Raw genomic sequence first — 54,546 nt, 5'->3', positions numbered from 1 at the left:
TTGATTGTCCTCTTTGGTTGGGAAGGCACCCTGACCCAGATGGGCTGGTTCTTTACCAAGGCCGCGTTGCTGACTTTTGGCGGGGCCTATGCAGTCCTCCCGTATGTCTATCAAGGTGCGGTCGGTCACTATGGCTGGCTTACTCCGACCCAGATGATCGACGGTTTGGCACTGGGGGAAACCACACCAGGCCCGCTGATCATGGTGGTGGCCTTCGTCGGATTTGTTGGAGCGTACGTCTCACAAGTGTTCGGCGCCGATCATGTATTTCTGGCCGGCGCTGTCGCAGCCACCCTGGTGACATGGTTCACTTTCCTGCCCTCGTTCCTGTTCATCCTTGCCGGTGGCCCACTGGTGGAATCGACTCACAACGAACTCAAATTCACGGCACCGCTTACCGCAATCACAGCGGCGGTGGTTGGAGTGATCCTCAATCTGGCATGTTTTTTCGGCTATCACGTGCTGTGGCCGCGGGGCTTCAGCGGCAACCTCGACTGGCCTTCTGCACTGATCGCCATTTTGGCGGCAATTGCCTTGTTCCGCTTCAAACGGGGCGTCATACAGGTGCTGATGGCTTGCGCGCTTGTCGGCCTGGCCGTGCATCTGCTGCGCTAGAGAGGATGTGATCGGCCGACGCTTGCGGGCGCAGGCGGTGAAATAAACGAAAACGGGCGCCTTGTCGGGCGCCCGTTTTGTTTTGGGGTTCGTGCTGCGCGGCTTGGTTGCTTGCAGCCTTTCACCCACTGCCGAACGATGCAGGGCATCGCAGCAAGCAGCTAAGCTTTATCAGGAAGCCTTCGCGAAACCCGGAAAAGTCAGGAGGCAAACAATGAGCAAACAACCTCAACCCCGGAGCCGCTCCAACCCCCAACCCAGATCTCGCCCGGTAGTGCCTGCCCTGCCGAGTAAGACAGGCACCCCGTCCGGGGGCTTGCGCGGTAGCTACCCACCGAAGAAGTCCAATTGAGCTCAAGCGTGCGGCTGGCTGTGCAGCTGAGTCTGTTGTACTTCCCTATCAGCCGTTATGACTGATCAGTGCGATTTTTTCGATACCGATGTCCCGGCTTTGCTCAACCCTTTCGTGTTGTGATCGCCAGGCGTCGTGGCCGAGATTGCACTGGCTTTGGTCACACCGTGAGTATCTTTGGAATGGGCGATGCCTGAAGTCGCTTGGCCATGACCGCGATCACTATTACGATCATTGCCGTAGTGGTTTCCGCTTACACCATGGTCGCGAACAGCCTTGCCGGCATGATCGCTGCTCAGGCCATTGCCGCGCCCGTTACTGTTAGCACCGCCGGAGTGATCTGAACCACTGTGACCGCTGCCTATGCCGCCGCCGTGGCCGCCGCCGTGGCCGCCGCCGTTACCACCTCCGTTGCCTCCCCCATTACCACCACCGTTACCGCCACCACCACCACCACCACCACCACCACCACCACCACCACCACCACCACCACCACCATCTTTCGCATAGGCGGAGTTCATGATGGACAGGTCAGCAGGGAGTAATGGGGCGGCTGCCAGCATCAGGGCGCAGGTCATTACAGCAATGAGACTCTTATTTTTTAAAAGCATGATGGCTTCCATAGGGTTGATATCGCGATTGTTATGACGCTTTAAGCCCCAGACAGTTCAAGTCCTGCGACCGACGGATGTAATGCGTTCGGGATCGTCGCGCCACAGGTCTGCCCCGCCCTGTTCAACCACGAGCCACCCTGCTTGCTCGCCGGGTCGAGCGGAACTTGAAGTGGATAACCACCGGTCGAGAGGGAAATGTCTCGATGCTCACGAACCGGCGCACGTCCCACATGAGCAGGCCTGCGTCGAGTTCGTCATCGCGAAGGCGACTGCCGCGAAGTGTGCGAGGCCGCCAGAGCTCACGCCGTGACGATCGTGTGCGGCATCAATGAATGCGACCGGCTAAAAGGGAGGCGGCACGCTCTACAACAGCGTAGTCGTTATCGGCACGAACGGGGAAATACTCAACCGCCACCGCAAGCTGATGAAGCCAATCCCAAGCGCATGATGCTTGGATGGATTACCCAAGTTGAAGGATGTCCCCAACGAATTAGGCGGATCGGGCATCAGCATGGATGAATAGCGCCGGTTGCCACCTGTTCGGCAGCAACTCGGCAATTTCATGGGCAGCCGTTTCAGAACAGCCTTCAAATAGGCATATGGATCATGCCCATTAATCAAAAGCACCGTTGAGCACTTCATAGATGAGCCCGGTTGCCAGCGCGACCAATATCAAGTCGGTGCCAACTTGCTGCCATTCATACCCATCATAATGAGGCAGCCTGCCGATCAACCGACCGTCCAGTTTTTTGGCAATACCGGGGGGAAGCGGCTTGCCTCGCGCGAGGTTCTTTTGGATGCCGGGGGGCAATGCAGGGCCGGGGCTCCAGTAGTCCCGATACCCGCCAATAACCCCAAGAACGCTTGCGTGATTGATGCTTGGGCCATTCTCCCAATCGCCGCCTCCGGAGTTTTTACCTTTGCCTCCCTGGTTGCCATGAACCTGGCTGTTTTGCGGATGCCCCTTGCCGTTTCCCTGGCCCTTTCCATTACCAGGGTCGGCCAATGCAGTCACTGAACCGGAAACCAGCGCAAGGCATGTAATAGCTGCAATCAACGAGCGAGATTTGAGCATGAGTCGTTCCTTCAATGGCGGGACATCTCTCTGCAATTTAGACGCTATCGACGATGTGGGTTCCATTTCTTCACATCGACACCCAAGCACTACTGCGCGTCACTTCAGCATTATTTGCCTCTATTTCTGACATTGTTTCCCGTGTTCACCGTCGAGCACGGGAGGCGTGATGGCAAACAGCTACTCTCTTCACGGTTTCTCATGTAGGCCCCGACGTGCCGGAATAACCTGGTTTTTCCGGCTCAATTACATGGAGTAAAAGTGAATGCCTTTGCCCCCTCGTTTTCTTGCCCACTACCGCAAGGCCGACCGAATCATGCTGGGTGCCAGCAATGGCTGTACTTAGCCAGGCTGCGTGTACGGGAGATAGCTGGCGGGGGAACGTGTAACAAATTAAGTCACGAACGTTTACCTACAGCGCAGATCCTTATACGATGAAGTCCGCATATACTGCTCTCCATCAGGCAGAGTAAACCATGGTTATATTTGACAAATCGGGCTTAACAAATTGTGTTTTTATGGTCAAGCAAATCTTGTGCAGACACCTTAGCGAAAGCTGTAGACATGTTCAATTATTCCTACAATAAAATGCTATATCATTGGGCGTCTGAACGATGAATAACACTAACTTTCTGGCTGACAACTCTAAAACCTTCAGCATAGTTATTGTCAATTACAAAACACCAGAAATCACCAAGATATGCTTGGACTTATTGCACCAGCATGTGGCCAGCCACAACATCCCAGTATGGGTAGTTGACAACTATTCCGCCGATGAAAGCACTGAGTATTTACGTACGCTTGACTGGATCAATTTAATCGAACGTTCTGTTTCCGAACCAGAACCCGGGCATGTCGCGCATGGCAAAGCACTTGACCTGGTTTTGGAGCGAGTTGAAACTGATTATTTATTTCTAATGCACACCGATACATTTGTTTTCGATAAAAATGTTTTTCCGATGATGCTGAATAAATGCTTAAAAAACCAAAAAGTCGTAGCCGTCGGCTGTGTTGAGCAATTAAACCGCGGCACCACGAGAACGCTTTGGCGCTTTAGCTCACGCCTGTTCAAACACCATTTCAGGCACCTGAAAATCTCCATGGGATTACGTTCCAGAGAACCAAAACCGTACAGAGAAGTCTACTTGAAGAGCTTCTGTACATTATGGAACTGCAAACTTATCAAACAGCACAACATGCATTTTTTGATGGATGAACGCGTGCCAGGTTACACCCTCCAAGACCGCATGACCGAACTTGGCTATGTCGTTGAAATGTTATCACCGCGTAAAATCTTCAGTTATCTGGATCACATGCAGTCTGGCACTGTCGCCGCGGCTGGCGGCTATGGAAAGACTCATAGACGAACCAAAATGTACAACGATATTCTTAAGCGTCTGAAAAAAGAAGACAGCAAAAGTTAAGCGATGAAGAGACACAACGAGCAGTGCGCTGGACGCTGCTTGAAATCACCAAAACGTCTTTATATCAAGTTATTGGAGCGGTAATGGCACCCAACACTCAAGCACTACCCATGACCCTCTCCCCGGAGCTTGATTTCGACCAGAACGCCGCCAGCGCCTTGGGTTCGTCATTGGCCAGTGGCTATGTTCAGGCGACGCCATTTCCGCACATCGTCATCGATAATTTCCTGGATGAAGCGCTGATTGCAAGTATCTGCTCGCACTTCCCAACTGAACCCACCAACAACGAAATGCTGTATGAGCGCGGCTATAAAGGTCAACTAAAACGTCAAATCAGCCCCAACGAATGCACCCCCTATTTGAAGACTATCTTCAATGCCTTCAACTCAGCCCCCATGCTGCAGTTTCTTGAGAAGCTCACAGGTATTGAAGGCTTGATACCCGACCCCTACTTTACTGGTGGCGGCCTGCATGAAACGAAAAGTGGTGGCTTCCTGGGGGTACACTCGGACTTCAGACTCAACAAAAAGCTTAAGGTTGAACGCCGACTGAATATCATCATTTATCTAAATGAAGACTGGCGAGAGGAATATGGCGGCAACCTTGAACTTTGGGATGTCGGGATGAAGACCTGCCTTAAGAAAGTCCTGCCCATTTACAATCGCTGTGTCATTTTCAACACAGACAAAGACAGCAATCATGGGCATCCAGAGCCTTTAACAACTCCAGAGCACATCACCCGTAGGTCTATTGCGCTTTACTACTACACCGCAGGAACCATGGTGATCGATCCTGCACAAAGAAATAAAACCCACTACAAACCAAGGCCCAAAGATCGTTTAAGCCTAAAGTACTACCTGGCTAAACTGATCAAGAAAAAAAACTAGACTACGAAAGCAGCCATTGCGCGCCATTCAGGGAAGATCATGGACATTCGATTGACGGAAGCCAAAGACTGGATGTTTTTGAAGCAAGTCCGTCTCGCTGCGCTGTTGGACACGCCGACAGCGTTTGGTGTGAGTTACCAAGAGGCCGCTCAATACAGTGACGAGCAGTGGAAAGAACGCGCCTCGTCAGCGGCCGGACCGGAATTCTGGCTGGCCATCAAGGACAGCAAACCGGTGGGAATGATCGGTGCCGGGGTCAGTCAAGCGAATCGCTATAACCTGATCGGAATGTGGGTAGAACCCGCTGCACGGGGTTCTGGCGTGGCAGCTCAGCTTGTCGAGGCGGTAAAATCTCGCGCGATCGGCAAAGGGCATGATCGCGTTTTTCTGGATGTCTCCCCGGACAATGCAAGAGCCTCCCACTTCTACCTAAAGCAGGGTTTCTCTTTCATCGACGAATGGGAACCTTTGGCCAGTCATCCGCATATCAGGGTTCAGACCATGCTGTGGACTGTACGGAACTGATTAATCAGACGTGGCTGACCTCTCAGCACGCCCACGTTTGCCCGAGCGTCTCCAGACCGGACTTTTGCAGATCCTGTGGGCTCATTACAATACGGAACTTGCAGGTGGCGTTGAAGTTGAGAAAAAAGGGCTCTGCCAATGCGGGGATGTCGGAGGGGTCTTGTACGTCGACCACAAAAATCCCACCACGCTTGCCATCTTGCTCGGTAAAGTACGCCGCCTCCGGTTTGATGCTGGCCAGGATGCGTTCAACAACCTCACCCACCTTCCCGGCTTTGACAAGGGTATTGAAGGGTTCATTAGGGCACTCGACCATCAGTAACATCCTCATCATTCAATCCTCTGTTCAACGTGCAACGCTGCAGTGTCATAGAAGAATAGCCAAGCGTGAGCCAGCCCTCGTGCCGGGTTACGAGTGGTCATGAAACATAGCGATTTCGGGCTGCTAAAAGCACTAAACCACGTATCATCCTGGCCGAATCGACTTCAGGCTTGTCGCACTAACAAGTGGGCCAAAGCGGTCAATTACGCTCCATTTCGTCTACCCTCACAACGCGCCATGCAGCAACCAGCTTGCGCTTGGCGGATCGACATTTTTGCCTTAATGCACCGGAGAATTTTCATGCTCAACCGTACCCTGGCATTGGCTGTCGGCGTGACGCTGTCTTTTTGTACCCTGTTGGCGCAGGCCGCCGACACCCTGAAAGTCAGTGCGATTCCCGATGAAGCCCCGACCGAACTGCTGCGCAAGTTCAAGCCGCTGGGCGCCTACCTGGAACAACAATTGGGCATGAAGGTCGAGTTCGTTCCCGTGAGCGACTATCCGGCCGTGGTCGAGGCGCTGGCCACCGACCGAATCGATATGGCCTGGCTGGGCGGCTTCACGTTCGTGCAGGCGCGCCTGAAAACCGGCAATGCCATTCCGCTTGTACAGCGCGAACAGGACGCCCAGTTCACCAGCAAATTCATTACCGCCGACCCGGCCGTCAAGTCCCTTGCCGATCTCAAGGGCAAGACCTTCGCCTTCGGCTCGGTGTCCTCCACGTCGGGCAGTCTCATGCCGCGCTATTTCATGCTGAAGGACGGCATCAAACCAGAAACCTACTTCAGTCGCGTGGGCTATTCCGGCGCGCATGACGCCACTGTCGCCTGGGTCCAGGCCGGCAAGGTCGACGCCGGGGTACTGAACGCCAGCGTGTGGGAAAAACTGGTCGCCGCCGGCAAGGTCGACACCACCAAGGTCAAAGTGTTTGCGACCACCCCGGCCTACTTCGACTACAACTGGACCGTGCGCGGGACCCTCGACCCGGCACTGGCAGCCAAGATCAAGGCAGCCTTCCTGGCGCTCGATCCGGCGAACCCGAAGGACAAGGAGATTCTGGATCTGCAGGCTGCCAGCCGATTCATCGAAACCAAACCCGAGAACTACAAGGGTATCGAGGAAGCCGCACGCGCTGCCGACCTGCTCAAATGACGTTGCATCTGACCCAGGTCAACCTTACCCACGCCAACGGCGTCCAGGCGTTGCGTGGGGTGGACTTGCACATCGGTGCCAGCGAACAGGTCGCTATCATCGGTCCGTCCGGCGCGGGCAAGTCGAGCCTGCTCAACCTGCTGGCCACCGCCCTGCGTCCGGACAACGGTGAGCTGCAGGTGCTCGGCGAGCGCGCCTGGCAGCTGTCTGCCCGTCAGCGTCAGCGTCTTCGCGCGCGCATCGGCCTGATCCATCAAGCGCCCCCGCTGCCACCGCGCCAGCGCGTGGTCACTGCGGTTCTGGCTGGAAAGCTGGGTCAGTGGGGCCTGGGCAAAAGTCTGCTGAACTTGCTGCGTCCGGTGGATGTTCCGGGCGCACGTGCGGCGTTGGCCAGACTGGACCTCAGCGACAAGTTGTTCGCGCATTGTCAGCAACTGTCTGGTGGACAGCTACAGCGTGTGGGCATTGCCCGCGTGTTGTATCAAGCGCCCGAGGTGTTGCTGGCCGATGAGCCGGTCTCGGCCATGGACCCGGTGTTGGCCGAGCACACGCTGTCGGTACTCTGCCGCCATGCCCGGAAGCACAACGTCACCCTGGTCGCCAGCCTGCATGCGGTGGAGCTGGCCCTGGCGCACTTTTCGCGCATCATCGGCTTGCGTGATGGACAGATCCTGTTCGACCTTGCGGCCAGCGAAGTCGACCGCGAGTTGCTCGATAAGCTCTACGCCAACGAACAACTGCAATCCCCACCGATTACTCCGGCGCCCTTGAGTGTGCAGATTCCCCGATGCTGACCCGTGATACCCGAGATCCGGCCACCCGGCCCCGCCTGCTGCTCACCTTACTGGCCCTTGCTTTGCTGTGGCCAGGCATCCACTTCAGCGAGCTGGACCTCAGTGTTCTGATGGCGAGTGACAGTCAGAGCGAGATGGGCCGGTTTGTCTCAGCCTTCTGGCCACCGGCCCATGGCGAGGAATTCATTGAGCTGTTAGTGCAAGCCACCTTGCAGACCCTGGCCATCGCCACGGCCGGCATGGCGCTGGCGTTGCTGTTGGCCGTCCCCGCCAGCCTGCTGGCCAGTCGGGCTCTGTCGCTGTCTGCTGCCTCCCGCGCCGGCCACCCGAGCTATTGGGGCCAACTGCTGCGTTGGCCGGTACGCGGTTTACTGATCTTCCTGCGCAGCGTGCCGGAAATCGTCTGGGCGCTTTTGTTTGTGCGCGCCGTCGGCCTCGGCCCGACGGCCGGCGTGCTGGCCATTGCCATTACCTACAGCGGCATGTTGGGCAAGGTCTACGCGGAAATTTTCGAGTCGATCGACCAGCGCCCGGCCCACGCGCTATTGCAAGCTGGCAGCGGTCGTCTCGCGGCCTTTTTCTACGGGATCCTGCCCAATGTCGCTGCCGAGCTGCTGTCGTACACGGTGTACCGCTGGGAGTGCGCAATCCGCGCCTCGGTGGTGATGGGCTTCGTCGGCGCCGGCGGTCTGGGCCAGCAAATGGACCTGTCGTTGCGCATGTTCGCCGGCGGTGAAGTAGCCAGTTTGTTACTGACGTTTCTCGTCCTGGTACTGCTCGCCGATCAACTCAGCCGTCTGCTGCGCTGGAGGCTGGCATGAATCGCCTGATCAACCTGGTGCTGCTCCTGTGTATCGGCGCAACGGTGGTCGCCTCGTTCATCTACTTGGGCATCGACCTCGGCGAACTCGGTGGCAGCAGCAACCTGAAGCAGATGGGCGCTTATGCGCAGCGTTTTCTCAGCCCGGACTTGAGCGCGGGCCATCTGCAAGCCATCGGCCACGGCGCTGTGGAAACCATCGCCATGTCCGCCCTTGGCACCCTGCTTGCGGCGGTATTCGGTCTGCTGTTGGCATTGCCCGCGGCCGGGCGCTTCGGCTGGCCTCTGCAAAGCGCGTCGCGCCTTGTGCTCAACGCCTTGCGCGCGGTTCCGGAACTGGTGTGGGCTGCGCTGATGGTCCTGGCCGCCGGGCTCGGCCCCAATGCCGGCACCCTGGCCCTGGCCTTGCACACCACCGGTGTGCTCGGTCGGCTGTTCGCCGAAGCACTGGAAAACACCCCACCCGAACCGGCCGAAGCCATCCGCTTGCAGGGCGGCAATGCCGTATGGGCGTTCTGCTACGGATCACTGCCCAACCTGTTGCCTCAACTACTGGCCTACATCCTGTACCGCTGGGAAAACAATATCCGCATGGCCAGTGTGCTCGGCTTCGTCGGCGCCGGTGGTTTGGGGCAAATGCTCTATGTCAGCCTCAGCCTGTTCCAGGAAGCTCAAGCCAGCACGGTCATTCTGGCGATGTTGTTGCTGGTATTAGCCGTCGACACCTTGAGCAGCTGGAGCCGTCAACGCTGGGTCAAGGCCTGACGGTTTCGCAGAACCGGATGGCAAAGCGTTGATCCAGACTAAGCCTCACGCTACGGTTCGCGCTGCGGGTACTTTCGCGTATTTCGAGAGACCGATCTTGATGCCAACCAGGATGGGCGCGGCGACTACAAAAAGCAGAGCAACAGCGATGAACGCTGTGTCGAAGGCAATCACAGTCGCCTGACCTGACACGACCCGGCCCAGGAGGTTCACCGCTGCCCGGCCGGCGGCCGCTGCATCTATCCCTTTCATCGACAGCATGGCTGTCGTGGTCGTCAGCCGTTCGATGACCGCAGTTCCTCCCGGGGTGACATTGGCGCTGAGGACCAGGTCATTGGCGAAGACGTTATGGTCGATCAGTGTCTGGAGCCCTGCGACGCCCATCAGACCACCCAACTGGCGCCCCGTATTGAACAGACCAATACCGAAGGCAAGATTTCGGCTGTTGAGGTCGCTGAAAGCGATCAGCGTGATCGATAGAAACAGGAAGCCAAGGCCCAGACCGCGCAACAGGATGGCGGCCATCATGTCGTCCGTGCCGCTTTCGCTGGTCGAACCGGACAGCATCCACATCGCACCCATGATCATCAGGATTCCAAACGGCACTGTGGCGACCGGCGGAACGCGGCGGACCTGCATGAGATAAGCCGATATGAGCAGCCCGCCGATAAAAAAACCGCCACTGGGCAACAGGAGCAGACCGGCATCAGTAGGCGTGAATGCGAGGACCGACAGGGCGAACGCCGGGATCAGGAACGCGCTGCCGAACAAGGCGGCGCCGGCAACAAAACTGACGATAAAGGCGAAGCAAAAATCGCTCGATTTGAACAGGGTGAAGTCGAACAGACCTTGGCCCTTGGCCAACACTTGTTGGCCGAGAAATGCCAGCAGCGCGGCTGTGCCGATAACGCTCAGCCAGAGAATGCGTGGCTCTTCGAACCAGTCCCATCGGCTGCCCTGGCTGAGAACGTAAGTGAAGCAGAACAGCGTGGCAGCGATCAGCGCGAAGCCGACCCAGTCAAATGGACGGTGCCGGACCTTGGCTGGCATCGGGCCGTCTGCGATCAACAGAAGTCCGCTCGCCGCCAGGGCCACCGGAACAACGCCGAAAAAAATCCACGTCCAGGACTGGCTATCGATCAACCAACCTTGAAGGGCCGGGGCAAGCGTCGCGGACGCGACAACGGCGCCCATGGCAAACAGGGCTTGAAGGATGGGTTGGCGAGATCGCGCAAAGGAGCGAAATATGATCGCCTGCCCCCCGACCAGCAGAGTGCCGCCAGCGAAGCCTTGAATAACTCGAAGCGCGATCAGCAGGTCCAGCCGTGCCGTGATGGCGGCAATGCCGCATGCCATGCCCATGGCCAGGGTTGAGCCGATGATCACATGACGTGGATTAAAACGCTTCAGCAGCCAAGGCGCGGTCATGAACCCGATCAGCTTGAGCGCGGTGTAGCCGATATCCAGCCAGGCGAATTCATCAGGCGTTGCATAGGTGTCGCCGATAATGTCGCCGCGTCCGAGTGACAGAACGGTGCTGGCGATCGCCTCCGTCAGCGTGGCAAGCACGATGCCCATCATGAGCAAAACACCGGTCATAACGCTGGTGTTGCACCGCGTAGCGCTGGCATCCGCGTTCATGATCCCTCCCCGTGCGCAACTTCGACGCGGGCGGACAGGCCCGGCACGATGCGGCCCGGCAACGGGTTGTGGACAAGCCGGATCTTCACCGGAACGCGCTGCACGACACGCACAAAGTTGCCGGTCGCGTTGTCGGTGGGGAGCAGACTGAACGCCGACCCGCTACCCGGTGCAAAGCTGTCGACCACGCCTTCCAGTGCCCCGCTGGGGTAGCCGTCGACCGTGATGCGCACGCGCTGACCGGGGCGGATTTGTTCGAGCTGGGTTTCCTTGAAATTCGCCACGACCCATACGTCGTTGACCGGCACGATATCGAGCAAGGCAACGCCTGTCGTAACGAAGCGGCCGATGCGAACCTGACGGTTACCGACCACGCCATCAACCGGCGCGCGTACCACGGTGCTGTCAAGATCGATCTGGGCGAGATCGCGTGCGGCCTGCGCCTGCGTCACCGCAGCAACGGCAGCTTCGCGCTCCGCTACGAGGACGGCGATGCGTTGCTGTTGCGCCTCGACCGTCGCGGAAGCGCCGGATACCGTCGCCTCGGCCCTCAATCGCGCCGCATCGCTTTCATCGACGAGGGCTTGGCTGACCGCGTTGCTGAGAATCAGTTTGCGGCTGCGATCATTGGTTTTGTTCGCCAGATTCATCTCGGCCACGCCCGAGCGTTTCTGGGCTTCGGCCTGGCGAATCAGGGCACGCTGAAGCTGGGTTTCTGCATCGACATGGGTCAGGCGCGCCTGGGCAGCACTGACGTTGGCCACGGCTTGCGCCAGCCGTGCGCGATAGTCCCGGTCATCGATACGGAACAGGACGTCACCGGCCCGGACGGTTTGGTTGTCCTCGACCTCGACCGCAGTGACATAACCGGCAACCTTTGCCGCGAGCGAGGTGACATCGCCGCGCACATAAGCGTTATCGGTGGAGGTCGCACCGCTCGAAAGCACTATGGCCCATCCGCCAGCCAGGACCACCACGGCACCGATGCACAGCAGGATGCCGATCTTCTTTCTCTTGCCTTGCCGTGCCACCACGACAGGGATCTCGGCGCTTGCGCCGGTGGCAATGGCGGCCTTGTCCTGAAGCGCGTTCATGTTGTCTTTTCCTGTTCAATGCCTGGGACTACAGCAGCCACGGGCGGCAGTGACCTGCCGCCCGGCTGTCGAGCATTCATGAGCGCGTGATTGGCTCACTTTTTGATCGGTGTCACGAGCGTCGTTTCATCGCTGTCGAGGACGAACACGGCCAACAGGCGTGCGGGTTGGGTGTCGCTGGCGTTGGCGCTGACTTCGTGCACGGAGCCCGGCTCCTCTACGAAGTTTTCGCCGACCTTGTAGATCTTTTCCGGCTGGCCTTTGACTTTGATGCGAAACGAGCCCTCCAGAACCGTTGCATAGATGAAGGCCGTTTTCGGATGGGTGTGGGACGGCGACGCGGCGCCCGGCCCGTACTCGACGACGACGCCCTTCATGCTCTTGCCAGGGATGTTGGGAATGGGACGGTCAAACACGACCGTCACCTTGCCGGGGGGCGGCTCAGCGGCCGACACTGCGCTGATCGACAGCACTGCAAAGGCAGCGGCCAAGAGGTATCGGGCAAACATGACAAATCTCCTTCGTGGGTGTGTGATGTGACGACGAGCCCCGTTACCCGGCCGTCGACTGAGCGAGCCAGTCTTCGAAGCGGATCGCGCCCAGGCGCGCGTTCTTGCCGGCGGTCAGCGATTGATCGTCGAGCACATCGCCGAAGTAGCGCGCGTTCACGTCCGGCACGACCTTACGGTTGTCCTGGTTTACCCGCAGAAAGCGCCTGGCCAGATCGTCGAGGGGCATGGCTTCAGGACCTGCGACTTCGACCGTGCCATTGACCGGCGCTGCCAGCGCGACATCGGTCAGCGCCGCCACCACGTCGACGGCCGCTATCGGCTGGATCAGCGCTGGCGAAATGCGAATCTCCTCGCCAACGGCGAACGACTGGACAATGCCGCCAACAAATTCGAAGAACTGCGTGGCACGCAGGAGGGTGTAAGGAATGCCGGACGCCTTGATAAGGTTTTCCTGCGCGACCTTGGCCCGAAAATAGCCGTTCTCGGGAAGCCGTTCGCTACCGACGATCGACAGGGCAACGTGATGACGAACACCGGCCGCAGCTTCCGCAGCCAACAGGTTACGGCTCGACGTTTCGAAGAAATCGAGGACGGCCTGGTCTTCCCACGACGGCGCGTTCGCCACGTCGACGACCACCTCAGCGCCATCCATTGCTTGGGCCAGGCCCTCGCGGGTGATGCTGTTCACGCCCGTACTGGGGGAGGCGGCGAGCACGTCATGGCCGCGCTCGCGGAGGTTCTGCACAAGTTTCGATCCAATGAGGCCGGTGCCTCCGATGACGACGATCTTCATGGGGGTCTCTCCTACGCTTCTCGGCAGCAACCATTGCTGTCGATGTAGAAAGAGAGTGCCTGCGCGTGTGAGGGAAGTCCTTGTGTCGGCCTTGAGTTTGTCTTCAGGCAAGCTTGGTTTTTCGTCCAGGGAACAGGCAGGCGACGGGCATCCCCTGCGGACGGTGCAGCGGATCAAACGCTGCCGTATTATCGACACCTCGTACTAATCGCCAGCTCGGACACGGAGTCGAGGGCGCTCGACCAGGGGATATCCGCCTTGCCATTCGTGTTTGAAGACTACGTGCTCGATCAGGAGCGCCGGGAACTGACCTTGCGCGGTCAAGTCGTGGCCGTCGGGCCACAGGCCTTCGATCTATTGCTGCAGCTCATCAGCAACCGTGATCGCGTCGTCAGCAAGGACGACCTGCTCAAGGCGGTATGGAACGGCCGGATCGTCTCGGAATCGACGATCACCAGCCACATCAATGCGGTACGCAAGGCCATCGGCGATAGCGGCGAGGAACAGCGACTGGTGCGCACAGTCGCTCGCAAGGGCTACCGCTTTGTAGGCGAGATCAAGGTCGACGAGATCGACGGAGGCCGACAGCCTGACGGGCCTGGCACCGGCGAAACTGCTTCCGTGGACCCGACGCCAACACCGCCCTCCTCGCTTGTCCTCCCGGACAAACCCTCCATTACCGTCCTGCCCTTCCACAACCTGAGCGGCGACCCGGAGCAGGAGTATTTCGCCGACGGCATGGTCGAGGACATCATCGCCGCCCTGTCGCGAATCCGCTGGCTGTTCGTCATCGCCCGCAATTCGAGCTTCACCTACAAGGGCCGTGCGGTGGACGTCAAAGGCGTCGGCCAGGAACTCGGCGTGCGCTACGTGCTGGAAGGCAGCGTGCGCAAGTCCGGAAACAAAGTACGCATCACCGGGCAGCTCATCGACGCAACAAACGGGACGCACATCTGGGCGGAGCGCTTTGAAGGTCAGCTCGACGACATCTTTGAACTGCAGGATCAAATCGCCGAAAGCGTCGTCGGCGCCATCTCGCCGCAGCTGGAACGGGCGGAAATCGAGCGCGCCAAGCGCAAACCGACGGAAAGCCTGGACGCCTACGACTATTACCTGCGCGGCATGGCGAAACTGCACAGCGGCACCCGGGAAGCCGTCGATATAGCACTGCCGTTGTTCTACAAGGCCATCGAGCTCGACCCGGAATTTGCATCGGCCTATGGCATGGCAGCCTGGTGTCACTTCTGGCGCAAGTTAAATGGCTGGATGAGTGATCGGACTCGAGAGATCGCCGAAGGCATACGGCTTGCGCGGCTGGCGGTGTCGCTCGGCCGAGATGATGCCGTGGCGCTGACGCGAGGCGGACATGCGCTTGCCCATCTTGCCGGCGATGTCGATGGCGGCATTGCCCTGCTCGACAGGGCACGCCTGCTCAATCCCAACCTCGCTCCCGCCTGGTACCTGGGCGGTGTCCTGCGTGCACTGCGCGGTGAAACAGACGAAGCGATCGAGCATTTGAGCCATGCCGTTCGCTTGAGTCCGCTGGATCCGGAAATGTTCAGGATGCAGGTGGGAATGGCGCTCGCGTATTTCTTCGCCGGGCGCTTCGACGTCGCTTCGGCCTGGGCGGAGAAAGCGCTGGGGAACCTGCCCACCCTCCTGCCCTCGGTTGCCCTGATGGCGGCCAGTCATGCACTCACCGGGCAAATGGACAAAGCGAAGCAGGCGATACAGCGCCTGCACGAGCTGGAACCCTCGTTGCACGTCTCCAACCTGAAGGACTGGCTGCCCATCCAACGGCCCGAGGATCTCGCGCGGCTCGCAGAGGGACTGCGGCTGGCCGGCTTGCCCGAGTGACCGCGTCCGATTGCAGCGTTAAGATCCGACGGTTTGGTTCACATTTCTGAGGATGACCACGGTATGTCCAGGCTCGACACCTCCCTGCAAGACTCCGCCGCACCTGAAGGCGTTTGTTATGGCTGCGGCAGCAGTAATCCCCACGGGCTTCACATCAAGAGCGTCTGGCATGAAGACGGCGTGCATGTCATGGCCGAACACATGCCCGATGCCAAGTATTGCGGCTGGCCGGATCTGGTTTACGGCGGGCTGATAGCGATGCTGGTTGACTGCCATTCAAACTGGACGGCGATGGCTTATCACTACCGCGCGGAACACCGCGAAGTCGGGAGTCTCCCGCGCATCAATTGCGTCACCGGCAACCTCGGCATCAAGTTCATCAAACCGACACCGATGGGTGTCCCACTGACCCTGCGCGCGAAAGTCGAAGGTGAGGTCGGACGCAAAACTCGCGTCATCTGTGAGGTCTATGCGGGGGATGTGCTGACGGCTATTGGAGACTCCGTTTTTGTTCGTGTGGATACTGAGCAACTGGCTGCGGTTGCTCATAGCCGGTAGGTTGCTTCCGTCCAGGCACCGCCCATTGGCGGTTGCACGTTCATAGAAATCTCTTCAGATCGCGACGCAATGGACCTGACGGTATCGGGGATTCAGTCGATATCGACGTTCAAGGCGATGTCCCAAGTGCCGGCGCCGTTTTTCGCCAGGCCGATCATCATCAGGCCGAGCGCCTCGAGCGTCTGGGCCATGTGCAGGCCGCCGACATCCAACGGGCGCAGCCCGAGACTCTCGATGAACGTCGAGACGCGCGCCTTGGCCTCCGGATCGTCGGCGGCGATGAACGCGTCGAGGCGCCCGCCCTTAGCAAGGACGTGGCCGAAGAGGGTGTTGAACGCTTTCACGACATGCGCGCTGGCGGGGGCGATCTTGGCGATCTCCTGCGCACCAGAACTGCCGGCGGGAGAGACGAGGCCCGTGAGGTCCGGGGAGGCCGTGTTGGTGATGTCGATGATCACCTTGCCGTCGAGCGCGTCCCCGTAATCGGCCACCACCGACGCCGCACCGGTGTACGGCACGGCGAGGATGACGATGTCGCCGGCCGGAGTGGCCCCGTACGTCCCGGTGGTCGCTCCGGCTGCGAGCTTGTCGGCCAGTGCCTGCGCCTTGGCGGGGTCGCGGCTGACCACCTCAACGGTGTATCCAGCTTTGGCAGTACGACCGGCGATCGCCGCGGCCATGCCTCCTGAACCGATGATGCTGATAGTGCTCATGTGCAGTTTTCTCGTGAATTGGAGTATTGCTCGTTGTCTCAACGGCATCCCACGATTGATATCCCGTGTGCGCCGAGCTGCGTGCGTCATTCCTCATGCCATCCCCGGGTCGACAGCATCGTTACCCGAACGGATCACGCATCGCGACATGCTGTCCGCCGGGCCCGTTGCGCCCGGCGCCCTCCTCAACTCAGGCGGCCGGGAAGTAGTGGCCGTTGTCCAGGTCCTCGAACAGGCCGGGCTGAACAGGCTCCCAACCGAGGGTCTGGCGGGTGATCAGGTTGGACGCCGGGAGGTCCAGCGTGACCAGATTCGCGAGGAACCCGAAGTATCCCGGCAGCATCAGGACGTCCGCGGGAATACTCACGGCCGGCACGCCCAGACGGCTGCCAATGGCCTCGGCGATCTCACGGAACCGGATGCCCTCACTCTCGACCCCGTGCCAATATTTGCCAGCCTCACCCTTCTCCAGCGCCAGGCGGAACAAGATGGCGAGGTCACGGGCGTGCACGGCCGGCCACAGGTTCGCGCCTTCTCCCGGGTAACCGATCACGCCCTTTTCCTTCGCCAGCCCGATCAACAATGGAAGGAAGGCGACGTCGGTCGTGCTGTGCGCGATCGTAGGAATCCGCACGATCGACGACCGCACGCCGCGCTCTGCGAGGCCGATCACGGTGGTTTCGACGACGTTGCGAACCCGCAAGGTCCCCTTGTACGCATCGCCACCGGGAAGTGACGGGTCTTCCTCGGTGGCTGGTCGGCCCAGGTTTTCCCAACCCGGCGCGCCGATGCTCCCCGACACGACCAGCGGCTTGCCGCTTCCAGCCAGCGCTTCGCCGTACGCAAGCATGATCTGGAGTTCCGCAGCGGCCACGGCGTCGATCCCGCCAGTGGAAAGCAGGTCTTGCCGGTGCGCAACGTGGATAACGCCGTCTGACTCCGACGCTGCCGCCTTAAGCCCCTCGAGGTCGGAAATATCCCCGCGACGCACCTTGGCGCCGAGTGCGGTCAGCGCAGCCGCGGACTTGTCGGACCGGGCCAGGCCGGTGACCTCGTGGCCGGCGGCGATGAGCTCAGGGATGATGTACGAACCGATATGGCCGGTTCCGCCAGTGACTAAAACGTGCATGTTATGACTCCATAGGCGTGATGTGATGCGAGAAATGGTGATACGAGAACGCTCAGCCGAGATGGCTGACGCCGATCGAGAAGTTGGTGTGCTTGACGAAGTGTGCAATGAGGCCCAGCGAAAGCAGGCAGGCATGCTCCAGCGTTCGCGCCTTGAGCAGCGGCCCGGTGTCCATCGGGCACAGTCCGAGGCGATCCGGCGAACTCATTCAACGTACGATCCATGCTGGTCGCTTCACTTGCAAAAAGCAAGTGATCAACTGAGTTTTACTTGCAACATGCAAGCGATGCTAAGATCTCGCCATGAAAACACCATCTAAAGAAGACGTTCGGTCCCATTGCGCGGTGAACTACGGCCTGGAGATTTTCGGCGACCGATGGTCGCTCTTGATCATTCGCGACATCGTTTTTGTGGGTAAGAAGACGTATGGCCAGTTCCTGAAATCGGAAGAGGGAATCGCGACCAATGTTCTTGCTTCCCGACTGGCCTTTCTTGAGGCGCAAGGGATTCTCTCGAAAGCGCCCAGCCCCGATGACAGGCGCAAGGACTTTTACACGTTGACCGAGAAGGGCCTGGACCTCATTCCGATTGTGATCAGCATTGTGCTCTGGAGCGCAAAGCATGATTCGAAGTCGTACGTGCGGCGCCGCGAGGAGTTTGTTGCTCGATTAAGTCAAAACCCCATGCAGGTGAGTGAGGAAGTGAAGGCGCTGGTCCGCAATGGCGGGTGCATCTTTCCTGAGAGCGGGGGATGAACAAAGCGGCAAACGCGCCCTGTCACGGCGCACAAACCAGGTGCACACACCACCGCCTGCAGGACGCTTGAGGGAGGACAAGCCTCTGCATCAGCGCAGCCAAGGCAACGTCGAGTGGCGCCAGGCCCAAGATCAATGCATCAACCTTTTTGTGGGCCGTCTCGGTACTTAGCGCCTGGCGTTCGCGACCATCCTTGAGGCCCGCGCCAGTGCTTGCGTGTCCATCAGTCGAACTTGACCAAGTCCTTGAAGATCAGTTGACCCCAACTATTTCCGCGCGCCTGCACAAGCAGTCCACCTTCCGAAAGCCCGCCCAGTTTGATCGGCGAGAAACCGAGATTTTCTGCAAGCGCACCAATCTCCGCTGCGGCGCCGTCATCGTCGCTCGCCAGGAACACGACTCTCCTGCCACCCTGTACAGCCGGATCCTGGCCAAGGACGGCGGCGCCCAAATGGTTGAAGCCTTTGACCAGCCGTGCACCAGTAAAGGCCTGCGCGACGACCCTGGAAGAAGGCTCTCCTCCCAGTTCCTCAGGGGACACGCCGTAGGCATTGGTCACGTCGATGATGGTCTTTCCCTTCCAGGTCGGCAGCACCTTCGCGACATCAAGGTGCGACTCGAAACGGACAGCCAGAAAGACGATGTCCGCCTTGACCGCGTCCGCCAGTTTCTTGGGAATGATCTGGGGGCCGATGGCGGCCGTGGCGGAAGCAAAGCTTTGCGGGTCGCGCGTGGTTGCGACGGATACTTCGATGCCATTGCGGGCAAACGCCTTGGCCAGGGCCTGGCCGATATTGCCGAAGCCGATAATTGCGTAGCTCATATATTCTCCTGAGGTTTACCGAGTTCTACGGCGCTCCGAATAATCCAATGGAGCGCCTGGGCGCAGGGCGTCAGAGTTGCGCAAGACCGCCGTCAACGGCGACTTCGCTGGCGGTCATGAAGCTACTGTCCGGCGACGCGAGAAAGGCGGCCACGGCCCCGATCTCCGCCGGATCAGCCATGCGCTGAAGCGGGGTCATCGCGGCGTAGGCCTTCTGGCCCTCCTCGCCCAGCGCTTCCTTCGCGAGTTCGGTCGCCGTCGCCCCGGGCGACAGCACGTTTACCCGGATGCCCGTGCCTTTCAGGTCCTCCGCCCAGGTCCGCGCAAGGTTGCGCACTGCCGCCTTACTCGCGCTGTAGGCGCTCATTCCCGGGGCGCCCGTGGTGCCGGCGCTCGACCCGGTCAGGATGATCGAACCGCCCTGCCCCATCAGCGGCAGCGCCTTCTGGACTGTGAAGATCGTCCCCTTCACGTTGGTGTCGAAGGTTTCGTCAATGTGCTCGGCGGTGATCTTGCCGAGCGCAAGCTGACTTCCCGCCCCGGCATTGGCGAAGACGATGTCGAGGGTTCCGCGCTCGGCCTTCACCGCCGCGTAAAGTCGGTCTAGGTCGGCCAGATCGGAGACAGAGCCCTTCACCGCGCGGGCATTGGGCCCGAGTTCGGCTACAGCGGCATCGAGCGCTTCCTGCCGGCGACCGAAGATGAAGACGAAGGCGCCCTCCTCGATGAAGCGTTTTGCGGCGGCGCGGCCGATGCCGGTAGCGCCACCGGTAATGACAGCGGTCTTTCCATTCAGTCGGGTCATGTCGTGCATCCTTCGTTGGAGTTGTACCCAAGCAGGGAATTGCTTGCTTGAGACGAGGATGCATCGCTGATAACCTAAGGACAAGTATGCACCTTTTGGTAAGTATCAAAAAATGACGACGACTTCTGAAATCTGTGACACCGGTTGCGGGCTCAACGCCACGCTGCGCATCATCTCAGGCAAGTGGAAACCGCTGGTCTTGTTTTTCCTGCGCGGCGGCCCGAAGCGCTACGGCGAGCTCAAGCGTTTGATCCCGGGCGTCAGCGACAAAGTGCTGATCCAGCAATTGAAGGATCTGGAAGCCGATCACGTGCTGACGCGGACCGACTACAAGGAAGTGCCACCTCGCGTGGACTACGCGCTGACCCCGCTCGGTCGCAGCCTGGCTGAAGCGATTGTGCCGCTGTGCACCTGGGGAACCGAGAACGCGGCGGAAATGGCAAGCATCTTCGCCAAGCGGGACGCTTTGCCCTAGCAGAATGCTGAAGAATCGCTGAGTTGGACGACTGCGCATTCGTGGGTGGGCGGCAGGTCGAATTCCTCGGGATCAGACCGTCAGGATGCGCGGTTTTGGCGCTCTGGCCATGTTTGGGTTGAAGCGATAGCCGAAGGTTTGCTTCTGGCCGTTTTCTGCCCTTCGCAACAGACTGCAATCGGCCAGCAGCGGACGCTGAAGTAACATCACACCGATGAAAAACGCTTTCGATAATCACTTGGCCCCACTCCGAGACGCCGCATAAATGCCCTTCTGAACCCATCCGTATTGGCATAGCCGACTGTATCGGCCAAGCGTTTGAGTGATACGTCCGAGTCTTCGATTAGCCGTCTGGCCGCATCGATGCGCGCCAGTTCGACAAATTCGGCCGGGGTCGAACCAGCTTCGGCCTTAAAGGTACGGGCGAAGTTGCGCTCGCTCATACCGGCGCGAGCGGCCAGGGTGGGTACGCTCAAGTCGGACTTCAGGTGCTCCACAACATAATCCTGCACGTCTCTGATTACGCTGCGTTCGGCGGTTTGTGCCGCCAATTGCGCGCTGAACTGCGATTGCCCACCAGGCCGTTTGAAGAACATCACCATTTCACGGGCAACGCTGAGCGCCAGGTCTCTGCCATGGTCTTCTTCGACCAGCGCCAAAGCCAGGTCCATGCCCGCCGTGACCCCCGCCGAGGTGTAGACATTGCCATCCTTGATATAGATGCTGTCCGGATCAACAAGAGTTTGCGGGTGTTCCTTCGCGAGTTTTGCGCTGGAATTCCAGTGAGTGGTGACATGGCGTCCGTCGAGCAGGCCAGCGGCGGCCAGCAGAAAAGCACCGCTACAGACCGAACCGATCCGGCGTACGGATTTCGCCTGCCGACGTAGCCAATCTTGCAGTGCAGGGTCATGCGCAATTTCGTCGATGTGTGGACTGCCGGCCACGAGCAAGGTGTCGATCTTGCCTTTATAAGTTTCGAAGGTTTCGTCGATGCCAAGCTTTAAACCGCTTGAGCCTTTGATCACCCCCTTGCAAGTACCGATCACTTCGACCCGATAGGCGCGTGGATTGCCCAGTTGTCTAGCTGCTTCGGCGAAGACGTCGGCAGGTCCGACGACGTCCAACAGCTGCACGCGGGGGAATGCCAAGAGGGTTATGCGCATGATGTCTGTCCTCGTCGAATCGTTGGCTGAATAAGTCGTTTAATGACTATTTCAGCCAAAAGTTATTTGGCTGAAAATAGCTCCAACAGCAAATTCAGTCAAACGGGAGACTGCCATGAACACTGCATATACCCCCACCGTCGCTGCTGCTCAATTGGTACAAACCAGCACGACGTCCATCAAAAACCTGCCTGTCAATCTGTTCGGCTCAGTCATGGGCCTGGCCGGTCTGGGCCTGGCATGGCGCTTGAGTGGTCAGTATTACGGCGTCGGCGGCGTGTTGGGTGAAGCGATTGGTGCGCTGGCCGGCATGGTATTCGTGCTGCTGACCCTGGGTTACCTGACCAAATGGGCAAAACATCCAGGAGCGGTAAAGGCCGAGTTCAACCATCCGATTGCGAGCAACTTTTTTGGCACCGTCACTATTGCGCTGTTGCTGCTTTCGGCAGTCGCGGCGCCCCACAACGAATTGCTCGGACAGGCGCTCTGGATACTGGGCAGCGCACTGACGGTATTGCTCGCAGGTCTCGTGGTTTCCCGTCTGTTGTCGGGCAATCAGGATTCATTGAATGCCGTACCTGCCTGGCTGATTCCGGGTGTTGCCACCCTCGATATCGCGGTAACCGGTGCGCACATACCAATGGTCTGGGCTACTGAGTTCAATCTGTTTGCCCTCGCGGTGGGTGCGGTACTGGCACTGGTTTTCTTCACCCGGATTTTTTCACGGCTGGTGCATGAGACAACGTTGGCCAAAGGCATGGTGCCTTCGCTGATGGTCCTGATTGCCCCCTTTGAAGTCGGTTTCCTGGCATACACCAACGTGTTCGGCGAGATCGACCGGTTTGCCAGCGTATTGTTCTACTTCGGCCTGTTTCTGTTCGTGGTGTTGAGCTTCAAAGTGTTCCGTCGCGATGTGCCCTTTGCCCCTTCATGGTGGGCAATCAGCTTTCCCATCGCGGCCCTGAGCAATGCCGCGCTTAAATATGCACATGCCCAGGACAACACCGTGCTAATGGTAATCGCTGCTGTAATTCTGCTTTTTCTCACCGTGGCACTGACCGTGTTGTTGGTGAAAACCCTGATCAGCCTGTTCAGCGGCAAACTGTTGGCCAGCTGACCATTTACCTCCCTTTGGCGAGCCTTAACCGGCTCGCTTTTTTTTGCCCACACAGGTTTCATCGAATGACTTACAACACATCTTGGTTACTGCTGATCGTTGCCGGATTCCTGGAGATTTTCTTTGCAGTCGGGTTGAAATCTGCAAACGGTCTTGAACGGCCATGGCTGCTGCTGGGCACGATCGTAACGTTGGCGGGCAGTTTGTGCTTGTTGACGATAGCGTTGCGGGTGCTGCCCGTAGGAACCGCCTATGCGGTCTGGACCGGTATCGGCGCTGCCGGCACAGCCATCGTCGGAATGTATTGGATGGGTGATGCGGTATCGCTCTGGAAACTTGTCTGGATCGGCATGATCCTGCTGAGCGTCGCCGGACTACGCTGGGCAGCTTAAACAGAGCAAATACTTAATTTAATCGATTAACAGCCCCATCTTCAGTCCAGTGAAGAATTGGGAACATAGGCTAAGTGAGTCGCTTAGGGTTTGTAGACGCCGCCAAACGTTTACTGATCTCCGATTCTTGCCAGTGCTCACAGTCTGCTTCGGGTCGTTTTCTGCCCTTCGCAACAGACTGGAATCGGCCAAAAGCGGACATGGAGCGCCAACGAAAGCTCAGTATCACTATCCGTTGTATAGGCACTTTCCTGAAGAATAGGAAAGCGGGCCTCCTGCAAATTCACAAAGGAGACCCAGCTCCACGATCGCACCAGGCTAAGTCCCGCCATACGAGACACTGGACTGATATTTATGACTCATCTGACTAAAATGGCCTTCACCTCCAGCAGATGTTTGCGTAACCGGTCTGCATAATCCTCGGCGACAGCAGCCTGAACGCTAGCGCGATTGGCCAGTGCATGACGCCACTCTGCAATGCGAACAAGTCCATCGAACAATGGATGACCTGGTTCGAACCCTAGTATGTCGAAGTAGCGGAAAACTGGAGTAACGGCTATATCCACCATGCAGAGCTTCGCACCAGCGAAGTAATTACCGTCCGATTTTTCAAGTTCGAATCGCTCTAGTTTGCCTCTCAACGCTGCTGATTTGCTAAGCGCTGTCTGCTGATCCGCTGCATTCAAATATCCCCACGCATCCGCGAGCATGGCAGTGGCGAATTCGATCCAGGCACGGTGTTGAGCACGGGTGATTGCATATTCCGGGTGCAAAGCAGGCTCCGGATACACCTCTTCGATGAATTCATAGATTGCCACGCTCTCAAAGAGCACGTTCGCACCCTCGTCGCCTTTTTGCACCTTTAGAAGTGGGACTTTGCCCGTTGGAGACATGGCCAGAAACCAGTCGGGCCTGACCTTCAGATCCACATCAATGCGCTGAAATGGAACCTGCTTTTCGAGGAGTAAAATGGCCACTCGCTGAACAAACGGACAAAGCTCGTGGCTAACGAGCGTGAGCTGTGATTGCGACATTTGAATACCCACTGTTATTTCGACAACTCCCGCTTCCGGGCAGGAAGCGGGATGTACAGACTCGAAGGCGTGCCTATCTCGTTAAAGCGAGCGCCCACCATCAACAATAATTTCTGTTCCCAACGTCCAACGAGACTCGTCCGACGCGAGGTACACCACCGCCTTAGCTACTTCTTCAGGCGTGCCAAAACGGCCAAATGGGATAGTCGCAGCAATATCTTTGTTGACCTGCTCGCGGTAGGCATCGGGAATACCCGCCTTGTCGTACAGCGGCGTGTCGATCGGCCCAGGGCTGACCGCATTTACTCGAACACCACGCGGTAGAAGCTCGCTAGAGAGCGTTTTCGACATGTTTAGAAAAGCCGCCTTTGTTGCGGCATAAATGGATGAACGCGCGGCGCCCAGGTGCGCACTGATCGAGGTGTTAAGAACCACCGATGCAGGGTTTGAGAAGACCGGCAGCAGTGCTTGCAGGAGGAAGTAAGGGCCTTTGACATTGATGTCGAAGGAGCGATCAAACATCTCCTCGTTCCAGTCTTCGATTGGCTTCCAGACGGATACGCCAGCATTGAGGAAGGCAACGTCGAGCTGCCCGTAATGAGACTGAACAGCCTGCGCCAGCTCCTTCTGGGCTGCGACACTAGCTGAGTCGGCTCGCAGCACCAGGACTTCGCTACCTAAAATAGCTTGAGCATTTGCCATGGACTCAGGATTAACACCTGTGACGATCACGCGTGCGCCTTCGGCGAGAAATTGCTTGGCGGTTTCCAGACCGATGCCGCTTGTACCGCCAGTGATGAGGGTACGCTTGCCTTGTAAACGGGACATGTAAATTTTCTCTCTTTTGGGGCGGCCAGCCGGACGACTGACCTTCTGAGAGCAACTATGTATTCATGCCAGCACGCTGATAAGATGGGCAAATAGAATAGATCTCATGCAAAATCCGCATGAAAAGGGGCGTGATGGACCGGTTGTTACTGATGAGCTGTTTTGTACGCGCTGTCGAGACAGGTAGTTTTTCTGCTGCGGGACGTGATCTAGGACTAGGGCAACCGAGCGTCAGTCGTTACGTCGCTGCTCTTGAAGACCATTTGCAAACCAGGCTGCTTCACCGATCCACACGAAAGCTGATGCTCACGCCCGAGGGTGAACGGTACTACGCAGATGCGCGGCGTATTCTGGACTCAGTGGAACAGTCAGAGTCCTCACTGAGAGGGAACGTAGCGCCGTCTGGATTACTGCGCGTCGCTTGCCCGACCGCATTGGCTCACACCTTCATCGTACCGCACGTCGCGAGCTTTCTAGGGCGTTATCCCGAACTGTCGCTCGATCTTCAAATCAATGATCGCTACGTCAATTTAGTCGACGAGGGGGCAGAACTCGCGATTCGTATTGGGCACCTGGAGGACAGTGCAATGCGAGCCCGGCCACTAGCGTGGTTCGAGCGTGTGTGCGTTGCCAGCCGTGCGTACCTAGAGAAACGTGGCTCTCCCTCTTCGCCTGATGACCTGAAGGAACACGACTGCCTCATTTATACCCTCCTATCCACTGGAACCAACTGGCGGTTTAAGGATACTGATGTCCCGATCTCCGGACGACTGCGTGTCAACTCGCCTGAGGCGATACGTGAGTACGTGAATGCAGGATTGGGAATCGCGCAGGGGCCTCAATGGCTTTATGAGGAAGGGCTGAGAAGTGGCAATCTTCAATTGCTGCTTAACGAATACGTGGCGCCACCCGTCCCGATCCAAATCGTATATTTAGCGAATCGGCTGCTGCCCCAGCGAGCCATCGTTTTCATGGATTTTATGGCGGATGTTTTTGCTGCATTCCATGAGCGCCCTGAATAGCCTCCTGGCCCACGGCCAGGGTGCGAGCGGAGAATCATCAGCATAGCGGCCCCTTGGGCGAAAATCGCTGCACACTCACCATTCTTGCTCGTCAACGGGGCTTTAAGTAGTCACGCCGGACTGCAGGGCTTGCCTCTCAAAAGTGTCCTGATTTATTGCCAACGCCGATTCGATACATCTCTAAATCAAAGGTGCAACGCTCATCTCATGCGGTTAAGAAAACGGGGGCAGATTTATTTGGATCACCGACCGCTTCTGGCCGCTTTCTGCCTGTCGCCACCAACCGCAATAGGTATCTGTCCAGCGAGACAAATCGCCAACCTACACTCCAAGCCCCCCGTCTTTGTACGGCGCCGAGCGAGTAGAAAAACGTGGTTTTCGCGTCCCAAAGAGGTCCCTACAAACGAACGACCAACCTGAACTTTCCCTTCGTTAATCTCCGCGCCAGATGGCACTTTTAAACACCGCTATATTGATACACCGTCGCACTCCAATACTGGCTGCCGTTACGTTTTTGGCGAACCCATCCATCGGCCATCAGTTGTTTGGCGATCATTCGATTCATAAAGCCATGACCGAGCAGCAGAACCGGTCCTTCGTTGGCAAGGGACTGAAGTCGTCGAGCTGCCGTGCTGGCGCGCATCCTCGCAGTTCCGGCGGATTCGACGTTACGTGAGTAACCGCACAACCATAAGACTCGAAGGATAAATGCCCAGGTAAACGACGATAGCCGTGGCAGTTTCCAGTGACCATAAGGCAGTTGCGCTTCACAGAAAAGCGCGTCGACAAGGGCGGGCTTCAGGCCAAGAGCCTGGACGGAGGTCAGCGCACGAGGCGCGCGGCTTGAGACAATCACCTTGGCGGTTGCGGCGAGCTGCATGCTGGCATCCGGGACGGGTTGGTTGGTAATTTCGGACCGGTTGTATTGCTCGATCCAGTCTTTCATATCGAGCGCTGACATTTTGTCGGTTGCGACCAGTTTTGGCTGGCCGTGACGCATCAGGATTATTTCCCTCCTCACGGTATGTTTACGTCCTTGTTCAGGTGTGCGGTCAATGTGGAAGGAGTGCGGTTCCGGGAACTTAAGGTGTGACTCTCAAACCAATCGTGATCGCGGTACCACGCCACCGTGTCGGTGATTGTCAGCTCTAGCGGCCGGAAACTCAGGCCAAGCTCCTGTTCACTCTTGCTGTGGTTGAAACAGGTGCGGTCCTTCTCTCGTACCAACAGGCGCAACGTGGCCATGCTCAGCAGAATGGGCTTGCTGGTAATACGCGCATACATCTCCTGCACAGCCGCCAACATGTATAGAAAGGGGAGCGGTAGTTGTCGAACGGGGGTCTTGACGCCCGCTATACGTCCAAGCATAGGCACCAGCTCACGCATTGTCATATGCCGGCCCGCCGCGAGATAGCGCTCACCTCGCCGCCCATGTTTGGCTGCGGCAATCAGCGCCAATGCCACATCGCGGGCATCGACAACGGAGAAACTACCGGGGATCAGTCCGGGCAGTTTGCCGAGCACGACATCGTTAACCAACTGTCCCGAGGAGGTGGGGCCCATGTCGGCTGGGCCCCACATCCAGCCAGGCAGGACCATGCAGGCATGCATCTCGGGATGGACCTCCAGGAACGACAAGACGGCACGGTCGGCGAGAATCTTGCTACGGTAGTAGTCATCCGCATCGGCATCGGCCCGCAGACATGTCTCATCGATGGACGTGCCAGGTGCGCCGTCGAGCACAGCAATGGAAGACGTATGGATGAACCGTCGTATACCGGCGCGGTAGGCCTGGTTTAGTAGGCGCCGCGTACCAGACACATTAATCTTTTCGAGTTCCTTCCAGTGGCTGCCGCCCTTGTAGTTGTCGCGAAAGAACGCCGCGGTGTGAAACACCGTATCGCAGCCTTGCAGCGACGCTGCGAATGCATCGACATCGGCCATGTCCCCAACGACCAGTTCCACACCCGGCAAATTGTTGAACTGCTGTTCACCTTTGGCTCTTGAACGGACCAGTGTTTTGACCGCGTAGCCACGAGCGACCAATTCACGCACCAGGTTGTTGCCCAACAAGCCGGTTGCGCCGGTAACGAATGCGCTGTGCATGGCTCAACCCTCCGCTGGATAGGCTAACGGCATCAGCACCGCACTGTCGAAGAAGGCCTCTTCACGGATGGCCAGCCCGTCTCTGAAGGTGAAGTGTGCGGCGTAGTGCGCGGTAATATGGCGTCCATGAGGTGGAATCACCCGGCCTGGTAGCACCAAGGGTGCGGCGAATGTGCCGGTCAGGAAGGCTGTCAGCACCAAACGATCGTTACCGACGGCGAATGGGCTGAAAATCACTTGGGCATCGGGGAGCGCTTCGAGCAATGCGATCTCTCGTTTACGCATGGCTTCGCGACCGGTTTGTATCCCCATGCTGTCGAGGTAGATGAAGTCTTCGTCAACCAGCGCAAGCATCGCCTCCACATCACGGCGATTGAAGGCACTGGCGGCGCGTTCCGCATAGTCGTTGGGGCCAATAGTCATACAGTCCATTCCATTCGTCTTCGAGGGCTTGTAGATATACCTTTGAGGCCTCTCCCGAAAAACAGCGACTACTGCATAATGGATTTGCACATATGCAGACCAGGGAGGATATGACGCATGGCGTTGCAAGCAAATTGGGACGATCTTCGTCTGTTGTTGGCAGTCTCGCGGCGTGGCAGCTTTCTTCAAGCTGGCCAGATGCTGGGTATTGCGGCGTCTACTGTGTCCCGCCGGTTGACCCAACTTGAGAACGCCCTGGGCGAGCTACTCGTCGAGCGGGGCGTTGAAGGATGCTGGTTGACCTCGCGCGGCCAATCCCTCGTGGAAGTTGCCCTAGCGGCGGAGGCGGGCTTGAGGCGTCAAACCGTTACTGACATGTCCGGGCTACACACAGAGCTATTTGGCAGTGTCCTGGTCAGTGCAGGAGAGGGATTTTCGTCTTGCGTGCTGGAGGCTGCGAGTCGCTTCACCTCTCTTCACCCGCGTTGCTCGGTGGAGTTGATGGCAACAGCCGACTTTCACAAGATTGTCCGCGGCGTGGCAGACATTGCTGTACGCACAGCTCATCTAGGCGAACCGTCGCTGATTTATCGACCAATAGGCAGGCTCGCTTACGGTGTCTTCGCCGATGCAGGTTATCTGAAACGGTATCCAGGGGTGACTCCGGCCACTGCGGTTAATATTGCCTTGCTTCCTCCGCTGGACATGTTGCCGCAAATGCGTGCGGCAAAGGCCGCGGGTCTGGAACGCGCGCAGATCAGCGTGAATTCGTTCGCGGTTCAGCTCGAATCGGTGAGGCGAGGAATGGGTGTGGCGGTACTGCCCCGTATTCTGGCGAAGGACCTGATCGAGCTGTTCCCGGATCTCCAACTTCCAGATATGGAAGTCTATCTGGTGACCCGGCCTCAGGCATTGAAACAGGCTCACATTAAATGTTTTTTTGCCATCCTGGAGCAGGTGCTGCTCGAAGCCCTTTCCATAGAAAATGTGGAAGGTTGCCTCTTGGGGGGGCGACCTGAAATGGGTGCATGGGGGCGCTAGACAAAAACAGAAATCGGGATGAGGGTGTGAGTTCATTCAGCGATGCGTTCTGGTTTTTTATGAGCGCGAACCACGTCGTAGCGAGATGTGACCAGGCACGTACACCACAGTGTTCGTGTCGTTGGCCAATGCGGGGTTATGACGCCTTAAGCAACGCTACGTATTCAGCAGCATTGGTTTCGTGCGAACGTGGCGCTACCCCAGTGAGAGTATGTGCGTCGTCGGTTGCGGCAGCTGTCCAGTTTGATCGACAGCTCTACTACCCTGACAACCATGCCAGATCGCCTCACTCACCTGCTGGGTTCCTGGCTGCTGGAGGACATAGGAAGTTAGTAACCTAACGTCGGGCTTAGTTAAACGTGGTGAATGTAGTGTTGGGGAGCGGCTGACCGCTTCTGGCCGAGGCTGTGTAAAAACGTTTTTCAGCGCGACAGGTATTCAAAACCGGACTGGAAATCGCGCTTCTACGCAAACCCCTGGAGAGCCTCAACAGTTCAAGAGGTCCAGCATACCCCCGCTGTTCTGGCTGAGCGCTAGAACCGACGACAGGAGGATCATTGCCAGCGTCGATAGTCACCATCACCTCAATGAAGTTCTCATAAAAAATCCGCGGCGTAACATCAGCTCCAGACCCAACAACTACACCCCGGAGCACACCATCATGAAACGCCAAATCCTTCTCAGCATCGCTTTCTCGGTTTTTGCAGTTAACGCTTTCGCCGCTACTTCTGTTCACCCGGTTGTCGCTGAAGGCGGCTCGGATCGACTGATTGAAAGTCGTGTGGCTGAAGGTGGTTCGGATCGTCTGATCGAAAACCGCGTCGCTGAAGGTGGCTCCGATCGTCTGATCGAGAACCGCGTCGCTGAAGGTGGTTCGGATCGTCTGATCGAAAACCGCGTCGCCGAAGGTGGTTCCGACCGTCTGATCGAGAACCGCGTCGCTGAAGGTGGCTCGGACCGTCTGATCGAAAACCGCGTCGCTGAAGGTGGTTCCGACCGTCTGATCGAAAACCGCGCTGCATAAATGAATAGCTTTACCGAAGCACTCAACGAAAAGCCCGGCCTGACAAGCCTAATGCTGTTCACTTAAGCGCGAGTGTCCACATTTGTGGCGAGGGAATTTATCCCCGTTCGGCTGCGAAGCAGTCGTAATCCAGACAACTTAGTCAATCTGAAAAGACACTGGGGCCGCTTCGCAGCCCAACGGGGCGGTGCGACGTTTCGCTAAATCCCCTCGCCACAGGTTCTTGTTCGACTGAAGAATGTCTTAAGTGAACAGCATTGGGCCTGACAAGCCGGGCTTTTTCGTGCACAAAATAAATCGATCCCTGCTTAATGCCTCCGCCGCACCTGTGATACATAACACCTGATTGTGAGTCCCGTTCCCAATGAGGTTTGCCGATGCCCCGCTCCCCACATGTACCGCAACTGCTGATCTGCGCCGTCCTCGGTTTATTCGCCAGCAGCGCACAGGCCAGTGCGCCCTCCCCGGCGCCCGATAGCTTGCAACCGCTGCTGGTGACGTTGAACGAACGCCTGAGCATTGCTGATCTTGTGGCGCTGACCAAGTGGGACAGTGGCAAACCGATCCAGGACAGTGCCCGGGAAGCGCAGGTCATCGCCAACGCCAGGAAGCTGGCCGTCGAGCGCAAACTGAAGCCGGACGAAGTAGCCGAATTGATCGCCGCACAGATTGAAGCCAACAAGCTGGTGCAGTACGGGCTGGTGGCCCAATGGCGAGCGGCCGGCAAGGCGCCTGACACGCCGCGGCCGGACCTCGCCAATCAAATCCGGCCACAGCTCGATGAGTTGCAAAACCGCCTGTTGCAGCAATACGCCGCCTTCGCGCCCTATCGCAAAGACCCGCAATGCGCGGACTGGCTAGCCAAAGAACGATCCCGCCTGATCAAGGACAGTCTGCATGGTCAGGCACTGATACGCGCCACCGGGGAGCTGTGTGTCGCTGGTCAGTGACTGAGCAGCTTTAAAGCGGTCTCTAAAAAGAAGCCCAGCCTGATCAGCCTAATGCTGTTCACTTAAGCGCGAGCCTCCACATTTGTGGCGAGGGGATTTATCCCCGTTCGGCTGCGAAGAAGTCGTAATCCAGACAACTTAGTTAGTCTGAAAAGACACTGGGGCTGCTTCGCAGCCCAACGGGGATAAATCCCCTCGCCACAGGTTCTTATTCGACTGAAGAATGTCTTAAGTGAACAGAATTTGGCCTGATCAGCCGGGCTTCTTTTTTTGTGAGCTACTTTTAGTGCACCCGCAGGGTCGCAAGTCGGCCTTGGCGGCACTCTTGAATGTCTCACGGCCAACCATCGGAGCTGAAATGTCTGAACTGAAACTGCACCCCAAAGCCGCAGAATCCCTGAACCAGTGGCACGACATGATCAGCAAGGGGGACTTGAGTGCCTTGCCCGGTTTGCTGGACCCACAGGCGATATTCCGCTCCCCGATGGCTCACACGCCTTACCCGGGTGCAGCCGTGGTATCGATGATTCTCAACACGGTCATCGAGGTATTTGAGAATTTTGTCTACCACCGGGAACTGTCGACCGCAGACGGGTTGAGCGTCGTCCTGGAGTTCAGCGCCAACGTCAGCGGGAAAGCGTTAAAGGGCATCGACATGATCCGGTTCAACGAACAAGGAAAAATCGTTGAGTTTGAGGTGATGGTCCGTCCCTTGAGTGGCCTGCAAGCCTTGGGCGAGCAAATGGGGCAACGCCTTGGCGCTTACCTGGCGGCCAGCAAAGCCTGAAGACGTTGCATCGCCTTGCACGATGCCTCTGTTCCCCGCTTGGTGTTAAATAGAGCGCGAAAAGCAGCGCAACGAGAACACCGATGAACACCCATTTTGAGATTAGTGATGTCCCTGAGCCCAACATTCATCGCGTCGCCCATCAGCAGACGGTGGTAACAGCATGATCGAGGTCACCGAAGTTTCCATTGCCGAACTGCGGGCTGCGCTCGAATCGGGTCGAACCACTGCGGTTGAGCTGGTCCAGGCCTATCTCGCCAGGATCGATGCCTATGACGGACCCGACACGCCCACCGCCCTCAATGCGGTAGTGGTTCGAAACCCCGAGGCGCTGAACGAGGCGCAGGCATCCGATGCTCGTCGGGCCAAGGGCGAGACGCTGGGTCCGCTCGATGGCATTCCCTATACGGCCAAGGACAGTTACCTGGTGAAGGGGCTCACCGCCGCCTCCGGCAGTCCCGCCTTCGCCAACCTGATTGCCTATCGCGATGCGTTCACGATCGAACGGCTTCGCGCTGCCGGCGCGATTTGCCTGGGCAAAACCAACATGCCGCCGATGGCAAACGGCGGCATGCAGCGCGGGGTCTATGGTCGTGCGGAAAGCCCGTACAACGCTGACTATCTCACCGCCCCCTTCGCCTCGGGCTCATCGAACGGCGCCGGTACGGCAACGGCCGCCAGCTTCGCGGCATTCGGTCTTGCGGAAGAAACCTGGTCGAGCGGGCGCGGTCCTGCATCGAACAATGGTCTGTGTGCCTATACGCCTTCGCGCGGGGTCATTTCGGTGCGCGGCAACTGGCCGTTGACGCCGACGATGGACGTTGTCGTGCCGTTTGCCAGATCCATGGCCGACCTGCTCGAGGTCCTTGACGTGGTGGTGGCGGATGATCCCGACACCCGTGGCGATCTGTGGCGGATGCAACCCTGGGTGCCGATTCCAAGTGTCGCCTCGGTGCGCCCCGCTTCCTATGCCGAGTTGGCCGTGAAGTCCGATGCACTGGCAGGAAAGCGCTTCGGCGTGCCGCGCATGTACATCAACGCGGATCCCGAAGCGGGTACCAGCGATGCGCCTGGCATTGGCGGTCCGACGGGGCGGCGAATCATCACCCGCCCATCCGTGATCGGGCTCTGGGAAGAGGCTCGCAAAGCACTCGAAGCCGCTGGCGCCGAAGTCATCGAGGTCGATTTCCCGCTGGTCTCCAATTGCGAAGGTGATCGCCCGGGCGCGCCGACCGTATTTACGCGGGGCCTGGTGTCCAAAGCGTTCCTGCATCATGAATTGTGGGATCTGTCGGCGTGGGCGTTCGATGATTTTCTGCGGGCCAATGGTGATCCCAAATTGAACCGCCTCGCCGATGTCGACGGACCGCTGATTTTCCCCCACGACCCGGGCACGCTCCCCAACCGGGAGGACGAACTTGCCGCAGGCATGGACGAGTACGTGAAGATGGCCGAACGCGGCATTACCCCGTGGGACCAGATCACCACGCTGCCCGACGGACTGCGCGGACTTGAACAGACGCGTCGGATCGATCTTGAGATCTGGATGGATCGGTTGAGGCTCGATGCGGTGCTGTTTCCGACGGTGGCCGACGTGGGGCCGGCGAATGCCGATGTCGATCCGAAGTCTGCGGATATCGCGTGGAGCAACGGCATCTGGGTCGCCAACGGCAACCTCGCTATCCGGCACCTGGGCGTTCCCACGGTCACAGTGCCGATGGGTGTCATGCCGGACATCGGCATGCCCGTCGGGCTGACATTTGCCGGTCGTGCCTATGACGATTCGACGCTGCTGCGCCTGGCTTCGGCGTTCGAGTCGATCGGAACAAAACGATTGATCCCGCCTCGCACCCCACCCTTGCCAGTTGGTAAACAATAGAACGGCCGGGATTGGCGTGTTACACGCGCCAATCCCGTCCACTGGTTGACCGTCGTCCCCCGGGATTCAGCGCCGCTGAAACGTCTGAAGGTACGCCAACAGGTTGTCGATCTTTTCCGGGTCGCTGAGGCCCCAGAAAATCATGCGGGTGCCGGGCACCACTTTTTTTGGCGCTTCGAGGTACGCGGTCAGCGTTTCGCGGGTCCAGACAATGCCGGCTGATTTCATCGCATCAGAGTATTGGTAATCCGTGGTGCTGCCCGAAGGGCGTCCAAAAATGCCATTGAGTTGCGGCCCGAATGAACCGCGCGCCGACTCCCCGACCTGATGGCAGCCACCGCATATCCGCTTGAACAGTGTTGCACCCGCCTCAGCATCGCCGGCCGCGTGTGCGTGTGCGCTGAACACCCCTGCATTGAGCATCAGGGCGAAGGTGAGTACGGCGGTTTTCTGCATGTCCTGCTCCCAATCATCTGTGGCTTGGCGCCAGCGAATCAACTCGCACCCGCTTGAAACTTCTTCCTGTAAGCCGCTGGCAGCAAACCCACTCGTTGGCGGAACAGTCTACGGAACGAATTGCCGTCTTCGTAGCCCACGGCGTAAGTGATGCTGTCGAGTGTCATGCGGGTGGACTCAAGCAGCTGCTTGGCCTTCTCCAGACGCAGGGTTTGCAGGTAGGTAATCGGCGTGTAACCGGTGGCCTCCTTGAAACGCCTTTTGAAGTTCCTGACGCCGAACCCGAATCGCTGGGCGACCTCATCAATCAGCAGCGGCTGTTCGAAGTGTTCCTCCAGCCAGTGTTGAACCCGCAGGATGTCGCCATCCCCATGGTTCTTCGGCAATGACCACATCACGTACACCGATTGCTCGCTGCGCACAGCGTCGACCAACAAGTATTTGCCGCACTTTTGCGCCAGTTCCAGTGAAGCGAACCGGCGCACAAGGTGCAGTAAAAGATCCATGGAGGCACTCGCGCCCCCGCAAGTGATCACGCGATTGTCCTCGCAGAGGATCTGCGTCTCCTCCAGACAGACCTCGGCATACCGACGACGAAACAGGTCGGCAAAGGCCCAGTGCGTGGTGGCACGAACGCCCTCCAGCAGGCCCGTTTCGGCCAGCATGAACGCCGCCGTGCACATCGACGCCACCACGGCACCCTGCGCATGCTGTTGACGCAGCCACGGTCCATACGCTGAAAAGGCCGGCAAGGCGTCCTTCAGGGTGAAGAGGAATCCGGGGATCAGCACCAGATCGGTTCGCGGGATCTCGGCGGTGGACAGGTCCACGCGCAACGCCTGCCCTCCCCACGCAGCGACATCATCGCCATCAAGCGAGGCGATGACCACTTCGAAAGGCGCGCCGGCGGTGTCTGCGAACAGGTTGGCGGCGCTGAGCACTTCCAGGGCCATCGTGGCGCTGGCGGCGGAACATTGATCCGCCAGTAAAAGCGTGACGTGCATAAATAATCCTATTGCGCTTTTCGCATGAAAAAAGTCATTTGCGCACCTACCTTACCCGATCCTTCCGCCCTAAAGTGCACCGGTCATTCAATCATCGGCGTACTTATGAATCTCTGGTTCCGACTTTTCCTCATGCTGTTTCGTCGTCCGTGGCGCAAGCCGGTTGACGCCTTGGCCACCACCGTCGTCCACATGCGCGTCTGGCCACTTGATCTCGACCTCAACCGGCACGTTACCAATGGCCGCTATTTCACCCTGGCCGATATAGGACGCATGGACTACGTGTTGCGCAGCGGTGCATTCCGGGTGGCGTTGCGCAATAAGGCCGTGCCGATCGTTGGGGACACCTGGGGCAAGTTTCGTCGTGAGCTGAAACTGTTCGAAGCATTCGAGATTCACACCAGGATGCTCGGCTGGGACAACAAGTGGAGCTTTATGGAGCACCGCTTCGTGAGCAAGGGACGCGTGGTCGGCGTCGTGGTGATGCGGGGTCTGTTCCGCTCTGCCAAAGGCACGGTTGCACCCGGCGAGTACGCCCGGGAGCTGGGATTGGCAGAACAGTCGCCGCCAATGCCGACGTGGCTGACAGACTGGTCGCAAAGCTGCAACGACATGAGCCGTGAGCTTCGAGAAGAAGAAGGTCAGCCTGCCCGACGCCCGCAGACCGTCGCGTAATGCTGTTCACTTAAGACATTCTTCAGTCGAGCTAGAACCTGTGGCGAGGGGATTTATCCCCGTTCGGCTGCGAAGCAGTCGTAATCCAGACAACTTAGTCTGTCTGAAAAGACGCTGGGGCCGCTTCGCAGCCCAACGGGGATAAATCCCCTCGCCACAAATGTGGACGCCGCGCTTAAGTGAACAGTATTACGGACAGTCGCGAAGGCGCGCTCGAGCGTTGGCAACGTTACGGCACCGATCCGGTCAGTTTGCTCAGCACCTGGGAGCTGGCGCAGATCGAGCGTTTGCTGACGGAACTCAAAACCGCGGTTTGACCGCCTTCCACTCCGGCTTGTAACGCTGCATCTGTTTCACGTCGTCGCGCTGACGAATGCCGCAAGACAGGTACTGGTCGTGCAGCTTGCCCAGTTGATCGTGATCCAGCTCCAGGCCCAACCCGGGCGCGCGGGTGATCTTGACGCAGCCATCGACGATGGGGATTTTGCCGCCCTTGATCACTTCTTCATCCGGTTCCTGCCACGGGTAATGCGTGTCGCAGGCGTAATCCAGATTGGGCACCGCGGCGGCGACATGCGCCATCGCCATCAGGCTGATGCCCAAGTGCGAGTTGGAATGCATGGATACGCCAAGGCCAAAGGTGTCGCACATTTTCGCCAGCGCCTGGGTGTCGCGCAGACCGCCCCAGTAGTGGTGGTCGGCGAGGACGATCTGCACGCTGTTCAACGCGACACTGCGGCGGAACTCATCGAAGTCGGTAACCACCATGTTGGTCGCCAGCGGCAGGCCGGTGCGCTTGTGCAGTTCGGACATGCCGTCGAGGCCCGGCGTCGGGTCTTCGTAATATTGCAGGTCATCGCCCAGCAGTTCGGCCATGCGAATCGAAGTTTCCAGCGACCAGTTGCCGTTCGGGTCGATGCGTAACGGGTAACCGGGGAACGCCTTTTTCAGCGCCTTGATGCACGACACTTCGTGCTCCGGCGGCAGCGTGCCGGCCTTGAGCTTGATGCTCTTGAAACCGTTGGCCTCGATCATGCGTCGTGCCTGGGCGACGATCTGTTCTTCGTTCAGGGCTTCGCCCCAACTGTCGGGTTTGTAGGGTGAGTCGACGTGCTGGGCGTACTTGAAGAACAGGTAGGCGCTGAACGGAATCTCGTCGCGAATCGCACCGCCCAGCAAGTCCACCAACGGCACGTTCAACGAGTGGGCCTGCAAATCCAGGAACGCCACTTCGAACGCCGAATACGCATTGCTCACTGCTTTGCTGGCATGGGAGCCCGGCGCCAGTTCCGCACCGGCAATGCTCACCGGTTTGTTCGCCGCCACCGTGGCCTGCACGATGCGGCGCAGTTGATTGAGGTTGAACGGATCGAGGCCGATCAGTTGATCTTGCAGTTGCTGCTGGATCAACAGCGCCGGGGCGTCGCCGTAGCTTTCACCCAGGCCAATGTAGCCGTTGTCGCTTTCAATCTCGATGATCGAGCGCAGCGCAAAGGGTTCGTGGATACCACTGGCATTGAGCAGCGGCGGATCACGGAAGGCGATGGGGGTGACGGTGACTCGTTTGATTTTCAAGAGGCTGCTCCCTTTGAACCTGAACTCAAGGCTTGATGACTGATGGATTTTTCAGACGTTGCGACGTCGCCGCGCGGTGCCGTGCGGGCGAAAAAAATCACCACGGCCGCGACCAGTGACGTGGCCGCCAAACCGTAGAGGCCACCTTCGATGGAGCCAGTTTTTTGCTCCAGGAAACCGAACGCCGTCGGGGCAACGAAGCCACCGAGGTTGCCGATGGAGTTGATCAACGCGATCACGGCGGCGGCGATGCGAGCGTCCAGATAGCCTTGCGGAATCGGCCAGAACAATGCCGAGGCGGCCTTGAAACCAATGGCGGCAAAACAGATGGCGACGAAGGCAAAGATCGGCCCGCCAGTGGTGGACATGAACATGCCGAACGCGGCGATTACCAGGGTCAAGGCCACCCAGGCTTGCTGGTGTTTCCATTTGCTGGCCATGGCGGCGAAGCCATACATCGCGATGATCGAAATGATCCACGGAATCGAGTTGAACAGGCCCACCTGAAAGTCGCCGAGGTTGCCCATTTTCTTGATCATGCTCGGCAGCCAGAACGTGGCGCCGTAGATGGTCAGGGCGATGGAAAAGTAGATGAAGCAGAACAGCGCGATCTGCTTGTCGGCCAGCAGCTTGAACATCGACGGCTTGACCGTCTGTGTGGCTTCGCGGGCCTGTTGTTCCAGGGCGATGGCGTCAACCAGTGCGTCCTTTTCTTCGGCACTCAGCCATTTCGCCTCGCGCGGATGGGATTGCAGCCAGAACCAGACAAATCCGCAAAGCACGATCGAGGCAAAGCCTTCAATCAGGAACATCCACTGCCAGCCATGCAGGCTGAAACCGCTGACATTCAACAGCGCGCCGGAGACGGGACCGGAGATCACCGAGGCAATGGCCGAACCGCTGAGGAAAATCGCCATGGCCTTGCCGCGCTCGGTCGACGGCAGCCATTGGGTGAAGTAATAAATGATGCCGGGGAAGAAGCCTGCTTCGGCGGCACCGAGGACAAAACGCAGCACGTAGAAGCTGGTTTCGCCACGCACAAACGCCATCGCCATTGCTGCCGCGCCCCAGGTGAACATGATGCGCGTCAGCCAGGCACGAGCGCCGTAGCGTTGCAGCAGCATGTTGGAGGGGACTTCGAAGATCGCGTAACCGATAAAGAACAACCCAGCGCCCAGGCCATAGGCGGCTGCGCCAATGCCGAGGTCGGTTTCCATGTGGCTGCGCACGAAGCCGATGTTGACCCGGTCGATGTAGTTGACGATGAACATCACCACGAACAGCGGCAGCACATGGCGCTTCACCTTGGCCGCAGCGCGGGCGAGTAAATTCGGGTCCGGCGGACTCTGGACGGTATTCAAGGGGCAACTCCCAATCATTGTTTTTTTAGGGACAGGCCGATGATGGACGCAGGTATTGATCCCGTCTAATCTAACTTGGCATTCGATTGATACCTGGATTAGATCAATGTTCGAACTGACTCAACTGCGCTGTTTCACTACGGTGGCGACTGAACTTAATTTCCGCCGTGCCGCCGAACGGTTGAACATGACCCAACCGCCCCTCAGTCGACAGATTCAACTGCTGGAACATCACCTGGGTGTCGAACTGTTCACCCGCACCACCCGCAGCGTCGCCCTGACCGCCGCCGGCCGCGCCTTCTTCATCGAAGCGCAGAACCTGCTGGAGCGCGCCCAGCAAGCCGCCGTCACCGCCCGCCGTTTTGCCGAGGGCGACATCGGCTCGGTCAACATCAGCTTCGTCGGCAGCGCGGTGTATGAATTCCTGCCCAAGGTCATCGCCGAGGCGAGGCTCAAACAGCCGCATGTGAAAATCGACCTGATGGAGATGAACACCTACCAGCAGCATGAAGCACTGCGTGCGCGGCGTATCGATTTGGGCATCGTTCGCGCGCCGTTGCTGGAGCCGGGATACGCCACCGAATGCCTGGTGCGTGAACCGTTTGTATTGGCGGTGCCGAGCAGTCATCGGCTGGCGAGCGCCGAAACCGTGTCGGTCAAAGACCTCGATGCGCAGCCTTTCCTGATGTACTCCCACGCCGCCTACCCGCCGTTCAACGAACTGCTGACCGGCATGCTCCGCTCTGCCCGCGTCGCTCCGGAATACGTGCAATGGCTCGGTTCATCATTGACCATCCTGGCCTTGGTCAACGCCGGCATGGGCCTGGCCCTGGTGCCTCGCTGCGCCACCAGTGTGGTGTTCAAGAACGTGGTATTTCGCGATATCGATTTGGGCGAAGGTGTGCAGAGCGAGCTGCATTTGATCTGGCGCGAGAACAATGACAACCCGGCATTTGCGATGTTGCTGGAGGGCATTCGAAGGGCTGTGCGAGAGGGATGGGGCGTTTGAGTTTGTCCGGTCGGATCTGCCCATCAAGTGAAGTGGTCGGGAAGGAACCGGGTGGCGCAAAACGCCAGCGTGACGCAAGGCCACTGACTTCGCGACTTACGCAATTCTTGTAGCAGCAGGCTTCGCCAGCTGCTACAGATTTGAGCGTCGCGATTATCCAAACTCCAGCAACGAAAAAGCCCGGCTAAACCGTAATGCTGTTCACTTAAGCCCCAGCCCAACATTTGTGGCGAGGGGATTTATCGGAATGCCGCACCACCCCGTTCGGCTGCGAAGCAGTCGTAAATCCGCGAGACTCAGTCTGCTTGAATGGACGCTGGGGGCCGCTTCGCGACCCAACGGGGATAAATCCCCTCGCCACAGGTTTCTCCGATTCAAGACTCTCTTAAGTGAACAGCATGCGGCTAAACCGGGCTTTTTCGCGTCAACAGGCAGAACTCTGCGCTTACTGAACGTTCTTCAGCTTGACCACATCACCAGAGATTTTAGTGGTGTAACCGGTCAGGACCCAGGCCCAGAACCAGTTTTCCTGCACCTGGGTGTTGATCATCGCGTCACCGCCCTTGGCTTTGATCGCCGCGTTCTGAGCGCGAACAAAACGGTTGTTCTGCTGGATCGGGATCACGCCGAACAGCAGCAGGCCAGTGGCGCTCGCTTCGCTGTGGCCCAGGACGGTGTATTGGCTGCTTTCATAATGCTGGGTGTTCATCGGCGTGCCGGTGCAACCCGCCAGAACCAGACCGAACAGGGCAACGGCGACAACTTTACTGAGGTACTTCACTGAAAAACTCCATGAGATGTTGCCCGGGATCCATCTCTCGGGCGGCGCACACTTTAACGGATATGATGGCTAATTGGTATCGCATCCGAGCACGGGCAACTATCGGCCAAAAGCAGCTTTTGACAACGAACCCGGCCGTTGCACAGAGGTCAAACCAACTGACGGCATCGCAACGGATCAAAGCCCTTGGGCTTGATTCATTCAAAAGCGAAGCTTTGTAATTCACACACATCAGGGTGCGCCGGATAACGTTCAGTAGGTTCGGATCCTGTCTGGTGCAGGCGCTGACTGCTGCTCCCATCCCCTGCTCCCTTACCGGAGTACGAAAATGACTCAGTCAATGCGCTTCTTCCTCTCAATCTTCCTCGCGACAGCATCGTTAGCATCAGCGAGCCTCCTCAACTATGCAGGTGCGGCAACCGCCGAGGACCTGAATGCCGACTCCAAGCAAGCGTTGCAAACGCTTTACAAGGCCTCACCCGTTGCCAAAGACATTTCGCAGAAAGCCAAAGCAGTGCTGGTCTTCCCGAAAATCATCAAGGCCGGCCTGGTGTTTGGTGGCAGCTATGGCGAAGGCGTGCTGATGAAGGGTTCGCAAGTAGAGAATTATTACAACTCCGTAACCGGGTCCTGGGGACTGCAGGCAGGCGCCCAGTCGTATGGCTACGCGGTGTTCCTGATGACCGACAAAGCCGTGGACTATCTACGTAAAACCAAGGGTTGGGAAGTCGGCGTAGGGCCCACCGTTGTATTGGTTGATGAAGGGGTGGCGAAGAATCTGTCCAGCACGACAGTGAAGCACGATGCCTACGCGTTCATTTTCGACCAGCAGGGGTTAATGGCCGGGATCAGCATTGAAGGAACCAAGATTTCCCTGATCAAGCGCTGAAAGCTTGCCCTTCAAGGGGGCGAGGTGAATCTTCTAACCAGATTAAAGGTGCAGTACCTTGTGTTTGTAACACCCACGTTTCGCAATCCATTCAGGTTGAGAGGTGGAACTCATGAACAACATCATCTACATCGTCGGGGCAGTTGTGATTGTCTTGGTGATCCTGTCGTTTCTCGGGCTTACATAGAATCGATGACCGTCTCGTATTGGCAAGGCTGTGCCCCGCATCGCGAGGCACAGCCTGCTCGCGCCTGACCTGTTTGGCCTTTGGAAACTCAACCGTTTGCGCCGTGATCCACAGGGCGACTTGGCGGACACAGGTCCAGAGGGCAGGATCGTATTCAGGGCAAAGGCTTATTAAGCCGCCCATCAAGGGCAAAAGGTTCTTGCAGCACCAACTCGTACAACCCACTAGCCAATTGCGGGTTCATCAACAAATTCCAGCTATGCCGCGAGACACTAGAAGGGACCAGCACAAAAGGATGCTGACTCAACAGCTCGGCGCCGAACTGTTGCTGGCTGCGACTTGGAGTACCCGGTACCAGCCAATTAGGGTTGGCAATGCTATCGGGCTGCACCACATAAATCCTGGACGGGTCCAACACCCGGGCCTGCGTAAGACAATGGGGCTTGCAATCCAGCGCATCGAAATCTTTATGCACCGCCACCTCAAGGATGGCCGTAGAGGCGTCCAGCGCTGCATAAACCGTGGCCATACCTTTAGGGTTCCAGCGCCCACCCACCTTTTCAGCCCCCACGCCCAAATGCCAGGTGGGAGCATACTCAGCAGGATCAAGGCGCCAGAAATGAATCTCACTGCTCAAAGGGTCTTTGGCCATCAATAGACCCCATACTCAATACGCGTCAGAAAGTCAGTCACCAACTCATACCCGACCGAATTTGAAATCAGGTCGATCGGTATCTCACCATCCAGGCCCCGTGCAGGTTTGACTATCCACTGCTCGGCGAGCTCACGCGAACCCAGCACATCCGTTGCCTTTTCCAACACCTCGGCATAGTTGAGCGCTCGCGTGCTTTGCTCCGCGGTCAAAGCCTCATTGGGCGTTTTCAGTCGCCGCGCGAGCGTACGATCAGACGCGCCAACGATTTTCGACAACACGCCACATTGCTTATACACCGTGCTGTTTTCGATCATATCCAGCACCGACTGCAGCGGAAAACCGTGTTTAACAGCCCTGTAAATCTCCATACGATCATCGCTAGTTTTTCCAGAAAGCAAGACCGCAACCATCGGTGGCACGCGACTCGAACCCGGCGTTGTCACCATCGCCGTATGCTCGCCATGACTTAAGACGGTGACTGCAGCCTTAGGGGCGCGTGGCTTGACCTTGCCTTTTTGGCTGGCATCTTTAACAACCTCATCGACTACAACATCTTTCTTCTTGGCGCTCATGGCAGCCTCCGCCGCTCTGTCATCTGGCATCAACTATAGTGCCAAATGGCAGAAAGACCTAATCCAACAACGCTTGCCTAAAACACACCGCTGTAGGAGCAAAGCTTGCTCGCGATGAACGATTACGCCGTATCCCAGGCCTGACACAAAACCCAATCACCGGCTAGCAGCGGCAACAAACACCGCGAACCTGTGGCGAGGGAGCTTGCTCCCGCTCGACTGCGCAGCAGTCGCAAAATCGCATTGTTGTCAGTATTTTTGGGCCGCTACGCAGCCCAGCGGGAGCAAGCTCCCTCGCCACAATTGATCACTCGACCCTGGGTTCCTGTTAACTCACTGGCAGGGCTTTTAACGCTTAGAACGCCTTGCTGGCACTGGCAACCACCGTGGCGGAGCACAAATCACCATAGCCGTACCAGCTCGTGCATTCGCTTTTCGACAGGTTGGTATCAATGTAGCTAAGGCCCCAGGTCACACCCACGAAGTCACGGGTCAACTTGGCTTCCCACTCGGTGTAGGCATTACGGCTGTCGCCGCTGGCGGACCAGAAAGCCGGGTCTTTGACATCGTTGCGACCTACGCGCAGGTCCAGGCCGATATCGGCCGGCAATGCGATTTTGTAGCTGAGGTAGGTGTAAAGGGTGTCCTGATCCTCGCCAAACAAGTTCGGCGTATCGTTTGAGTAGTTGGCGCCGAGCTTCACGCCATATACGTCAAGGATGGCGTAGACCTCGCTCATGTTGAATTGGCCTTCCTTTGGATAGTCGTACTTGATGTACCCCAGGTCGAGGCTGATGGCCTCGGTCGCCTGCCAGTAGTAGCCCGCGTAATACTCGAGTTCCTGCCGGGTCTTGAACTCGCCGCCGAAATCGACGTTCGAGGTCCAGGCGCCCACGTACAGGCCGCTGCTGTGCATTAGCGTGGCGCCGGCCTGAGCCGCCGGGTCACCCAGGGTTTGCGAAATGCCACGGGAGCGGTAATCGCTGAAGACTCCCAGGGTCATGTCCAGATTGAAGTCATCGTTGAGTGTCAGTGCCTGGGTGGTCAGGGGTGCCAATACAAGCGTGGCGAGGGTCAATACTGAGCGTGCGTTCATACAAGTCTCTTATTGTTATGGAGGTGCGGGTTATTTCAGGCATGGCGATGCCGAGCTCCTCGTCATGCGAGGAGCCAGGCGTCTGTTGCGGGGTGCGGGTGAGCGGAGGGTCAGGAAGCGGGCGCGTACACCTCTTTGCCGGCGAAGAAGGTCTTCAGGACCTTGGTGTCGAACAGTTCGTCGTCGCTGACTTTGAAGACATCACGGTCGAGGATGATCAGGTCGGCCTGTTTGCCGGGGGTCAGCGAACCAATCTGCTGCTCCAGGCGCAGGGCTTTGGCGGCATTGAGCGTGTAGGCGTAGAACATGGTCTGGCGATCGATGCTTTCCTTGGCATTCAACACGCCCAATGGCCCTTTACGCGTACTGGCCTGAGCGATGGCGTTCCATGGATTGGGGCTGGACACCGGCCAGTCACTGCCACCGGCGATGACCGCACCGGCGTTATGCAGGGACTTGGCGGGATACTGATAACCGTAAGCAAACGCGCTGATATAGGGTTTGACGAGTTCGACGGTGTAACTCTCGCCGGTGGCCCACAGCAATTGCATGGAAGCGATCACGCCAAGTTGCTTGAAGCGCGCAAACTCTTTGGGGTTGACCAGTTGCAGGTGGCTGATGCTATGGGCCACCGGTGTCGGATTGAGTTTGCGCGCATAGGCAAAACCATTGAGCGACTCACGCACCGCACGGTCGCCGACCGCGTGCATGTGCACAATCCAGTCGCGCTTCTCCGCTGCCACCACCAACTCACCGAAGTGCGCGGGGTCGATCAGCAGTTGACCGTTTTTATGGCTGTTCTTGAAAGGAACGATGACCGCGGCGGTCTGCCCCGGAAACTCCAGAACGCCATCGGCGAATACCTTGATCCCAGGGAAACTCAGGTTAGGCACACCCTCGAATTTCTTCATCACCTTGGCCAGTACTTCCAGGTCGGCCGGTCGGCTTTTCGGGTTGGCCAACAGCAGCGCGGCGACGTGGGCATTGAGCTCGCCCTTCTCTGCCAGTTCGCGGTAAAGCGGCAGCACGCCGTAACTCTGCTCGGTTGCCTTGAAATCGAACAGCGAATCGCCGCTGCCGGCGTTCGCCGCCGCGTCCATCCAGGCGGTGACGCCGTATTGATTGTTGACCTTCACCGCCTCGCGGGCGGCCTTCAACATGATCTCGTCGCTGGGCGCGGGGATCTGGCTGCGTATCAGGTCCCAGCGCGACTCGGCAAAATAGCCGTTGGGGGTGAAGTCCGCGTCGTGCCCCACATAGCTGCGATCCTGTTCCGACAGACCTTTTACCAGCGCCGCGTCGATCTTCAGGCGCTTGAGCATGGCGTTGTTGGCCCAGCCGGTGTGCCCGTCGATCCCGCTGAGGACCACCGGTTGATCCGCCCAGCGTCCCTGATTGAAGCGCTGGCCCAGCTCCCGGCTCTTGTCCCAATACGCCGAACTGACCCCGGCGATACTGATCACGTCACCGGCCCGCGCAATGCCCGCCTGATCCTGTTCGATGATCCACTGTTCAAGCTCCGGCAGCGGTTTGACTTCATCCAGCAGGTTGGCGCCCATGCTGTCCAAGGCTGCAACCACCGGGTGACTGTGGGTATCAATCATTCCCGGCATCAGCACCTTGCCCGCCAGATCGATCCGTTGCGTGTGGGTGTCGGCCAGGGCGTTGATTTGAGCATTACTGCCCACTTTGAGGATCTTGCCGTCTTGCACGGCCACTGCCTGGACCAGTCCCTGACCGGGCTCGGCGGTGAAGACCTTGCCGTTGAACAACACAAGGTCAGCGGCGGCCATGGCCTGCACCGAAGAAAAAGCCAGGGCTGCGGCCAACAGGTTTGGAATAAATCGCTGCATCGGAACACTCTCTTTTTTTATTGGGCTGGGCGGGCGGCTGATGCCTGGGACAATGCCTTCGGATCAAAGCCAACGAACGGCGCCTTGGCCCACACGACCCGGCCGCCCACGATCGTCAGCAGCACGTTATTGCGGGCCAACTCCTCCTCGGGCACCTGCATGAAGTTCTTGTCCAGAACGATCAGGTCCGCAAACTTGCCCACCTCGACCGAACCGACGACAGCGTCCAGGTTCAGTTGCTCGGCAGCGTTGATGGTGATGGTGCGCAGCACTTCAGTGCGCGACAGCGCCGGGTCGGCATTCAGCCTGCCCGCATACTTGGGGCCGTAGCTGTGCGGGTTCAGCGGATCGCCTGAGCGGGTGACACCGATCTTCAGCGCCAGGAACTCGTCGAGCGGGTCGACCGGCCAGTCGCTGCCATACGCCACGCGGCCGCCGGCACGGGCGATGCTGCCGGAGGGCTCCATGCGGGCAAATCGCGCTGCCCCTAAATGTTCGTTGGTGCCGTCGACCGTGGACGGTGCCTGCTGGGCCCACTGGAAGGACATGTTGGCGGTCACGTCGAGCGCTTTGAAGCGCGCATAGTCGGCAGGGTCCACCGACTCGTTGTGAGTAATGGCTGGGCGGAAGCCATTGCCGGGCAGTTGCTGGCGCACGTATTCGATGCCGTTCAGTGAGTCACGCACCGCACGGTCTCCGGTGGCGTGAAGGTGCGGATCGAGGCCGGCCTGAACGGCCTTCAGCAGCAGCGGATTGAGCACTTGCGGCGGGAAGTAAAGCTCGCCGGTGTTCTTGCCGGGTGTCCACTTCGGCGCCGTATCGGTGCCGGCATTGCGCAGGTACGGTGTCAACATGGCACCCGTGTCCGCCGGCGCGTTGATGATGCCGTCCATGAACAGTTTGACGTGGCGCATGCTCACGCCCGGCGCCGGTTTCGCTTCGCCCTGGTCGTAGGTGGTGGCCAGTGCCTTGGCCTCGGCGATGGTTTTGTCCGGGTCGGCAGCGGCGGCGGCCGGGTCGAGTTTGATCGCCAACAACGCCCGGGCCGTCAGCTCACCCGACTGCTGCAGAGTCGTAAACGCTTTGCCGTTTTCCGGCCCCGACAAGGCATCGAAGAAACTGGTGATGCCTTGCTGGCGCATGGCGTCGAGCGCTGCGCGGGTCTGATTGAGTTTCTCAGCATCGGTGGCGGGCGGCACCACGGCGGCCATGGCCTCGGCGGCTCCGTCTTCGCAGATGCCGTTCGGGTTGCCGGCGCTGTCGCGCATGTACTTGCCATCACCGGGATTGGCCGTGTGCTTGTTGATGCCGGCGACCGCCAGGCCGCGGGAGTTGGTCAGCACCGTATGGAAGTCGGTGGAACGGACTTGAATTGGGCGATTGGTCTTGAGCGCGTCCAGTGTCGACTTGTCGGCGTCGCCGTCCAGTCCGGTCATGCCAATGCGGTCCCAGCTGCCCACTTCGAGCCAGACATCGGGGCCTTTGCCCTTGTCGGCATCCAGGCACGCCTGAATGGTTTCCTGGAAAACCTTGCGGGTCATCGTCTGATACTTCAGGTCGCACAAGGTCATGGCGCGGCCGCCATCCCCCGGATGCATGTGCGCATCAACGAAGCCCGGCATCAGCATGCGCCCCGCCAGATCGATCAGCTGTGTCTGCGTGCCGATGTAAGAGGCAGCCCCGGCATCGCTGCCGACATAAACAATCTTCCCGCCCGTGACGGCGATCGCCTGCTGCACGGAATTCTTTCCGTCGACGGTGTAGACATAGCCGTTGCGCATGACCATGTCGGCGCCTGTCGAAGCGTGTGTCTGACACCCCACCAGCGCCACACTGGAAAATGCCGTTGTCGCGGCAACGGCGATAAATAGCCTGGAAAATTTCAACTGCCTCACCTCTATTTTTATAGTTTTGGAAGTGGCCCGAACGGACGGTCGCAAGCCCCTGATATGCAGGGCATACCCTATAGAGCGCGGCGGTCGGATGGACCTCCACAAATGAGGAGGGGTAAGGCAAATACCGGTCAGCGAAGCAGCAACACATACTTTGTAGCAGCTGCCTTGTGGTGAGGGGATTTATCCCCGTTCGGCTGCGAAGCAGTCGTAAAATCTGAACGCACGGTCTATTTGATGCACTGCGTCGTCTGAATTCACGACTGCTTCGCAGCCGAACGGGGATAAATCCCCTCGCCACAGGGCATTTGCCACAAGGTATGTGTTGTGCGCGGCTTAATGACGACGTGCAGTTTGCGCAGGCGAGGTCGATGAGCGCAGGACAGAACCCAGCTCCACTTTGCTCTTCACGCCGAGCTGCAAATAGCAGTTGCGCAGATAGGTGCGCACTGTGGCCGGACTCAGTGCAAGGATTTTGGCAATTTCCTTATAGGAATGGCCGGCGGCGAACAGCATCGCCGCCGTGCGCTCGCGTGGCGCCAACACCACTCCGCGCGCCTGCATTTCGAGTGACAGAATGACGTGCTCGGCGTTGGGGCTAAGCGTCATCGCAGTGCGACCCAGGCGAATCACGCAGGGCGCCTTTTGCAGTTGTGCGATGACATCAACGGGAAGCATTGAACCGCTCCACCCAGGCAATTCACGCTGAATCGCGGCGCACAGACTTGCGCCCACATACAGCAGACTGCCGTCCATACGAGCGACCCCGAAGTCACTCGCCCCGTTGCCCGTGTCGCAGCGAATCATGTCTTGCACCTGAAAGCGCCACAACTGCAACAGATGGTCGCAGAACGCCGAAAACAATCCGTCCTCGCTGTCATTGAAAGCCTGTGCATGAAGGCCTCGGTAGAGACAAACGAAGAACACTAAGCCGCTTTCAGGGAGCTCGAACGTGATGCACATCAGGTGGTAGAGATCGTGCCGCCGTGCGAAGTCGTTCACCTCCTCGCAGGGATCGGTGAACCCACTGTCACGCACCACTTCCCCGGGTTGACTCAAGGTCTCCTGGGAAAATCGGTCGCTGACCGCCACTTTGTGCCATTCAACGGCAAACGACTCGGGCAGATTGATCCGCCCGTGCATCCAGCTTTGAGGAGTACTGGCGTCTGACGTCGACATCTCGCCCCACCATGCCGAAGCGAAGGGCACCAGTTGGCGGAAGGCCTGCAAGCCGTCGGCGATGAATTGGGAGGCGCCGCGGTCCCGAGCAAGCCGCCCCAGGTGCAACACACAACGATTGAACGCCTTTAGCGTTGCCAGCGACGTGTTGGCGCCGACCTCATCACCCTCCTCCATTGTTTTTATCCTGTTTACTACATGGCGTATTTTTTCGACGATGCCATAGGCGCGGTTATGGCGTCCAGCGAGCGAACGGATCGCCCCTCGCTGTCGTACGGTTTACTCCGGCTGTCAGCAAGATGACTCAAATACGCTAATTGCGCTAAACCGCCCCTAGGGCCGGCACAACACCATCTAATCTGAATAGAGCACGACCACAAACAAGCCTCTAGCCTCTTGATACAGGGGAAACGGGATGACCGGAAAAACAGCGCGCCCATGTTCGTCATGGATCCTGCCCTCCCTGCTCGCCATCAACCTGGCACTGACAGCGGGATGTTCAGGCAAAGCTGCGACGGCTCACTATGCGGTCTCAAGCCTGGGCGACAGCTGCTATGCAAAAGCGCTCCCCACTGTCGGCGAGGGCGGCCTGGCCTGGGGCTCCACCTTGAACATGGCTCGCAAAAAATCCGTGGATAATTGCATACGCTATGCCGGCCGATCCGGTGGCACGCCGGATACCTGCAAAGTGGTGTTGGCGGAGTGCAAAAATTAATAGAGCGGCAGTGACGCGGGCCGTTCGGTTCGCGGTCAACCGACTGACCGAACGCCAGTCGGTCATTTGATAGCTACCCCGTTACCGAGGATTTTGGCACACCGACACTGCCCGCCTTACCGGCGACTGCAAGTGCCACGCAACAAGCCAGTAACGAGAATGCGGCGAATGCACCCATCACATGAAGATAAGGCAACACGTGATTCCAGGCCCGAGCCACCCCAAGGAAAGCGGCGAATAGCCAACCGCTCATGGAAAGCGCACCCAACAAGGCGAGCCGCATGCGGCCTGCACTGCGCAGTGCGACGAATGGAGCCTTTTGCAGCAACGGGAAGCCGATTCGATGCAGTAATGCACCATTGAGGCTAAGCAGCGTGACGACCGTGACCTTGGCCCAGAGTTTCTGATTGAGCAGATACGCGTCGCCTTCATTGAGATAACCCTCAAGCACCAGCAACAGTCCGCTTGCCCAAAGGGCCAGCAGTGCGAGGCTGACGATCCTCTGAGTTTCATCAAGGTACTCAAGCCTGGCCTGGTCCAGTATTTCCTTGCGCCAACTCCAAAGCTTGTGATCCGCCTGCAACACCCTCCCCAGGGCAATACACGTAGCGAGCAGATGACCGTATACGAGAAGCATTTTGAGCATTGCCTTGACCTTATTATTGTTTTGGCGCTGCGTTCCCTGCTTCGCTGAACTGAAAACGAATGATACAAATTTGCAATTGCATTTTCAAGATGAGCATTCATTCACAGGCTGGTACTGACCGTGATCTGTTTTGGTTTGCCTAATACATATGGATAGCCGTATATTCGGACAACCACATGTATTGAAGACGCTTCCATGCTGAACCCTGCCGCCGTATTCAAATGCCTGTCCGACGAAACTCGCACGCGGGCCACCTTGCTGATCACCCGTGAGGGAGAGTTATGCGTCTGCGAACTGGTCTGCGCCCTGAACGACAGTCAGCCGAAAATCTCCCGCCACCTCGCGCAGCTCCGGGCATGTGGCCTGCTGCTGGACCGCCGTCAGGGTCAGTGGGTGTATTACCGGCTCAACCCCGAACTGCCCAAGTGGGTTCGCACCATTCTTGAGACAACCCTGGAAGCCAACGCCGACTGGCTTGAGGAAAACAGCGCCCGACTCGAAGCGATGGGCGACCGCCCTCTCAACACTGCCGCCTGCTGCTGATCCACCACCTTATCTACCCTGGCCTTGCGCCTGCCCGCCTGAAAAGAGGAGTCGCCATGCGCGTTCTGTTCATGTGTACCGCCAATAGCTGTCGCAGCATTTTGTCCGAAGCGATGTTCAATCATCTCGCCCCGCAAGGCTTCCAGGCGATCAGCGCCGGCAGCTTCCCCAAAGGACAGGTGCTGCCGCGCAGCCTGACCACGTTGCAAGAGGCCGGGATTGCGATCGACGGGTTAAGCAGCAAAGGCAACGACGCCTTCGAGGCCAACCCGCCGGACATTGTCATCACCGTGTGCGACAAGGCCGCCGGTGAGGCCTGCCCGGTCTACTTCGGGCCGGCGTTGAAAGCCCATTGGGGATTGGAGGATCCATCAGAGGTGAACGGTGACGAAACGGTCGTCGCCGCTGCATTCCACTCGACGCTTGCGCGCATCGAAACACGCTGCCGGGCGTTCCTCGCCCTGCCCTTCGCCCAACTGGATCGCGATGCACTGAAGCGCGAACTCGACCGCATCAGCACACTGTAACGGGAGCCCCCATGACCCACTCACTGCCTAATCTCGACGCCTCATTGATTCAGCCCATTGCCGGTGACGACGACCAACACAAACCACGAATCCTGTTGCTGTACGGGTCGACCCGCGCACGGTCATTCAGTCGGCTGCTGGTCGAAGAAGCCGCCTGTCTGCTCGAACACTTCGGTGCGCAGACGCGGATCTTCAATCCATCGGGACTACCGCTACCGGATGACGCCCCCAGCGATCACCCGAAAGTTCAGGAATTGCTGGAGCTGATGCAATGGTCTGAAGGACAGGTCTGGTGTTCACCCGAGCGCCACGGCTCAATGTCTGCCGTATTCAAGGCCCAGATTGACTGGGTGCCGCTGGCCCTGGGCGCCGTTCGCCCGACCCAAGGGAAAACGCTCGCCGTCATGCAGGTCAGCGGCGGTTCCCAATCCTTTAACGTGGTGAATCAACTTCGCGTGCTGGGACGCTGGATGCGGATGTTCACGATCCCTAATCAATCTTCCGTGCCGAAGGCCTATCTGGAGTTTGACGAAGGCAACCGCATGAAACCGTCCGCGCTGTATGACCGGGTGGTAGATGTCATGGAAGAACTGGTGAAGTTCACGTTACTGCTGCGCGAGCGCCCGGATCTGGTTGACCGCTATTCCGAACGCAAGGAGTCGGCGGAGGAACTGACTCAGCGTGTGAATCAACGCTCGATTTGAATTCTGCGTCGTCCGAGCCATCCTTTTATCCAACCCACAACGCCGGTCACCGACATGCCCACCCCAGAATCCACCCTCCTGCAAAGTTGGCACCACAACGCCCAGTCCTGGATCGACGCCATCCGCACCGGCGCCATAGAAAGCCGCCTCAAGGTCACCGACCAGGCCATCCTGCTGGCGGTGCTGGGCCGCCAGCCCGAGCGCGTGCTCGACTTGGGCTGCGGCGAGGGCTGGCTGTTGCGCGCGCTGGCTGAACGGGGCATCAAAGCGGTCGGTGTGGATGGCGATGCGACGCTGGTCGAGGCGGCGCGGGCGGCGGGCTCTTCGCCAGTGCATGTGGCGAGCTATGAAGAGTTGGTGGAGGCGAAGGTGGAGATCGGCCGCGACTACGACCTGATCTGCGCCAACTTCGCCCTGCTGCACCAGGACATCATCCCTCTGCTCACCGCCATGAACGCCCTGCTCGCCCCTGGTGGCGCGCTGGTAATCCAGACGCTGCATCCATGGACCGCAGCGGCGGGCGACTATCAGGATGGCTGGCGGGAAGAGACCTTTGCCGGGTTCAAGGGCCAGTGGCAAACCATGCCGTGGTACTTTCGCACCTTGTCCAGTTGGCTCAATGCGCTGGACATGGCCGGTTTTCAGCTGGCCGCCCTGCAGGAGCCGCAGCACCCGCAAAGTCCTGTGCCGCAGTCATTGCTGCTGGTGGCCGAGCAGCGGGGGTAAGTGCAATCGATCTCTTCAGTAATTCCCCTCCCGCCCCCACCGCCTGACCTCAGCCTGTATGGCATAGGCCGGCGCCTCCACAGCATTGAAATCCTGTGTATACCGCTGGGCAAATCCTTCTACCCCCCATTCCTGATACTGCTGCACATGCTTTAGTTCGTGAGCCCAAAGCGCAATGTCCTGCTCTGCAGTTTGAGCGTCCCGGAAGAGGATGATGTCGATCAGCGTCACGGCACCGACATCAGGATTTTGCAGCATGGCCGTGGCGGCGTTGAATTGGCCGTTGTCGCTCACTTTGTAGCGCGCAGTATCGAGGACGCTGGGGTCGTACCAGCGCAGCAGTTGTTCGCGGATGTGCGGTGGAATGGGTTGGATGCCGGTGCCGGCTGCGTCAGCGCGGGCTTGGGTCAGCCACATCGCCAGGGCCGGTGCCGCGATCTGGTGGATGTCATCAGACACCAGGCCTGGCAGGCAGATGCAGCCGTTCAGGCACACTTGTGTCTCGCCGGCCGGGCAGACGTTGGTCTGGGCTGGCACTTCAAGCGTCAGGCAAAGAACAAACAGCGCCACCAGGCGCGTGATGATGGACGGCATTGGGCGCTCCAGAGACGGACGCAGCTCGAACAGTGGGTCCCGATTGATCGACGATCCGCATGGCTTTAGCGTAGTCCCAAACCAAGCGCCCCCAAAATGCACGATTCAGGACCATCGTGGCACGCCCGTGCTCGTGCGCCTGTCAGAATCCAGGTGACGGACAATCGCTTCGACGTCTTCGAGGTATGGAGAAGCGATACAACGCTTATCACGCTCATCGGTCTTACTCATTTCATCCCCCTTTTGCCGGATTGAATTTCTAGCGCCAATCCAGATAACGAAACAGTTCCTCCTCCTGATCAAAGTGCAGTCGCACAAGGGTATCCAGACGAATCAGCTGATGCTGAATCTCATCAGCAGATGCCGTTGCGGGGTCGGAACTGAAGTCGCTACTCATGCGCGCCAGTAAATGGATAAGACGAAAAATCTCCCGGTGAGCATGGCTCATAGCCGACATCGGGTCCTCGCCCGGCATGCTTCGCGTCAGCAGCGGGTACAGTGTGTTTTCATCTTCATGTTCATGCTGTGCCAGTGATGTTTGCAGCTTGTCGACCAGTTCCTGCAAGTCGGTCTGTGCTTGCGCAAGTGGGCGCTGGGCAAAGTCGCTGGCCAGTTGGTGCAGATCGCTCAATACGGTGGA

General features: G+C 58.5%; 61 protein-coding genes and 1 pseudogene (2 of these 62 only partly in view). 29 read left to right on the top strand and 33 right to left on the bottom strand.

Annotated elements, in window-relative coordinates:
* Positions 1–615, top strand: the end of a protein-coding gene (chrA, locus tag IB252_RS25325) for a chromate efflux transporter (RefSeq protein ID WP_192410637.1). The gene continues 744 nt to the left of window position 1, outside the view; 615 of the gene's 1,359 nt are visible here — the last part of the coding sequence; the start codon falls outside the window, past its left edge; the stop codon is at positions 613–615.
* A gap of 417 nt (positions 616–1,032) precedes the next feature.
* Here chrA and IB252_RS25320 read toward each other — a convergent pair whose 3' ends face one another.
* The 3 genes and pseudogenes from IB252_RS25320 to IB252_RS25315 all read right to left on the bottom strand — a co-directional run bounded on the left by IB252_RS25320 (position 1,033) and on the right by IB252_RS25315 (position 2,656).
* The gene (locus IB252_RS25320) at positions 1,033–1,578 is read right to left on the bottom strand and encodes a hypothetical protein (RefSeq protein WP_192410758.1); all 546 of its coding nucleotides are present in this window, start codon (positions 1,576–1,578) and stop codon (positions 1,033–1,035) included.
* Between the two features lie 84 nt (positions 1,579–1,662).
* Positions 1,663–1,855, bottom strand: a pseudogene (locus IB252_RS30240) (transcriptional regulator); the annotation flags it as partial.
* Positions 1,856–2,194: 339 nt separating this feature from the next.
* Positions 2,195–2,656, bottom strand: a complete 462-nt coding sequence (locus IB252_RS25315) for an anti-virulence regulator CigR family protein (protein ID WP_192410636.1) — start codon at positions 2,654–2,656, stop codon at positions 2,195–2,197.
* 614 nt (positions 2,657–3,270) lie between these two features.
* Here IB252_RS25315 and IB252_RS25310 point away from each other — a divergent pair.
* From IB252_RS25310 to IB252_RS25300, 3 genes are all read left to right on the top strand, one after another.
* The gene (locus tag IB252_RS25310; RefSeq protein ID WP_192410635.1) at positions 3,271–4,080 is read left to right on the top strand and encodes a glycosyltransferase; all 810 of its coding nucleotides are present in this window, start codon (positions 3,271–3,273) and stop codon (positions 4,078–4,080) included.
* 83 nt (positions 4,081–4,163) lie between these two features.
* Positions 4,164–4,967 carry a 2OG-Fe(II) oxygenase gene (locus IB252_RS25305; protein ID WP_192410757.1) on the top strand — a complete coding sequence of 268 codons (804 nt, stop codon included), beginning with the start codon at positions 4,164–4,166 and terminating at the stop codon, positions 4,965–4,967.
* A gap of 39 nt (positions 4,968–5,006) precedes the next feature.
* A complete protein-coding gene (locus tag IB252_RS25300) occupies positions 5,007–5,492 on the top strand; it encodes a GNAT family N-acetyltransferase (RefSeq protein WP_192410634.1) in 486 nt (161 codons plus the stop codon).
* A 22-nt stretch (positions 5,493–5,514) separates the two neighbouring features.
* Here the strand turns inward: IB252_RS25300 and IB252_RS25295 are convergent, their stop codons facing one another.
* Entirely contained in the window at positions 5,515–5,823 is a 309-nt protein-coding gene (locus tag IB252_RS25295) for a panthothenate synthetase (protein WP_192410756.1), read from the bottom strand.
* Positions 5,824–6,114: 291 nt separating this feature from the next.
* Between IB252_RS25295 and IB252_RS25290 the strand changes: the two genes are divergently transcribed.
* Genes IB252_RS25290 through phnE form a run of 4 tightly spaced genes read left to right on the top strand, consistent with a single transcriptional unit; the run spans position 6,115 to position 9,345 of the window.
* A complete protein-coding gene (locus IB252_RS25290) occupies positions 6,115–6,966 on the top strand; it encodes a putative selenate ABC transporter substrate-binding protein (RefSeq protein WP_074878026.1) in 852 nt (283 codons plus the stop codon).
* On the top strand, positions 6,963–7,760 hold the full coding sequence (locus IB252_RS25285) for a phosphonate ABC transporter ATP-binding protein (protein WP_111448855.1): 798 nt from the start codon (positions 6,963–6,965) through the stop codon (positions 7,758–7,760). Before IB252_RS25290 ends, IB252_RS25285 begins: the two co-directional genes overlap by 4 nt.
* On the top strand, positions 7,754–8,581 hold the full coding sequence (locus IB252_RS25280) for a PhnE/PtxC family ABC transporter permease (protein WP_192410633.1): 828 nt from the start codon (positions 7,754–7,756) through the stop codon (positions 8,579–8,581). Before IB252_RS25285 ends, IB252_RS25280 begins: the two co-directional genes overlap by 7 nt.
* A complete protein-coding gene (gene phnE, locus IB252_RS25275) occupies positions 8,578–9,345 on the top strand; it encodes a phosphonate ABC transporter, permease protein PhnE (protein WP_192410632.1) in 768 nt (255 codons plus the stop codon). The genes IB252_RS25280 and phnE overlap by 4 nt, the downstream gene beginning before the upstream one ends.
* A 45-nt stretch (positions 9,346–9,390) precedes the next feature.
* Here phnE and IB252_RS25270 read toward each other — a convergent pair whose 3' ends face one another.
* The 4 genes from IB252_RS25270 to IB252_RS25255 all read right to left on the bottom strand — a co-directional run bounded on the left by IB252_RS25270 (position 9,391) and on the right by IB252_RS25255 (position 13,385).
* Positions 9,391–10,986, bottom strand: coding sequence for an MFS transporter (locus IB252_RS25270; RefSeq protein WP_192410631.1), 1,596 nt, complete (start codon positions 10,984–10,986; stop codon positions 9,391–9,393).
* On the bottom strand, positions 10,983–12,080 hold the full coding sequence (locus tag IB252_RS25265; RefSeq protein ID WP_192410630.1) for an HlyD family secretion protein: 1,098 nt from the start codon (positions 12,078–12,080) through the stop codon (positions 10,983–10,985). Before IB252_RS25265 ends, IB252_RS25270 begins: the two co-directional genes overlap by 4 nt.
* 95 nt (positions 12,081–12,175) lie before the next feature.
* Entirely contained in the window at positions 12,176–12,589 is a 414-nt protein-coding gene (locus tag IB252_RS25260) for a cupin domain-containing protein (protein WP_111448860.1), read from the bottom strand.
* Between the two features lie 43 nt (positions 12,590–12,632).
* Positions 12,633–13,385, bottom strand: coding sequence for an SDR family oxidoreductase (locus tag IB252_RS25255; RefSeq protein ID WP_192410629.1), 753 nt, complete (start codon positions 13,383–13,385; stop codon positions 12,633–12,635).
* A 258-nt stretch (positions 13,386–13,643) separates the two neighbouring features.
* Here IB252_RS25255 and IB252_RS25250 point away from each other — a divergent pair, with 258 nt between their 5' ends.
* Both IB252_RS25250 and IB252_RS25245 read left to right on the top strand, forming a co-directional pair.
* On the top strand, positions 13,644–15,242 hold the full coding sequence (locus tag IB252_RS25250) for a winged helix-turn-helix domain-containing protein (protein ID WP_192410628.1): 1,599 nt from the start codon (positions 13,644–13,646) through the stop codon (positions 15,240–15,242).
* Between the two features lie 63 nt (positions 15,243–15,305).
* Positions 15,306–15,800, top strand: a complete 495-nt coding sequence (locus IB252_RS25245; RefSeq protein ID WP_192410627.1) for a PaaI family thioesterase — start codon at positions 15,306–15,308, stop codon at positions 15,798–15,800.
* A gap of 92 nt (positions 15,801–15,892) precedes the next feature.
* Here IB252_RS25245 and IB252_RS25240 read toward each other — a convergent pair whose 3' ends face one another.
* From IB252_RS25240 to IB252_RS25230, 3 genes are all read right to left on the bottom strand, one after another.
* Positions 15,893–16,513, bottom strand: a complete 621-nt coding sequence (locus IB252_RS25240) for an NADPH-dependent F420 reductase (protein ID WP_192410626.1) — start codon at positions 16,511–16,513, stop codon at positions 15,893–15,895.
* Positions 16,514–16,703: 190 nt separating this feature from the next.
* The gene (locus IB252_RS25235; protein ID WP_192410625.1) at positions 16,704–17,642 is read right to left on the bottom strand and encodes an SDR family oxidoreductase; all 939 of its coding nucleotides are present in this window, start codon (positions 17,640–17,642) and stop codon (positions 16,704–16,706) included.
* A 52-nt stretch (positions 17,643–17,694) separates the two neighbouring features.
* On the bottom strand, positions 17,695–17,850 hold the full coding sequence (locus IB252_RS25230; protein WP_225607574.1) for a hypothetical protein: 156 nt from the start codon (positions 17,848–17,850) through the stop codon (positions 17,695–17,697).
* Between the two features lie 94 nt (positions 17,851–17,944).
* Here IB252_RS25230 and IB252_RS25225 point away from each other — a divergent pair, with 94 nt between their 5' ends.
* On the top strand, positions 17,945–18,397 hold the full coding sequence (locus IB252_RS25225; RefSeq protein WP_192410624.1) for a winged helix-turn-helix transcriptional regulator: 453 nt from the start codon (positions 17,945–17,947) through the stop codon (positions 18,395–18,397).
* A gap of 224 nt (positions 18,398–18,621) precedes the next feature.
* Here the strand turns inward: IB252_RS25225 and IB252_RS25220 are convergent, their stop codons facing one another.
* Both IB252_RS25220 and IB252_RS25215 read right to left on the bottom strand, forming a co-directional pair.
* Positions 18,622–19,221, bottom strand: coding sequence for an NADPH-dependent F420 reductase (locus tag IB252_RS25220; RefSeq protein WP_192410623.1), 600 nt, complete (start codon positions 19,219–19,221; stop codon positions 18,622–18,624).
* A 70-nt stretch (positions 19,222–19,291) separates the two neighbouring features.
* On the bottom strand, positions 19,292–20,026 hold the full coding sequence (locus IB252_RS25215) for an SDR family NAD(P)-dependent oxidoreductase (RefSeq protein ID WP_111448868.1): 735 nt from the start codon (positions 20,024–20,026) through the stop codon (positions 19,292–19,294).
* 112 nt (positions 20,027–20,138) lie between these two features.
* Here IB252_RS25215 and IB252_RS25210 point away from each other — a divergent pair, with 112 nt between their 5' ends.
* Positions 20,139–20,501, top strand: coding sequence for a winged helix-turn-helix transcriptional regulator (locus IB252_RS25210; RefSeq protein ID WP_111448869.1), 363 nt, complete (start codon positions 20,139–20,141; stop codon positions 20,499–20,501).
* A gap of 206 nt (positions 20,502–20,707) precedes the next feature.
* Here the strand turns inward: IB252_RS25210 and IB252_RS25205 are convergent, their stop codons facing one another.
* Positions 20,708–21,664, bottom strand: a complete 957-nt coding sequence (locus IB252_RS25205; RefSeq protein WP_192410622.1) for a GlxA family transcriptional regulator — start codon at positions 21,662–21,664, stop codon at positions 20,708–20,710.
* Positions 21,665–21,779: 115 nt separating this feature from the next.
* Between IB252_RS25205 and IB252_RS25200 the strand changes: the two genes are divergently transcribed.
* Entirely contained in the window at positions 21,780–22,781 is a 1,002-nt protein-coding gene (locus tag IB252_RS25200) for an SLAC1 anion channel family protein (RefSeq protein ID WP_192410621.1), read from the top strand.
* Positions 22,782–22,846: 65 nt separating this feature from the next.
* A complete protein-coding gene (locus IB252_RS25195) occupies positions 22,847–23,173 on the top strand; it encodes a DMT family transporter (protein ID WP_192410620.1) in 327 nt (108 codons plus the stop codon).
* 359 nt (positions 23,174–23,532) lie between these two features.
* On the opposite strand, the gene IB252_RS25190 is transcribed toward IB252_RS25195, so the two are convergent.
* Positions 23,533–24,207 (bottom strand): glutathione S-transferase family protein, encoded by a 675-nt coding sequence (locus tag IB252_RS25190; protein WP_192410619.1) that lies wholly within the window; start codon positions 24,205–24,207, stop codon positions 23,533–23,535.
* Positions 24,208–24,288: 81 nt separating this feature from the next.
* A complete protein-coding gene (locus IB252_RS25185; RefSeq protein ID WP_192410618.1) occupies positions 24,289–25,035 on the bottom strand; it encodes an SDR family oxidoreductase in 747 nt (248 codons plus the stop codon).
* A 134-nt stretch (positions 25,036–25,169) separates the two neighbouring features.
* Between IB252_RS25185 and IB252_RS25180 the strand changes: the two genes are divergently transcribed.
* Entirely contained in the window at positions 25,170–26,057 is an 888-nt protein-coding gene (locus IB252_RS25180; protein WP_165933967.1) for a LysR family transcriptional regulator, read from the top strand.
* 457 nt (positions 26,058–26,514) lie between these two features.
* On the opposite strand, the gene IB252_RS25175 is transcribed toward IB252_RS25180, so the two are convergent.
* The 3 genes from IB252_RS25175 to IB252_RS25165 are packed head-to-tail and all read right to left on the bottom strand — an operon-like array spanning position 26,515 to position 28,586.
* Positions 26,515–27,057: a histidine phosphatase family protein gene (locus IB252_RS25175; RefSeq protein WP_192410617.1), complete on the bottom strand. Its 543-nt coding sequence runs from the start codon at positions 27,055–27,057 to the stop codon at positions 26,515–26,517.
* Positions 27,058–27,074: 17 nt separating this feature from the next.
* Positions 27,075–28,163 (bottom strand): SDR family oxidoreductase, encoded by a 1,089-nt coding sequence (locus tag IB252_RS25170; RefSeq protein ID WP_192410616.1) that lies wholly within the window; start codon positions 28,161–28,163, stop codon positions 27,075–27,077.
* Positions 28,164–28,166: 3 nt separating this feature from the next.
* Positions 28,167–28,586 carry an ester cyclase gene (locus IB252_RS25165; protein ID WP_192410615.1) on the bottom strand — a complete coding sequence of 140 codons (420 nt, stop codon included), beginning with the start codon at positions 28,584–28,586 and terminating at the stop codon, positions 28,167–28,169.
* 117 nt (positions 28,587–28,703) lie between these two features.
* On the opposite strand from IB252_RS25165, the gene IB252_RS25160 reads away from it, so the two are divergent.
* The 5 genes from IB252_RS25160 to IB252_RS25140 all read left to right on the top strand — a co-directional run bounded on the left by IB252_RS25160 (position 28,704) and on the right by IB252_RS25140 (position 34,267).
* A complete protein-coding gene (locus tag IB252_RS25160) occupies positions 28,704–29,627 on the top strand; it encodes a LysR family transcriptional regulator (protein WP_111448877.1) in 924 nt (307 codons plus the stop codon).
* A gap of 661 nt (positions 29,628–30,288) precedes the next feature.
* Positions 30,289–30,651, top strand: coding sequence for a hypothetical protein (locus tag IB252_RS25155; RefSeq protein ID WP_192410614.1), 363 nt, complete (start codon positions 30,289–30,291; stop codon positions 30,649–30,651).
* Positions 30,652–31,028: 377 nt separating this feature from the next.
* Entirely contained in the window at positions 31,029–31,601 is a 573-nt protein-coding gene (locus IB252_RS25150; RefSeq protein WP_192410613.1) for a chorismate mutase, read from the top strand.
* 358 nt (positions 31,602–31,959) lie between these two features.
* Positions 31,960–32,388: a nuclear transport factor 2 family protein gene (locus tag IB252_RS25145; protein WP_192410612.1), complete on the top strand. Its 429-nt coding sequence runs from the start codon at positions 31,960–31,962 to the stop codon at positions 32,386–32,388.
* Positions 32,389–32,551: 163 nt separating this feature from the next.
* Entirely contained in the window at positions 32,552–34,267 is a 1,716-nt protein-coding gene (locus IB252_RS25140) for an amidase (RefSeq protein WP_192410611.1), read from the top strand.
* Between the two features lie 66 nt (positions 34,268–34,333).
* On the opposite strand, the gene IB252_RS25135 is transcribed toward IB252_RS25140, so the two are convergent.
* Together IB252_RS25135 and IB252_RS25130 are read right to left on the bottom strand one after the other, a co-directional pair.
* Positions 34,334–34,723, bottom strand: a complete 390-nt coding sequence (locus IB252_RS25135; RefSeq protein WP_192410610.1) for a c-type cytochrome — start codon at positions 34,721–34,723, stop codon at positions 34,334–34,336.
* Between the two features lie 38 nt (positions 34,724–34,761).
* Positions 34,762–35,727, bottom strand: coding sequence for a GlxA family transcriptional regulator (locus IB252_RS25130; RefSeq protein WP_192410609.1), 966 nt, complete (start codon positions 35,725–35,727; stop codon positions 34,762–34,764).
* 105 nt (positions 35,728–35,832) lie between these two features.
* On the opposite strand from IB252_RS25130, the gene IB252_RS25125 reads away from it, so the two are divergent.
* Positions 35,833–36,402, top strand: coding sequence for an acyl-CoA thioesterase (locus IB252_RS25125; RefSeq protein ID WP_111448884.1), 570 nt, complete (start codon positions 35,833–35,835; stop codon positions 36,400–36,402).
* 179 nt (positions 36,403–36,581) lie between these two features.
* Positions 36,582–36,719: a hypothetical protein gene (locus tag IB252_RS25120; RefSeq protein ID WP_192410764.1), complete on the top strand. Its 138-nt coding sequence runs from the start codon at positions 36,582–36,584 to the stop codon at positions 36,717–36,719.
* Here the strand turns inward: IB252_RS25120 and IB252_RS25115 are convergent.
* Both IB252_RS25115 and IB252_RS25110 read right to left on the bottom strand, forming a co-directional pair.
* Positions 36,703–37,977 carry a glucarate dehydratase family protein gene (locus tag IB252_RS25115; protein WP_192410608.1) on the bottom strand — a complete coding sequence of 425 codons (1,275 nt, stop codon included), beginning with the start codon at positions 37,975–37,977 and terminating at the stop codon, positions 36,703–36,705. The genes IB252_RS25120 and IB252_RS25115 overlap by 17 nt on opposite strands.
* Entirely contained in the window at positions 37,974–39,338 is a 1,365-nt protein-coding gene (locus IB252_RS25110; protein WP_192410607.1) for an MFS transporter, read from the bottom strand. Before IB252_RS25110 ends, IB252_RS25115 begins: the two co-directional genes overlap by 4 nt.
* Before the next feature lie 106 nt (positions 39,339–39,444).
* Here IB252_RS25110 and IB252_RS25105 point away from each other — a divergent pair, with 106 nt between their 5' ends.
* Positions 39,445–40,347 (top strand): LysR substrate-binding domain-containing protein, encoded by a 903-nt coding sequence (locus IB252_RS25105; RefSeq protein ID WP_111448887.1) that lies wholly within the window; start codon positions 39,445–39,447, stop codon positions 40,345–40,347.
* Positions 40,348–40,792: 445 nt separating this feature from the next.
* Here IB252_RS25105 and IB252_RS25100 read toward each other — a convergent pair whose 3' ends face one another.
* Positions 40,793–41,128: a hypothetical protein gene (locus IB252_RS25100; RefSeq protein WP_074878077.1), complete on the bottom strand. Its 336-nt coding sequence runs from the start codon at positions 41,126–41,128 to the stop codon at positions 40,793–40,795.
* 328 nt (positions 41,129–41,456) lie between these two features.
* Here IB252_RS25100 and IB252_RS25095 point away from each other — a divergent pair, with 328 nt between their 5' ends.
* Complete coding sequence (locus tag IB252_RS25095) at positions 41,457–42,017, top strand: YSC84-related protein (RefSeq protein WP_111448888.1); 561 nt, start codon at positions 41,457–41,459, stop codon at positions 42,015–42,017.
* 341 nt (positions 42,018–42,358) lie between these two features.
* Here the strand turns inward: IB252_RS25095 and IB252_RS25090 are convergent, their stop codons facing one another.
* The 6 genes from IB252_RS25090 to IB252_RS25065 all read right to left on the bottom strand — a co-directional run bounded on the left by IB252_RS25090 (position 42,359) and on the right by IB252_RS25065 (position 49,628).
* Positions 42,359–42,856, bottom strand: coding sequence for an RES family NAD+ phosphorylase (locus IB252_RS25090; protein ID WP_192410606.1), 498 nt, complete (start codon positions 42,854–42,856; stop codon positions 42,359–42,361).
* On the bottom strand, positions 42,856–43,431 hold the full coding sequence (locus tag IB252_RS25085; protein ID WP_192410605.1) for an antitoxin Xre/MbcA/ParS toxin-binding domain-containing protein: 576 nt from the start codon (positions 43,429–43,431) through the stop codon (positions 42,856–42,858). Before IB252_RS25085 ends, IB252_RS25090 begins: the two co-directional genes overlap by 1 nt.
* Before the next feature lie 355 nt (positions 43,432–43,786).
* Positions 43,787–44,527, bottom strand: coding sequence for a TorF family putative porin (locus IB252_RS25080; RefSeq protein ID WP_192410604.1), 741 nt, complete (start codon positions 44,525–44,527; stop codon positions 43,787–43,789).
* A gap of 110 nt (positions 44,528–44,637) precedes the next feature.
* A complete protein-coding gene (locus tag IB252_RS25075) occupies positions 44,638–46,380 on the bottom strand; it encodes an amidohydrolase (protein ID WP_192410603.1) in 1,743 nt (580 codons plus the stop codon).
* Between the two features lie 17 nt (positions 46,381–46,397).
* Complete coding sequence (locus tag IB252_RS25070) at positions 46,398–48,266, bottom strand: amidohydrolase (protein WP_192410602.1); 1,869 nt, start codon at positions 48,264–48,266, stop codon at positions 46,398–46,400.
* A gap of 342 nt (positions 48,267–48,608) precedes the next feature.
* Entirely contained in the window at positions 48,609–49,628 is a 1,020-nt protein-coding gene (locus IB252_RS25065) for a helix-turn-helix transcriptional regulator (RefSeq protein WP_192410601.1), read from the bottom strand.
* Between the two features lie 238 nt (positions 49,629–49,866).
* Between IB252_RS25065 and IB252_RS30235 the strand changes: the two genes are divergently transcribed.
* Positions 49,867–50,166 (top strand): hypothetical protein, encoded by a 300-nt coding sequence (locus tag IB252_RS30235; protein ID WP_225607573.1) that lies wholly within the window; start codon positions 49,867–49,869, stop codon positions 50,164–50,166.
* A gap of 73 nt (positions 50,167–50,239) precedes the next feature.
* Here IB252_RS30235 and IB252_RS25060 read toward each other — a convergent pair whose 3' ends face one another.
* The gene (locus IB252_RS25060) at positions 50,240–50,812 is read right to left on the bottom strand and encodes a hypothetical protein (RefSeq protein WP_192410600.1); all 573 of its coding nucleotides are present in this window, start codon (positions 50,810–50,812) and stop codon (positions 50,240–50,242) included.
* A 195-nt stretch (positions 50,813–51,007) separates the two neighbouring features.
* Here IB252_RS25060 and IB252_RS25055 point away from each other — a divergent pair, with 195 nt between their 5' ends.
* The 4 genes from IB252_RS25055 to IB252_RS25040 are packed head-to-tail and all read left to right on the top strand — an operon-like array spanning position 51,008 to position 53,312.
* Positions 51,008–51,355 carry a metalloregulator ArsR/SmtB family transcription factor gene (locus IB252_RS25055; protein WP_111448898.1) on the top strand — a complete coding sequence of 116 codons (348 nt, stop codon included), beginning with the start codon at positions 51,008–51,010 and terminating at the stop codon, positions 51,353–51,355.
* Positions 51,356–51,411: 56 nt separating this feature from the next.
* Positions 51,412–51,882 (top strand): arsenate reductase ArsC, encoded by a 471-nt coding sequence (locus tag IB252_RS25050; RefSeq protein WP_192410599.1) that lies wholly within the window; start codon positions 51,412–51,414, stop codon positions 51,880–51,882.
* Between the two features lie 11 nt (positions 51,883–51,893).
* Positions 51,894–52,586, top strand: coding sequence for an arsenical resistance protein ArsH (gene arsH, locus IB252_RS25045; protein WP_192410598.1), 693 nt, complete (start codon positions 51,894–51,896; stop codon positions 52,584–52,586).
* Between the two features lie 54 nt (positions 52,587–52,640).
* Positions 52,641–53,312, top strand: coding sequence for a class I SAM-dependent methyltransferase (locus IB252_RS25040; RefSeq protein ID WP_192410597.1), 672 nt, complete (start codon positions 52,641–52,643; stop codon positions 53,310–53,312).
* Between the two features lie 15 nt (positions 53,313–53,327).
* On the opposite strand, the gene IB252_RS25035 is transcribed toward IB252_RS25040, so the two are convergent.
* Together IB252_RS25035 and IB252_RS25030 are read right to left on the bottom strand one after the other, a co-directional pair.
* Entirely contained in the window at positions 53,328–53,906 is a 579-nt protein-coding gene (locus IB252_RS25035) for a DUF4157 domain-containing protein (RefSeq protein ID WP_192410596.1), read from the bottom strand.
* A 259-nt stretch (positions 53,907–54,165) separates the two neighbouring features.
* Positions 54,166–54,546, bottom strand: partial view of a heavy metal translocating P-type ATPase gene (locus IB252_RS25030; protein ID WP_192410595.1) — the final stretch only. 1,902 nt of this gene lie beyond the right edge of the window; only the last 381 of its 2,283 coding nucleotides appear in the window; its start codon lies beyond the right edge, outside the window; its stop codon occupies positions 54,166–54,168.

The sequence above is a fragment of the Pseudomonas sp. PDM10 genome (genome assembly GCF_014852295.1).
GTDB lineage: Bacteria > Pseudomonadota > Gammaproteobacteria > Pseudomonadales > Pseudomonadaceae > Aquipseudomonas.
The sequence above is the reverse complement of the archived record's forward strand: the minus strand, read 5'-3'. Positions and strand labels throughout refer to the sequence as shown.

What these genes read in the sequence shown, in the direction of transcription:
- IB252_RS25145 (WP_192410612.1), top strand. Translation starts at nt 31,960, where the DNA reads ATGTCTGAACTGAAACTGCACCCCAAAGCCGCAGAATCCCTGAACCAG.
- IB252_RS25235 (WP_192410625.1), bottom strand. Translation starts at nt 17,642, where the DNA reads ATGCACGTTTTAGTCACTGGCGGAACCGGCCATATCGGTTCGTACATC.
- IB252_RS25040 (WP_192410597.1), top strand. Translation starts at nt 52,641, where the DNA reads ATGCCCACCCCAGAATCCACCCTCCTGCAAAGTTGGCACCACAACGCC.
- IB252_RS25035 (WP_192410596.1), bottom strand. Translation starts at nt 53,906, where the DNA reads ATGCCGTCCATCATCACGCGCCTGGTGGCGCTGTTTGTTCTTTGCCTG.
- IB252_RS25230 (WP_225607574.1), bottom strand. Translation starts at nt 17,850, where the DNA reads ATGAGTTCGCCGGATCGCCTCGGACTGTGCCCGATGGACACCGGGCCG.
- IB252_RS25175 (WP_192410617.1), bottom strand. Translation starts at nt 27,057, where the DNA reads ATGCGTCACGGCCAGCCAAAACTGGTCGCAACCGACAAAATGTCAGCG.
- IB252_RS25300 (WP_192410634.1), top strand. Translation starts at nt 5,007, where the DNA reads ATGGACATTCGATTGACGGAAGCCAAAGACTGGATGTTTTTGAAGCAA.
- IB252_RS25280 (WP_192410633.1), top strand. Translation starts at nt 7,754, where the DNA reads ATGCTGACCCGTGATACCCGAGATCCGGCCACCCGGCCCCGCCTGCTG.
- IB252_RS25310 (WP_192410635.1), top strand. Translation starts at nt 3,271, where the DNA reads ATGAATAACACTAACTTTCTGGCTGACAACTCTAAAACCTTCAGCATA.
- IB252_RS25155 (WP_192410614.1), top strand. Translation starts at nt 30,289, where the DNA reads ATGAAACGCCAAATCCTTCTCAGCATCGCTTTCTCGGTTTTTGCAGTT.
- IB252_RS25085 (WP_192410605.1), bottom strand. Translation starts at nt 43,431, where the DNA reads ATGAGCGCCAAGAAGAAAGATGTTGTAGTCGATGAGGTTGTTAAAGAT.
- IB252_RS25245 (WP_192410627.1), top strand. Translation starts at nt 15,306, where the DNA reads ATGTCCAGGCTCGACACCTCCCTGCAAGACTCCGCCGCACCTGAAGGC.
- IB252_RS25195 (WP_192410620.1), top strand. Translation starts at nt 22,847, where the DNA reads ATGACTTACAACACATCTTGGTTACTGCTGATCGTTGCCGGATTCCTG.
- IB252_RS25135 (WP_192410610.1), bottom strand. Translation starts at nt 34,723, where the DNA reads ATGCAGAAAACCGCCGTACTCACCTTCGCCCTGATGCTCAATGCAGGG.
- IB252_RS25055 (WP_111448898.1), top strand. Translation starts at nt 51,008, where the DNA reads ATGCTGAACCCTGCCGCCGTATTCAAATGCCTGTCCGACGAAACTCGC.
- IB252_RS25165 (WP_192410615.1), bottom strand. Translation starts at nt 28,586, where the DNA reads ATGACTATTGGCCCCAACGACTATGCGGAACGCGCCGCCAGTGCCTTC.
- IB252_RS25185 (WP_192410618.1), bottom strand. Translation starts at nt 25,035, where the DNA reads ATGTCCCGTTTACAAGGCAAGCGTACCCTCATCACTGGCGGTACAAGC.
- IB252_RS25170 (WP_192410616.1), bottom strand. Translation starts at nt 28,163, where the DNA reads ATGCACAGCGCATTCGTTACCGGCGCAACCGGCTTGTTGGGCAACAAC.
- IB252_RS25205 (WP_192410622.1), bottom strand. Translation starts at nt 21,664, where the DNA reads ATGCGCATAACCCTCTTGGCATTCCCCCGCGTGCAGCTGTTGGACGTC.
- IB252_RS25225 (WP_192410624.1), top strand. Translation starts at nt 17,945, where the DNA reads ATGAAAACACCATCTAAAGAAGACGTTCGGTCCCATTGCGCGGTGAAC.
- IB252_RS25290 (WP_074878026.1), top strand. Translation starts at nt 6,115, where the DNA reads ATGCTCAACCGTACCCTGGCATTGGCTGTCGGCGTGACGCTGTCTTTT.
- IB252_RS25260 (WP_111448860.1), bottom strand. Translation starts at nt 12,589, where the DNA reads ATGTTTGCCCGATACCTCTTGGCCGCTGCCTTTGCAGTGCTGTCGATC.
- IB252_RS25125 (WP_111448884.1), top strand. Translation starts at nt 35,833, where the DNA reads ATGAATCTCTGGTTCCGACTTTTCCTCATGCTGTTTCGTCGTCCGTGG.
- IB252_RS30235 (WP_225607573.1), top strand. Translation starts at nt 49,867, where the DNA reads ATGACCGGAAAAACAGCGCGCCCATGTTCGTCATGGATCCTGCCCTCC.
- IB252_RS25080 (WP_192410604.1), bottom strand. Translation starts at nt 44,527, where the DNA reads ATGAACGCACGCTCAGTATTGACCCTCGCCACGCTTGTATTGGCACCC.
- IB252_RS25285 (WP_111448855.1), top strand. Translation starts at nt 6,963, where the DNA reads ATGACGTTGCATCTGACCCAGGTCAACCTTACCCACGCCAACGGCGTC.
- phnE (WP_192410632.1), top strand. Translation starts at nt 8,578, where the DNA reads ATGAATCGCCTGATCAACCTGGTGCTGCTCCTGTGTATCGGCGCAACG.
- IB252_RS25255 (WP_192410629.1), bottom strand. Translation starts at nt 13,385, where the DNA reads ATGAAGATCGTCGTCATCGGAGGCACCGGCCTCATTGGATCGAAACTT.
- IB252_RS25270 (WP_192410631.1), bottom strand. Translation starts at nt 10,986, where the DNA reads ATGAACGCGGATGCCAGCGCTACGCGGTGCAACACCAGCGTTATGACC.
- IB252_RS25150 (WP_192410613.1), top strand. Translation starts at nt 31,029, where the DNA reads ATGCCCCGCTCCCCACATGTACCGCAACTGCTGATCTGCGCCGTCCTC.
- IB252_RS25220 (WP_192410623.1), bottom strand. Translation starts at nt 19,221, where the DNA reads ATGAGCTACGCAATTATCGGCTTCGGCAATATCGGCCAGGCCCTGGCC.
- IB252_RS25090 (WP_192410606.1), bottom strand. Translation starts at nt 42,856, where the DNA reads ATGGCCAAAGACCCTTTGAGCAGTGAGATTCATTTCTGGCGCCTTGAT.
- IB252_RS25180 (WP_165933967.1), top strand. Translation starts at nt 25,170, where the DNA reads ATGGACCGGTTGTTACTGATGAGCTGTTTTGTACGCGCTGTCGAGACA.
- IB252_RS25240 (WP_192410626.1), bottom strand. Translation starts at nt 16,513, where the DNA reads ATGAGCACTATCAGCATCATCGGTTCAGGAGGCATGGCCGCGGCGATC.
- arsH (WP_192410598.1), top strand. Translation starts at nt 51,894, where the DNA reads ATGACCCACTCACTGCCTAATCTCGACGCCTCATTGATTCAGCCCATT.
- IB252_RS25320 (WP_192410758.1), bottom strand. Translation starts at nt 1,578, where the DNA reads ATGCTTTTAAAAAATAAGAGTCTCATTGCTGTAATGACCTGCGCCCTG.
- IB252_RS25095 (WP_111448888.1), top strand. Translation starts at nt 41,457, where the DNA reads ATGACTCAGTCAATGCGCTTCTTCCTCTCAATCTTCCTCGCGACAGCA.
- IB252_RS25215 (WP_111448868.1), bottom strand. Translation starts at nt 20,026, where the DNA reads ATGACCCGACTGAATGGAAAGACCGCTGTCATTACCGGTGGCGCTACC.
- IB252_RS25105 (WP_111448887.1), top strand. Translation starts at nt 39,445, where the DNA reads ATGTTCGAACTGACTCAACTGCGCTGTTTCACTACGGTGGCGACTGAA.
- IB252_RS25200 (WP_192410621.1), top strand. Translation starts at nt 21,780, where the DNA reads ATGAACACTGCATATACCCCCACCGTCGCTGCTGCTCAATTGGTACAA.
- IB252_RS25130 (WP_192410609.1), bottom strand. Translation starts at nt 35,727, where the DNA reads ATGCACGTCACGCTTTTACTGGCGGATCAATGTTCCGCCGCCAGCGCC.
- IB252_RS25315 (WP_192410636.1), bottom strand. Translation starts at nt 2,656, where the DNA reads ATGCTCAAATCTCGCTCGTTGATTGCAGCTATTACATGCCTTGCGCTG.
- IB252_RS25065 (WP_192410601.1), bottom strand. Translation starts at nt 49,628, where the DNA reads ATGGAGGAGGGTGATGAGGTCGGCGCCAACACGTCGCTGGCAACGCTA.
- IB252_RS25190 (WP_192410619.1), bottom strand. Translation starts at nt 24,207, where the DNA reads ATGTCGCAATCACAGCTCACGCTCGTTAGCCACGAGCTTTGTCCGTTT.
- IB252_RS25075 (WP_192410603.1), bottom strand. Translation starts at nt 46,380, where the DNA reads ATGCAGCGATTTATTCCAAACCTGTTGGCCGCAGCCCTGGCTTTTTCT.
- IB252_RS25305 (WP_192410757.1), top strand. Translation starts at nt 4,164, where the DNA reads ATGGCACCCAACACTCAAGCACTACCCATGACCCTCTCCCCGGAGCTT.
- IB252_RS25050 (WP_192410599.1), top strand. Translation starts at nt 51,412, where the DNA reads ATGCGCGTTCTGTTCATGTGTACCGCCAATAGCTGTCGCAGCATTTTG.
- IB252_RS25295 (WP_192410756.1), bottom strand. Translation starts at nt 5,823, where the DNA reads ATGAGGATGTTACTGATGGTCGAGTGCCCTAATGAACCCTTCAATACC.
- IB252_RS25140 (WP_192410611.1), top strand. Translation starts at nt 32,552, where the DNA reads ATGATCGAGGTCACCGAAGTTTCCATTGCCGAACTGCGGGCTGCGCTC.
- IB252_RS25210 (WP_111448869.1), top strand. Translation starts at nt 20,139, where the DNA reads ATGACGACGACTTCTGAAATCTGTGACACCGGTTGCGGGCTCAACGCC.
- IB252_RS25060 (WP_192410600.1), bottom strand. Translation starts at nt 50,812, where the DNA reads ATGCTCAAAATGCTTCTCGTATACGGTCATCTGCTCGCTACGTGTATT.
- IB252_RS25160 (WP_111448877.1), top strand. Translation starts at nt 28,704, where the DNA reads ATGGCGTTGCAAGCAAATTGGGACGATCTTCGTCTGTTGTTGGCAGTC.
- IB252_RS25265 (WP_192410630.1), bottom strand. Translation starts at nt 12,080, where the DNA reads ATGAACGCGCTTCAGGACAAGGCCGCCATTGCCACCGGCGCAAGCGCC.